The organism is Bacteroides luti (genome assembly GCF_900128905.1).
Taxonomy (GTDB): Bacteria; Bacteroidota; Bacteroidia; order Bacteroidales; family Bacteroidaceae; genus Bacteroides; species Bacteroides luti.
The window spans coordinates 173,015-220,541 of record NZ_FQTV01000007.1 but is presented as its reverse complement, the minus strand read 5'-3'; the positions used below and the strand labels follow the sequence as shown (position 1 = coordinate 220,541).

The following is a 47,527-nucleotide window of genomic DNA, read 5'->3' as shown; positions in this document are numbered from 1 at the left end:
GCGTTCATCCTGAGCCAGGATCAAACTCTTCATTGTAAAAGTTTCATTTAAATTCTGATCAGGATTCCGTTTATCTTAATTGACGGTTCGCATTTCTATTTTACCAAGTACATGTAACAATACACGCACTTAATGCTCTTGTACTACTTGTTTCGTTTATTTATAATCTATTCAAAGAACGATTTCTTTTTGTTACGCTATTTTCGTAAGCGGATGCAAAGGTAGAACTTTTAATTTTAACCTCCAAATGTTTTCGAGAATATTTTTTAAATTCTTTTTCTCTAAAACCTCGATGAATGCACCGGTTATCTTACATTATGTCAACAGCGTAAGCTTTGTCTCTCTTGCAAAGCGGGTGCAAAAGTAGAACTTTACTCCTACCAATCCAAATATATCTAACTCTTTTTTCTTATTTTTTTTGCAATTAATAGATAACTCGCTGAATTACAAACGTGTTACAGAACATATTTTTTTCTTCTTTGCAAGAAGCTTTAAGAAAAGGTACTTCTGTATATACATTATTAATTTAGGTGCGCGCGTAAGGAGGTGCAGGAAAATGTTTATAACTTATATTTTGCTTCTATTTATCGCCCCGACTTTCCATGAATTTCGTTAATCACATATTTAAGAACAACCAAATCCTGATATAGTTTAATATCACTATCCAGTTTCTTCTTGATAAAATCATTGTCTGTTTCCAAATGATTCAAAATAATCTCCATTCCTTTTCTTTTCTCGTCGGTATTTGTCAATATCGAAATCTCACCCCAAAGCACTAATGACTTATACCAATGGCCACACTCATTATATATATAGCCACCATCTTCTATTACAGTGTCGCATGCTTTGGCATTAGCCCTAATAAAATCTAGCTTCAACCCATTCTTTGCACAATGCATATACAAAGAATTTGTATCTTTGTCATATCCATAACTCAGAGTCACTATATATGGCTGACTATCTTTGCACAAAGATATGGTTACATATTTTCCCTTTTCCAACAGCTCAATAATTTGTTCTTCACTCTTTATTTCTCTGTTAGGTCTGTTACTCATGTGATATTTTCCCATTGCAATATCATATTATATTAAAAGTATATCCTTCATTATATAACCATACAGATAAACTCCCCTGGTTATAAAAAAAAGAGCATTATTATGCAAATGCTCTTTTTCTTATAAACTTTTGTTTATTTCAGCTTATCTTACCATCAGTTATGTTACTTTAAAATGGAATTTTTTATTTCTTCCACCTTTTAAACGTAGGAAATGCATCTTTCATCAGGGCAATAGCTTCTTCTCTGGTAATTGGTTTTTCGAGACCTTTATTAAATTCATCCAGAAATTCCACACAGTGAAGAATCATCTCATCCATAGTGAAATCCTGAGTAAATTCTCCTTCCTGGAAACAATAGGTACAATAATCTTTATTGAGGCTACCATCGGCATTAGTTCCTAGTAGTTCATCGGATGACATAGGCATCCCACAGCTTTGACACAATCTTTCCATAATAATTGATATTTTAGTTTTCTACAAAAATAATGATTCTTAGCAAAAAGGTTATATACTGTGGGGCTTTATTTATTTGAAACATAATATATTATACTTTCTTAATTTTTAAAAGTAAAAAATTTCCTTTTTAAAAAGTTATACATACCTTTGCAGTATTAAATAACGAACAAATACTTCAATGAAAATATCTAAGTAAAAATAGATGGTCACAGAACCATCATATATTCTTATCCTTACAGAATATTTTTGGTCAAAAAAGTGTCAACTGCATCGTTGCATTACTTCATTTGCAATGATATAAACTTAGATTTTATGTAATAGTCTTTTTCTTACTAAAGAACAACAATCTTACATTTTGTTCTAACTATAAGCAAATTCTTTTGTGTTTGCTTTCTAACCGTATATTTTACTTTATTCATTATTTAATTTAAAACTATAGATTTATGAGTATTATTCTTAAATCACTATCATATATACATTCTGATGGAACTACTTTATTTCAGAATATCAATATTTCTATATCCGACGGCGACAAAGTTTCATTAGTCGGAGATAACGGATCAGGAAAATCCACCTTATTAAGAATTATAGCAGGGAAACAAAATTCTACTAGTGGAGATATTGATATATCCAGTTCATCCTATTACGTGCCTCAATATTTAGGACAATATGATGATTATACTGTTTCACAGGTACTTGATGTAGAAAATAAACTAACAGCTCTAAGGGCAATCCTTAATGGAAGTAACTCACTTTCAGATTTTGAATCATTGAATGATGATTGGGAAATTGAAGAAAGAATACAATCAGCCTTTGAATTTTGGAATATTCAGAATATTGATCTATACCAACAAATGAATTCATTAAGCGGAGGAGAAAAAACAAAAATTCTTTTAGCCGGAATACAGATCCATTCTCCAGAGATTATTCTTCTTGATGAGCCATCAAATCATCTGGACTCAGAAAGCAGAAAAATCCTTTATCGCTTCATAAAATCAAGTCGGTCTACAATACTTGTTGTCAGTCATGACATAATGCTGCTGAATATGCTTAAGCACACTTTTGTATTAAAGAGAAATACAATTGAAGCATACGGTGGTAACTACGATTTTTATAAATTACAGAACGAACAAAAAATACATGCTTTGCAAACTCAGCTTAGTAATGCCGAAAAGGCTTTAAAGAAAGCACGACAAAAAGCCTGCGAAATAGCAGAACAAAGGCAAAAAAGCGAAATTAAGTCGAAAAAAACAGGTCAAAAAGGAGGCACTCCGCGTATAGTTGCAAACACACTTAAAAGCAAAGCAGAACAGAGTACTGCCAAGCTTAAAAGTATTCATTCCGAAAAGCTGAATGAGCTTTCCGATAACCTCAGGCAACTAAGAATACAAGTACAGAATGAGCAAACATTGAAAATAAATCTAAAAGAAACGGATTTGCATAACGGCAAGATTCTTTTTGATGCAAAAAAGCTAAACTTTTCGTTTACTGCAAAAAAACCTTTGTGGGAATTACCCTTGACATTCCAGATACGTAGTGGAGATAGGGTGAGAATCGATGGAAATAATGGTTCAGGAAAATCTACTCTTATAAAGATAATAACAGGAGAACTATCTCCTACATCAGGAAATTTATATTCTGCTTCATTTAAATATCTTTATATTGACCAGGAATATTCGATGGTTGATTTCCACATATCTGTTTTTGAACAAGTACAAAAATTCAATGAACGGCTTTTGCAGGAACATGAGTTGAAAACAATTTTGCACCGCTATCAATTTTCTTCTGATACATGGAACAGACCATGTTCACAGCTCAGTGGAGGCGAGAAAATGAAGCTAATTCTTTGTTGCCTGAATATATGTAATAATACTCCAGATATGCTTATACTCGATGAACCCACCAATAATCTGGATATACATAGTTTGGAAATGCTTTTATCTTCTGTAAAGGAGTTTAATGGTTCATTATTAATTGTATCTCATGATCAATATTTTATAGATGAAATTGGAATAAATAAAACAATAAATCTTCTTTAAAAATTAGTGTTGGCAATTTCTTATTATAGTATTTCAAAAAAGGAAACACTCTAATAAACACGTTGTTTTCTATTATTATATTTGAAAAAAGCACAGACTGTGAAGTCTGTGCTTTCATCTTGAACACTTTAATATCAAGCACAAGATTTAATTCTTAGAAATGTAATTAGCTTAATATCTAATTTATCTAATACTTTCATTGAAAAGCTCGAAGAATAATTTAATCAGCCAATATAATCTTTCAGGGCCTGAACATAGCGCTCGAAAGCTTTTCTTCCTGCAGGTAAGATCTGACAAGCCGTATGTGTTTTCTTTCCCACAAAGCTTTTTTCTACTTTTATATACCCAGCTTCAGAAAGCTTATCAAGCTGAACACTTAAATTACCTGCCGTTGACTGAGTTTTTTCCTTCAGATACACAAAGTCAGCTTCTTCCACGCTCATTAGAATAGCCATTACAGCAAGCCGAAGTTGCGAATGAAGTAACGGATCTAGTTCTCTGAACATAGGCCATATTTTTTAGTTTTTCTACTAGCAGCATTTAGTGCGTGCCCCGGAATAATCATTAAAACAACAAACATTGCAGCAAAGACAAGTATGCATGACAAGCCATGAACAAACAACAGTGAAAAACTGAATAAAATACCGGAAAAACCAGAAATAATAAGTAACCTGTATTTAATAACCAGACCGGTCATTGCTACTCCGATATTAACAAGCAATGCTGCAACAAATAAAGCAGGGAAAGGAACCGGAGCCAATATACTACCTATAGGAACAAGTACCGAGCAAATTCCTATAACTATCCATATATAACTTACTATACGATTTATATAAGTCACCACTCTTCTTTTTCTTTTTTTGAGTAGATATACCATTGCCGGCCATCCTAATGCTGGTATTAACCACCAAAGCCAAAATATATTTGTATTACCAGTTGCATTGTAGCCAAAATAGATCATCAACGAAACAATTGTTGATAGATATCCCCACAAAAGGAACATATTTCCTGAACCTTCCTGCATTCCTTCTTTTGTCTCCTGAATCATTCGAGAAATTATTTCTATGCTTTCTTTCTCTGTTAACGTTTTCTCTTCCATAGTTCTTTTAATTAATTTGTAAATTGGTTTATAACATAAACTATATCCGGATAAAAAAAGCAAAAGAGCTGTGCACTTCTCAATTGCTGGATACAAATATAAAGTGGTTTATAATATAAACCAAATATATTGCTTCCTATTTTATAAAAATATTTATTTCACAAAAGATAAAAGCCAAATAGGCTTATAATTCTATTGATGTATTGTATAAAAACAGTTCCGTAGATCCGGGTGTACTAGTGCGTTACACCCGGGTGTAGCAACAACCTACATCCGGGTATAGGGGTATTCTCCACCCGGGTGTACAAAGGAATCCAACTAATACTAGGATTATGAATAAACGCAGTCAACCAAAATCAAGACGAGACAGACTTTAGAAAGATTAGTCAACCGAAGTTAGTGATTAAGATATAACTAATAAACTACAAACTGGGATAAGAACATATTTAGTCAACCTTTATAAGGTTATAAACTGCTAGACTGCTAGACTAGCGCTAGACTTTATCAAGTATATCTAGCGCCTATATAACACTATCAGTCAGCAGGTTAAATACGTCCTGCTAGATTGCTAGACTTTTTGACTATTTTAATTTTATGAGCACTAAATTATATCAAAACTTACTCAGTATTACAGCAACTAAGTATATACAGTATTTGAAAAGAGAATTTATAAAGAGTCTATAATTCTCATTTTCAAGATGATAACAAATAGAAAAAGGGCAAGTCATATAATGATTCACCCTTTTCTATCGATTACTAAGATATATTATTCAGCTTCAGATTCTGCAGCTTCTTCAGCTGTTTCTTCTGCTTCAAAATCTGTGATACCGTTAGTTACCAAAATGTTATACCATGAAATTAGTTTCTTAATATCAGTTACATAAACTCTATCACGGTCAAAATCTGGAAGGATCTCTGCAAAATAAGTACGCAATTGATCGCTTGTAGATTTCTTTGCATCAATAGATGCTAATTCACCATTTTCTTTCTTCAGCACAGAAGCAAGCACTTCTTTCAAAGGAACTTCTGAATCATTTGTATACATTGCAATATCAGCCAAAGAAATAACTTTTTCATTACCATAAGCAGGGATACGTTTCTTATCTTCAGAAATTGATTCAACAATCAACATATTTTTTCCCTGAGAAATTAACTTATACAAACCCGGCTTACCCGAGATAGACAAAATAGTCTTCAACATAATACTTTTTTATTTTATTTTTAAATATTTGAGTCAGCAAAAATAGTATTCAACATTGAAACAAGCAACGTTAAATTGATAAAAAGTGACCCTTTAAACATATATTAGGAAAAACAATTATTGTTGTGATGATTTTACCAATTCTACTACCTGAGGAATTACGGGAATTTGTTCGTCATTAACAATAATAATATCGGCTAATGCTTTTTTCTTCTCATCGTCCATCTGACTTTGAATTCTTTTTAAGATTTGTTCTTTTGACGAAGAAGAATCACGCAAAGCCAGCCGTTGTAAACGTAAATCCATTGGAGCATAAACCATTGCAACGATATCAACTTCATCAGTAAATCCAGCTTCAATGAGTATTGCCGACTCTATTGCAACAACAGGATACTTACTATTTTTATCTACCCATTTTACAAAGTCTTCTTTGACTCTTGGATGAATTATCTCATTAACAATCTTAGCATGTTCTGCATCCGAAAAGATATAAGCTGCAAGTAGATTTTTATTTAAAACGCCGTTAATATAAACCCCTTGACCAAGTAAATTAATAAGTTGTTGCTTTATCAAAGAATCAGTTGAAGTGATCCTTTTTGATTCATCATCTGCTATATAAACGGGTATACCCATTGTTTTCAATAAATGAGAGACAACCGATTTACCGCTCCCAATGCCACCGGTTAATCCTATTTTAATAGCCATAAGCAGGAATTGATTCGATTAAGAAATCTACCTGGTTGGGAATAATGCGTACATAGCTCACTCCAGCCGGAACCGATTTCAGTTTTAATTTATATTTCTCAGAACCAATCTTCATTAGTTCTTCATAAGAGATATCAAAAACAAAGTTTTCAGGACGAATAGATTTAAAGCGTCTCAGCCCAACCTGAAAAGTGACTTTTACTTTTGAAGGAAATGTTCGCAATGATTTATTAGCTGGAAAGTTTATTCCCAACAATGGCACTTCTAACGTTTTTTCAGTAAGAATATCAACAGGAAGCGTAAGATTAACCACACTAGGCACAAACTTCACACCTTTAATAGCAGTCAATTGTACTCTCGTATGTACTGTATCCGAAATCTCTTTCAATAATACAGCGTGAGTGCTTACGTATTTAATAGAATCGAGCATAGACTGTGGAGCATATACAAGAACTGAATCGGGAGAAAACACTGTATCTGTAAGATAATACTGGCGTCCTGTACTTATTTTACCTCTTAACCTTACAGGAACTTTCTTTGATGCACCCATTGTATAAAAGTAATCAACAACATCAGGCTTGATGCTAACTAGCTTAGTAGAAGAACTAAGCTGAGATAAAATTCTTTTTTCAATGCTAGATGCAGGTATAATTACATGATTACCAAGATCCTGATAATCTGCAAAATCAAGACTTATAGGGTAAAAGTCGTGACCAAAAAAATAATTCAGTAACGTAGTTCCTTTATCTTTAACTACAATATGTAATTCGGAAATAGGCTCAGCGGTAATAACAGCATCGTTCGGGACATTTTTTAGTTTTACAGGAATAGCTAATTCAATCTCAAAATTGTTTTTTAAAGTCTGCAATAACCAAAAACCAGAAGATATAAAGAAAAAAAACAGAAAGATCAGAACTTTTCTGCTTTTTTCACTCAGCAGAAAGCTTCTGACCCTCCTAAATATCTTTAAATAAAAGAACTTTATGTTCCTTTCAATGAACATTATATCTTACTATTTCGCATTTGCTTGATTTGCATCAGATGCAGCAGCAAAAATAGAATTCTTATCTATTTTAATACGAACATTATCTGCAATCTCAAGAACAATAAAATCATCATTTACTTCTTTAATTTTTCCATGTATTCCACCGGCAGTAATAACCTTTTGACCTACTTCCAATCCTTTACGGAAATTCTGTATTTCTTTTTGTTTTTTGTTTTGTGGACGAATCATAAAAAAATAAATAATAGCAAACATGGCTACCATCATTAAAATAGTTCCACCGCCACCACTTAAGAAACCACTGGCACCAGCTGCAGGTGCTTGCAATAATACTGATAAGTTCATAAAATATTCTTTATAGTTTTATAATCAATGAAAAAACAAATATATTAGTTTTTTGTTAGCTTTCCATCTTTTTTTAATTGATTAACTATTCCATCCAATGTACCATTAATAAAACTGCCACTTTTTGCGGTACTATATAGTTTCGCAATTTCTACATATTCATTCAAAGATACACTAATTGGAATATTAGGGAAACTAAGTATTTCCGCTAATGCAATCTGCATAATAATCACATCCATGAAAGCCACACGGTCTAAATCCCAGTTCTTAGTATTCTCGCTTATTAAATGGCGGTAATAATCTTCATTCAGAATTGAACGGCGGAACAATCTGCGAGCAAATTCCTGATCTTCATCATCTTTAAATTCAGGCAATAGCTTTTGATTTGCACCTTGTTTCTCCTCAAATTTCTTGATTGTTTTAATAACAAAGGTATCAACTATTTCCTTATCATCATTCCAATATAAGCTTTGATCTTCCAAAACCTGATCTAAAGATTCATTAGTCATAATGAAGTTTTTATAGATTTTTCTCCATAACTCACGATCTTCAGTATAAGAAGACTCTTCAGACTCCATATACTCCTTATATATATCGGAACTGGCAATTTTATCAAATAGTTCTTTGATAAAATCGGTTTCATTAGCCCATGTTTTCTTTTGGTTAGTTACAAACTCTGAAAGTTGTTTGTTTACTTCCAATTGGGCAATAAATTTGTTTTCCACAAATTTCATGCAAGGGGCTAAATCTTCCTGAGAAGGTACTAATTTATTTTTTGCCGCATCAATACGTTTATGGGCAAAGTTCGTCAATTCTATCATCAACAACAACAAGTAGTTGTAGAGGTCGTAAGCCTTCGAAAGACTAAAAAACAACTCTTTTTCGGCTGTATCCAGGTTTTTGTTTCCATTTTGATAGTAAGCGTACACAATCTGTACGATCTTAAGACGAATAAGAACTCTGTTAATCATAACTTTTTTCAATTCATTAATTCAACGTACAAAAGTAGATATTTTAGAGTGTTCACACAAACAAATTACATTTTTTAATGAATAAATAGCTCTTTAAAATTAAAAATGTGTTTTTACAAGAAGTTTCTGCACTATTCTTTTGCCTATTAAAAAAAAATAGTCAATTTTGGGGCCGAATTAAAACAGTGATAATTTAGTTTATGGAAGAGTTCAAAAAGAAAAGCGCAGTGGATATGAGCGAGAAGGAAATCGTTTTTTCTAAATCAATCAAAGCAGGTAAACGCATTTATTATTTAGATGTTAAAAAGAACCGTAAAGACGAAATGTTCATTGCTATTACAGAAAGTAAAAAAGTAGTTTCAGGAGAAGGAGACGATTCACAGGTTTCTTTTGAAAAACACAAAATCTTTCTTTATAAAGAAGATTTTGAGAAGTTTATGACAGGATTAACGCAAGCAATCTCTTTTATAAACGACAACCAAGGTAATAATGAAGAAACTGTAATCAATCAGGCTGACGAAGAAGAAATAAATACTGATCATATAATTTCTGACGAAATAAAGATTGATATTGATTTTGAATAGGAAATATTTTTTATTTAAGTCATTTATCCTTCCCTTTTCTTTGTAATATAAAAAAGAAAGCGTACTTTTGCACCGCTTTTTACTGGCATCGTGTGATATACCACATCGTGTAATGGTGAGTTAAGCAACAAAAAACTTAATTTAGAGTAACACAAAAAAATTAGAAAATGAAATCAATTGAAATTAAAGCATCATTGAGAAACGAATTCGGAAAGAAAGGTTCTCAAGCAATTCGTAAGACTGACAGCGTACCTTGCGTTCTTTACGGACAAGGAGAAAACTTACACTTTACAGTAACAAACGATTCTCTTCGTAACTTGGTATATTCACCAGATATCTATCTTGTAAATCTTGATATCGAAGGTAAGAAGGTTAAGGCTATCATGAAAGATATCCAATTCCACCCAGTAAAGGATAATATTCTTCACATCGACTTCTATCAGATTGATGAAGCTAAACCTATCGTAATGGAAGTTCCAGTAGCTCTTGAAGGTTTGGCTGAAGGTGTTAAAGCCGGTGGTAAGTTAACTCTTCAAATGCGTAAAATTAAAGTTAAAGCATTATTCAACAACATCCCAGAAAAATTGGTTATCAATGTATCTAGCTTAGGTTTAGGTAAGACTATCCAGGTTGGACAACTTTCATTTGAAAACCTTGAATTATTAACTGCTAAGGAAGCTGTTGTTTGTGCTGTTAAGTTGACTCGTGTAGCAAGAGGTCTTGCTGCTGCAGCAAATAAATAATTAACTTTTTAAAGTTTAATGAAATACTTGATTGTAGGATTGGGTAATATCGGTGAAGAATACCGGGATACTCGTCACAACATAGGATTTAATGTATTGGACGCCCTTGCTAAGGCGTCCAATATTGTTTTTACCGATGGACGTTATGGGGCTACCGCTACTCTATCGATAAAAGGTCGTACGCTTATTTTGCTCAAGCCATCTACTTATATGAATTTGAGCGGAAATGCAGTACGCTATTACATGCAAAAAGAAAAAATTGCTTTAGAAAACGTACTTGTAGTGGTTGACGACTTAGCGTTACCGTTCGGCACTCTTCGCTTGAAAGGAAAAGGTAGCGATGCTGGTCACAACGGGTTAAAGCATATAGCTGCAACTTTGGGCACCGAAAACTATGCACGTCTGCGTTTTGGTATAGGTAATGATTTTCCACGAGGTGGACAGATTGACTTTGTTCTAGGCAATTTTACCGAAGAAGATATGAAGACAATGGATGAGCGCCTGGAAATGGCTGGCGAAATTGTGAAAAGTTTCTGTCTGGCAGGCATATCTCTTACAATGAATCAGTTTAATAAAAAATAAAAAGTATGGCTGAAGCGAGAATAGACAAATGGATGTGGGCAACGCGTATATTCAAAACACGTACTATCGCTGCCGAAGCTTGTAAAAAAGGTCGTGTTTCTATTAATGGTTCACAGGTAAAAGCATCACGCACTATTAAAGTAGGTGATGTTATTCAGGTAAAAAAGTCGCCTATTACTTATTCATTTAAGGTATTGCAAACAATAGAAAAGCGAGTTGGAGCTAAGCTTGTGCCGGAATACATGGAAAATGTAACCACTCCTGATCAGTATGAAATACTTGAAATGAGTAAAATTAGTGGTTTTGTGGACAGGGCACGAGGTACAGGACGACCAACAAAAAAAGATCGTCGAGAATTAGAAGATTTCAGCACTCCAGAATATATGGATGATTTTGACTTCGAATTTGATTTTAATTCAGAAGATTAGAAAGTAATCTATAATGGCTGGCATTCCTTACAATAGTAAATGCTTCCGCCTAAATAGTTTTCTTTTATAATAATACTACCACATTTAGAGCAAGGCTTTCCAGAAGTATTTTTGGAAAGCTTTGTTTTATATCCTCCGGCGTTGCCAAACAAATCTGTTTCAACATCTCTTCCACCTAATTCACAGATTTCAGATATCGTATTCTTTATTACATTATACAACATCTCCTTTTCTTGTATATTCAGTTCCTGAACTTTCTTTTTGGGATGTATGCCGGCATTATACAAAATATCCTGCAATACACCATTACCAAGACCAGGAATTCTTTGTTCGGTAGCTAGCAAAGCTTTTGCAGATTTCTTCTGAAGATTTTCATCAGAAATAAGATTCATGAAATAATCTTTGCTAAATGCATCTGATAAAACAGAAGGCTTTTCTACCGCAACAAGATAATATGGATTATCGAATGCACCGACCTGGAAAGCCCATAATCCGCCATACATCTGCACTGTTACAGCAAGAAAAGAATTATCATCAAATTCTATCAGGAGCTGATGCTTATCGGGTATTTTACTTCCAGACCCAAAATAACGAAGATTAGCTCCATCACCAAATACAATTCTGGTTTTTTCTGTACTAATTTCAACCAAACCTCCCCGAGGATTGGAATCAATAACTTTTTTCCCAATCAAGAGTGATGGGTAATTTTGAGGATCACCCAAGAAGAAAGCAAACTTGTGAGGAGAAAAACCTGCAACAACATCAGTAATAACCTTTCCTTTAATAGTATTATTCAACTGACGGCACAATACAATAGATTCGGGTATTTCAATCATAACAGTCAAATATTAATTGATTTATTATCGTCCGGAAAAACTTGTACTTTTGCTTATACTCCACTTTCTATTTGTGGTTAAACAAAGTAAGAAGAAAAAAGCCGGACTTGCAAATAAGTCCGGCTCTATTTTTATATCCGATAAAGAAGCTTTACCGGACCATTTACAAGTATCAATTACAAGAAATCCACTTTTCCTGTTTTCATATCATAGATTGCACCAACAATCATAATTTCGTTTAGGTCTTCCATCTCTTTAAGAATAGGACTTTTACTTCTAATCTCATCAATTGATATTTGAACATTTAAGTGACAGACAGCATCCATAAACTCATCATTCTTTGATGATTTATCTCCTTTATAAAAACTATTAGCTTTTTCTACAGCTGGTTTAATTTTAGAAAGTAAAGATGTTATATTTCCCATCTTTACATCATCAATTGCCGACTGAATAGCTCCGCAATGCGTATGGCCTAATACAACAATAAGTTTAGATCCGGAAACTTTGCAGGCATATTCGAGGCTTCCCAGAATATCTTCATTTACTATATTTCCGGCTACACGAGAAACAAACATGTCTCCTATACCCCGATGAAAAATATCTTCAACAGGAACTCGCGAATCAAGGCAAGATAAAACTACTGCCAACGGATACTGCCCTAAAACTGCTGTACGAATACGGTCGGAATTATTACGAACAGTTAGATTATCTTCTACAAATTCCTGATTCCCTTTTTTCAGAATAACTAGAACCTCACTGGGGGTAAGTTTCTGTTGCTCCTCTTTAGAACGTATGGAACCAGTAAGAATATGTTCCAGACCCAATTCTGATTTATTTTCTTGTTCTCCCATTTTGTTATCCTTTACCTTTTAATAATCACTCACAAAAATATTACTTTTAATGTAATAATGTATGTTTTTTAATATGAATGTACATATCTCTATTTCTCAAATTATTCTAAATACAGACTTTTGCTGAAAAGATATCTACGATTAAATTTTAAAATATGAAAGCATTAAAATTATGTTTTATTGTAGCATTTACGCTATTTGCAATGACTATTTCGGCTCAGGAAAAAGCCAAAACTACTAAAACTCAAATTACAGGTGAAGATTTATTAGGTTTAAAGTCGGGTGCCGATCCTAAGAAAGCCAATGCCGGAGTTGCCGGATCGTCTATAAAGAAAGGTCGTCCGGTTGTTTTTATAATAGGTGACTCAACCGTAAAGAATGGAAAAGATAATGGTAGCAATCACCAATGGGGATGGGGACATTTCTTTGCAGACTATATTGATACAACTAAAGTATCGGTAGAAAACCATGCATTGGGTGGACGCAGCAGTCGTACTTTTATTACCGAAGGACTTTGGGATAAGGTACTTTCGGCAGTAAAACCTGGTGATTATGTACTTATTCAGTTTGGACATAACGATAGCGGTTCATTAAATATGGGACGTGCCCGTGCTTCATTGAAAGGATATGCTGATAATGATACCACTGTAGTTATGGAGCTTACCGGGAAAGAAGAGACTGTTCATTCTTTTGGCTGGTATATGCGTAAATATGCAAAGGATGTAAAAGCTAAAAAGGCTACTCCTATCCTATTATCACACATACCTCGCAACATGTTTACTTCTAAAGATAGTGTAGCTGTTATTCGTAATAGCGATGGCTTCGGTCTTTGGACTAAAGAAGCTGCAACAATGGAGAAGGTTCCATATATTGATTTGAATAAGCTTATAGCAGATAAGCTTGACAAGATGGGTAAAGATGCTATTCAAACATTATATTATGGCGATCATACTCATACTTCAGAAGCCGGAGCTATATTAAATGCTCAAACCGTTGCAGAAGGTATCCGTGAATTAAAGAACTGCAAGCTAAAAGATGCTTTAAAGAAGTAAGATATAATACCTAAAGGGTAATTGAACAACTGGTTTACAATATCTGCATCCATTCAAAAAAGGAAGTTTGATATTTCTCAAAAAAGTAATTAACCAGCTGATTTACACTACTTGCACCAACTCTTAAAAAGAAGTTAGATATTTCCAAAAAGGGTAATTAAGCAGCTGGCTTACACTAACAGCATCAACTTTTAAGAAGGTTAGATATTTCCCCAAAAAGGTAATTAACTAGCTGGTTTTCATTAGCTATACTCATTTAAAAGAATAAGTTAGATATTTCCTCAATAGGTTATAAAAAAGTAAAACAAGTCTCTGAGAATTGAGTTTAAAAGACATTTTCTTAGAATAGACAAAAAAACAATAAAAAAATGTGGTTGTTCCGTTTGGAACAACCACATTTTTTATATAAAACGTAGATTGTATCTAATTACAAATTAGCTTTTACAGCATCAATCAGTTCCTGATATTCAGCATCTGAAAGATAAACCTTACCCGGATTCATAACGAATGTGCCACCAAAGTCGGGACCACCTTCATATTTAGGAGCCAAATGGAAGTGTAGATGAGACAACTTATCCGAATAAGCACCATAATTAATTTTTGCAGGATGGAAAGCTTTATTCATAGCACTAGTTACTTTGGCAACATCAGCCATAAAAGCATTGCGATCTTCATCACTCAGTTCATTAAGATCGTTAACATGATCTTTATATGCAACCAGGCAACGACCTCTATAAGTTTGTTCCTTAAAAAGGAATGCTCTTGATACACTTAATTGTGCAAATTCAATCATTAAATCATGCAAAGTCTGATTGTTTTGGCAATACAGACAATCTTTAGGATCACTCATTTTTACTATCTATTTTATGTTAATGTCGTAAAAGTAATTATAAATATTCTATCAAAGGTGCATTTTTTAGCTCTTTTGATTTACCAATTTGTACACATCCTCTTTCTCGCCTACAACCCATACCACATCTCCTTCCTGGAAAGGAGCATTCACATCCGGCGTTCTCAGAGAATTACCATCACGTTCCATCCCCACAATCAGACACTTATATTTGTCACGAATACCCGATTCACGAATAGATTTGCCGAGAAAAACAGAATTAATATTAATCATAAACTGCTTCAAAGTCATGATGCTTTTTTCTAAATCCTTATTATCTTCTACCACATCTTCCTTCATCATATGCTGACTAAACAAGTTTAACTGTTCGTCAGTACCTATAACCTGAATCTTGTCCAAAGGGAAAAGTCTTACAGAAGCTCCCGGAATATTAATGCGTTGCTTTCCTCTGAGAATTGAAACAACATGCACACCATACTTCTTACCTAAATTGAGTTCTGCCAATGTTTTTCCGGCCCAGACAGACTCGCCCGGAATTTCTAAATCGGTGAGGTGTAAGTCTCGCGAAAGCAGACTACCTGCATAAGCCGGCTTTTTACTTCCTATATACTCGGCATGCATATCGCGTAATCGTAGATTCTGAATAAATCTGCGTTCAATAAGGATAGACTGCTTTTTCAATACTCTTGAATAGACCATTAAAAAGACAAGAATTACAGCCACTCCAAGAGCTAATCCTACAGAAGCTTTGAAGAAATGAGCAATAACAAATGCAACAAACGCAACTGCTATTACCACTCTTAAAACAATTGTAGAAACCAACGGACCACGATTTACATGGTTGTCTTCCCACAGCGTCACAAACTCTTCGGAATGGTTCTTCTTTACCACAATAGCCCTCAAGAATGGAGATATGCAAAGAACAGTAAAGATTGTACCACATAATGCCGCCCAAAATTGAGGTAGGTAATTATGAAATACTGGAGCAACAAAACGGAAGGACAATATAATAACGGCAATACTTATAATAGAATATATAACAATGTTTCGCCCCATAGCCATAAGCAGTTTCTTCCAGTCACTCTCATAGTTCACTGTTTGCGATCCTGAAGAATAGCGGTCGAGGAACCGCTTCCAGGAGCGAGGCATTGAGCGGTCAACCTTTACGTAAGCCGGTTCGGCAAGACGAATCATATACGGAGTAAGAAAAGTTGTGATTACAGAAACTGCAACTACGATTGGATATAAGAAATGGCTTGTTACTTTCAATGTTACACCTAACGAAGCAATAATAAATGCAAACTCACCAATCTGACCTAAGCTGAATCCGCATTGCATGGCAGTCCTCAATGGCTGTCCAGATAAAAGCACACCAGAGGTTCCAAAAATAGTTTGCCCCAGAATTACAACAAGTGAAATTACCGCAATTGGCAGAGCATATTCTACAATCATTGAAGGATCTACCATCATACCTACAGAAACGAAGAATATTGCTCCAAAAAGATCTTTCACTGGTTTCACCAGATGTTCTATATGTTCCGCCTCAATTGTTTCGGCCAATATAGATCCCATAATAAATGCACCAAAGGCCGGAGAAAATCCTACCTGAGAAGCAAGCACAACCATTCCGAAACACATCCCCAAAGAAACAATCATCAATGTTTCATCACTCATCAGCTTACGTGTTTTTTTCAGGATTCCGGGAATAAGGAAGATTCCCACAACAAACCAAAGAACCAGAAAGAAAACAAGTTTAGATATGCTGGCAATAAGATCACTCCCCTGAAAACTGCTACTTACAGCCATTGTAGAAAGCACAACCATAAGAACAATGGCTAGAATATCTTCAAGAATCAATATGCTAAGCACAAGTCCGGCAAACTTCTTCTTCCCTAGTCCCAAATCATCAAAAGCTTTGTAGATAATGGTTGTAGAAGACATCGCAATCATTCCACCAAGGAAAATACAGTCCATCCGTTTCCACCCAAATCCCAGACCAACAGTTATTCCTACCACTATCATACAAAAGATGATTGTACAGGCAGCAATGATGGCCGACCCTCCTACTTTCAATATTTTCTTGAAGCTAAATTCCAGTCCAAGGGCAAAGAGAAGGAATATAACACCTATATCCGACCAAGTTTGTATATTAGCTGTATCGACAACAGAAGGGGTTAGAAATGTATGCGGCCCTACCAGGAAACCCGCAACAATATATCCCAGAACTAACGGTTGTTTTAATTTCTTAAATAGCAACGTGGTTATTCCGGCAGATATAAGAATGAGCGCTAAGTCTGCTATAAGATTCGGTAAATGTGACATCGTATTTTCAGATTAGTTTTCACAAATATACTTTTTTCCGAGCAGAAAGGAAAGTTTCAGACATTAAAAAAAGCGATATTATAGCATTTAGCTACAATATCGCCTGATTCTTAACTATAATAAATACCAAAATTTATTTTCTGAAAGGAGGTTTTACAACCACAGCTTTGATTCCTTTTCCACGAATGCTAATAAATATTTCAGTTCCCGGTTTAGAATAGTCAGTCTTTACATATCCCATTCCAATACCAATCTTACGAGTTGGCGAGATTGTTCCGGAAGTAACTTCACCAATCTTTTCTCCTTCTGCGTTTACCAATTCGTATCCATGACGGGGAATACCTTTATCTACCACTTCAAACGCAACCAGTTTACGGGTTACACCTTCTGCTTTTTGTTTTTCAAGGAATGCACGGTTAGTGAAATCCTTTCCATCCACAAACTTAGTGATCCATCCCAATCCAGCTTCCAGTGGTGATGTAGTATCGCTCAAATCATTTCCATAAAGACAGAATCCCATTTCAAGGCGAAGTGTATCACGCGCACCTAAACCAATTGGCTTTATTCCATATTCAGCACCGACTTCAAAAATTGTGTTCCATATTCTATTTGCACAGTCGGGATAGAAATAAAGTTCAAATCCGCCTGCACCGGTATACCCGGTATTCGAGATAATCACATTCTCATATCCGGCAAACTCACCAGTTGTAAAGGAGTAATATGGAATTTCTGACAGATTCACAGACGTTAGTTTCTGCAGCACTTCAATGGCTTTTGGTCCCTGAACAGCAAGCTGAGCCATTTTATCGGAAGCATTTTCCAGTTCTGCGCCCACAGTGTTATGACTCACGCACCAATTCCAGTCTTTTTCTATGTTAGAGGCATTAACTACCAGCATATATTTTTCAGGTTCATAATAATAAACCAGCAAATCGTCTACAATACCACCGTCTTCGTTTGGGAAGCAAGTATACTGTGCTTTGCCTATAGTCAATGCAGCTACGTTATTAGAAGTAACTTTTTGAAGAAAAGCAAGTGCATTTGGACCTTTTACCCAGAATTCTCCCATGTGAGAAACATCAAACACCCCTACTCCGTTGCAAACGGTAAGGTGCTCATCTATAATTCCGGAATATTCAATCGGCATATTATAGCCGGCAAATTCGTGCATCTTTGCACCTAAAGAAATGTGTTTGTCAGTAAATGGCGTGGTTTTCATAGTATTAGAATTTTTTATTTCTTATTTGCTGGCTACAAGCTCAGCAATTTTAATGATCACTTTGGTTGCTTTTTCCATAGATTGTACTGGTACAAATTCATAACGGCCATGGAAATTCAAGCCTCCTGCAAAGATGTTTGGACAAGGCAAACCTTTGAAAGAAAGTTGTGCTCCGTCTGTTCCTCCACGGATAGCTCTTACCTTAGGTTCAACTCCTACAGCTTTCATTGCAGCAAAGGCTGTATCGATAATGTGCATTACCGGTTCAATCTTTTCGCGCATATTGTAATACTGATCCTTCAATTCAAGAGTTGCAGTTCCTTCACCAAACTCTGAATTGATTTTGCGAACCAGGTGTTCAACTTCGGTCTTACGATTTTCGAACTTTGAACGATCGTGATCACGGATAATATAAGAAACCGTAGTTTGTTCCACCGTTCCGTTAACACCAATCAGGTGATAGAAACCTTCGTAACCTTCTGTGTGTTCAGGTGATTCGTGACGAGGGAACATTGAAATAAATTGATTGGCAATACGTATTGAGTTAACCATTTTATGCTTTGCATATCCCGGATGAACGTTACGGCCTTTGAAAGTAACCTTAGCCGAAGCTGCATTGAAGTTTTCGAATTCAAGTTCGCCTACTTCACCACCATCCATGGTGTAAGCCCAATCGCAACCAAATTTCTCCACATCAAACTTATGAGCACCTTCTCCAATTTCTTCATCAGGATTAAATCCAATACGAATCTTTCCGTGTTTAATTTCAGGATGTGCCTGCAAATAAGCAATGGCAGTAAGTATTTCTGCAATACCTGCCTTATCATCTGCACCAAGAAGAGTTTTTCCGTCGGTTACAATCAAGTCTTCCCCTTTATGATCCAACAGTTCGGGAAACATTTCCGGAGAAAGAATCACTCTGTCTTCCTTGCAAAGAAGAATATCTTTTCCGTCATATTTTTCAACGATACGTGGGCTAACGTGTTTGCCGCTCATATCGGGACTTGTATCCATGTGTGCAATGAATCCGATGGTTGGAACTTTTTTATCAGTATTTGCAGGAAGTGTAGCAAAAAGGTAACCGTAGTTGTCTAGAGAAATCTCTTCCAGCCCCATAGCTTCCAGTTCTGTTTTAAGATATTCTGCGAAAATCATCTGTCCCGGAGTGCTTGGAGTTAGCCCGGTTAGCTCGTCCGATTGGGTGTCAAAACTGACATATTTAAAAAAACGTTCTACTAAAGTCATATAATTAAATTTTTATGTTGTTTTTATACTGCTTGTAAAGGTAAAAAAAGAGCCACGAATTACAAAGTAATCCGTGGCTCTTTTTTATTTTTCAAACTGCAGTGTGTTTTTACTTGAGTTTTCTATGGGTCAAAATTAATAATATAGCGGGTAACTATATTACTTTTATGTTAATCCGAAAAAACTATATCTAAATACCTATTGCAGTAAAACTCAAACGACTGCAGGCTGTTTTTAAAATCAATGCCGGGAGATTTTATTTTAGACCCGGGTCTGAATATTCTTTTGATGTACATCATAATAGTAGTTTGATGTACATCTAAAGCATACTTTGATATACATCAAAAATATACTTAGATATACATCAAAACAAAAATATTACTAGAGAGATTTGTTAATGTTTCAGCTCTTGTTCCTTTTTCATCTTATAGAAGTTCTGAAGCACATAGAATGCTTTCTTTTTCAAACCTCTTTCAGATATTACTCCCTTACGATTAAAGAAATCCTGAATACCGTTTAACTGGCGACGTGAAGAGCGGAAATCCATCAAAATCCATGGAGAAGTTCCGGCAAATCCGTCTACACGGTTGTACATATCGAGGGTGTTTTTGTAAAGTTCTTCCTGATACTCTTCCGTCCAACGTTCTGTTTTGTCGCCGTGTTTACCTTGCAATGCTCCTCCCCCGAATTCGCTGATGAAGAATGGCTTGTCATACGGAATATCCCATTGACGGGTTTTGCAATCTTCCGGCGTTCCACCATACCATCCCAGGTAATTGTTGAAACTGATAATGTCTACATACTTGCTCATGTAATCTTTTACCTGACTCACATTTCCTTTTGTTCCGGTTACTTCCATTGCCATGCTTAACAAGCGAGTGTTGTCTTTTGCACGAACCTGAGCAGCAAGATCGGCAAGGAACTTATCGCGTGCATCGCTGTGCGGAGTTTCGTTGGCTACCGACCAGATTATAATGCCGCAACGATTCTTGTCGCGTTCCATCATATCATTTAATTGTGTGGAAGCATTCTTATAAGTATCCGGATTGCTCCAGTGAATAGTCCAGTAAACCGGTATTTCACTCCAAACCATTAGCCCCATCTCTTCAGCAGCACGAACCATAAATTCATTGTGCGGGTAATGAGCCAGACGAACAAAATTACATCCCAGTTCTTTTGCCCAGCTTAACAGAAGCATTGATTCCTCTTTCGAGAAAACTCGTCCCTGACGGTAAGGTGCTTCTTCGTGAATGGATATACCTCTAAGGAAAGTCTTCTTGCCATTCAATAAGATATTTTTTCCTTGTGTCTCTATCTGGCGGAAACCTATTTTATCATTCAGAACATCTTCACCGTTACGAATTATCACATCATACAGTTTTGGAGATTCAGGCGACCAGAGTTTTGGTTTAGCCTTTAAAGCAAAGACCGCTTTTCCCTCAGCATCAGTCAGCAGCTTCTTCTGAATCTTCAACTCAGGAATCTCTACAGAAACTTCTACCCCGGCCTTCTTTTCATTTAGCTGAACGTAACCTTCCACCTTGTCATAGCTTCCTTTGGGAAGTTGAACCAAATAATCGTCTACAAATACATCAGGAGTTTCTACAAGCAAAACGTCGCGGGTAATTCCTCCATAATTCCACCAGTCGGAATTCACCGTTGGCACACCTTCCGGTTTACGTTCATTGTTCACCCGAAGAATCACAAAGTTACTTCCCTCTTTAAGTTTATTGGTCACATCAAAATTAAAAGGAGTAAATCCGCCTTCGTGAGTTCCAATCTGTTCGCCATTCAGATAAACATTACAGAAGTAGTTCACAGCACCAAAATAAAGGAATGCTTTGGTACCCGGTTTGGGAGTATAATTAAAGTCTTTCTTGTACCAAACACTACCTTCGTAAAAGAACAGTTTATCATCTTGCGTATTCCAGTCGCCCGGAACTTTGATCAGCGGAGCAGTATCAAAATTATACTCCACCAAGTCCGATTTAGATTTAGCCTTCTGATTTTTAAAAAAGCCGTTGTTGCTTACATTAAGCCTATAGTCATAATACCCATTGTCGAAGGGATCCACGATGGAATTCCAGGATCCGTTTAGTGATTGTGTGTGGCGTGCGTATACATTATTCAGTATCGTATCAGCTTTCACCAGCGAAAGTGCAGAGATACATGCTAATAAAACCAGCATTAATTTCCTCATAATCTTATTCTTTAAGGTTCTTTTTATAAAATAGTGGAGCAAAGATATACTTTAAAAGACAATCTTTACTCCACAAATAATTCAAAAGAGTGTTATTTTAATTAATTAATGCTTTTCTATTTAAAAATGTTGAGGTTCCATTGGTCATACCATTTCAATACCGGTTTGCCATTTTCAAAGAGAATGGGCAGCCATATATAACGGGCATCGATAGGATGTTTAGGCGTCCATCTGTCTGCCATAAAGATATAAGCATCTTTTTTCCCTTCCACTTTTTGAATAAAAGTGCTTTGGGAATGGAAAGTCAGTTTAGCATCATTTCCCACACAAGGATTAGGATACTTTTTCCAAGGTCCCCAGATATTTGTAGCAGAAAACATACGAGCCTCGTTAGGATCCCACCCGGTACAACCAGAAGTAATCATCCAGTACACGCCATCTTTCTTGAATATTGCTGGAGCCTCATTGTGTCCACCGGGGAAAATACGAATATATTTTCCGGAGTGACCTAAGTAATCGTCTGTTAATTCGGCAATCTGTAGAGTCAGGTTCTCTTCAGACGAATAAATATGGTAAGCCTTTCCGTCGTCGTCAACGTAAATTGTCATATCGCGAGACATCTGCCCATCCTTTAAATCTCTTTTTGTAAACAAGCCATTATCAACAGCTTTGTACCATTGCGGAGTCCACCACTCTTTATAATCTTCAGTATTCAAAGAGAGCTTCTTTTGTTCATCTGTCATATTCATTGGATAGATTCCTGGATTGGAACGAAACGAACGAACGAACTTGTATGGTCCGGTTATCTTATTGCTCACAGCAACACCAACACGAGCAGCAGCATATCCTTTTCCTTTAAGTTCCAGGTGAAACCACATCACAAACTTATTCGTCTTCTTATTATATACAACCTTAGGACGTTCAATAATACAACCTTTAGTTATATCACTTTTCTCATCTTCTTCAACACTTAAAGCAATCCTCTGGTTTTTCCAGTTATAAAGATCGGAAGAAGAATAGCAGGTTACTCCAACTAAAGCACTACTGGTATTTTCGCTTTTGAACTCTCCAAACCAATAATACTTACCCTGAAAATATAAAGTTCCACCTCCATGAGCATTAATATGAACACCTTTATCATCGGGCCATATCTTACCCGGATAAAATGATTTATTTACTGCACCAACCTGAACACTGAAAAAGGCTACACAAGCCATTAAAACAGGAGTGATAATTCTAAAAAGACTCTTATATCTCATTAATTAAAATTTAAAGATTATACGCAAATATAGACTCTCAAATTATGTAAATGCACTAAAAATAGCTCTTTAAGTTCCGTTTTTAGCCTATTCACCAATACTTATACATAAAAGATGTATAATTCTAGTTCACTAAGTTATAAATTCCGGAAATCCTTATCTAGAAGGATATAGCAAAAGAAAAATATAACTTATTTAACACAGAAATACGTACTAAAAGAAGAGGTTGCCAATGACAACAAGTATCAGGCAACCTCTGAAAGAAAGTTATTCTAAACCCTGGAAACAACTCAACTTAATAAACCGGATTCCTATTTTTGCTGATAAATCCGCACGTAATCTATCTCATAGGTTAATGGAAATTTTGTTTGAGAAGGATCTCCCCCATTACGTCCTATTGCAAGATTCAAAAGCAAATATTGCGGTTGATGAAACGCATTACTACCATCCGCATTGATCGTTTTAGAAAGATCAACCTCGTTCAATAATTCATCATCAAGATACAACCGGATAAAATCTTTATCCCAATCCATACGCCAGATATGAAATTTACTTGCCCAATCAGCATCTTTTTCTGTAAAATGGCTCAAAGGTTTATTTGAACCATCCCACTTAGCTTTCCATCTTACATTTGTTCCCCACGCAGCATTGGCCAATATTGAAGGGACATTGTTTATACGATAAAATTCCATCAAGTCAACTTCACCACTTGACGGCCATTCCTTATCTTTACCTAAAGTCCAGATTGCAGGCCATGATCCGCATGCTGTAGATATCCTTGCTCTAACCTCAACACGTCCGTATAAAAATTCCTTTTTACCCTCGGTCTTTATAGAAGAAGATGTATATTCTGCATACTCTCTTGACGTTTTCCAATTAGTATCTCCCTTCTTGTATTCAGGATTCAGGACTTTTTCCCTACGTGCTTCTATAACTAAAACACCTTTTTTGCAATATGCATTTTTATCCTGATACCACTGCAACTCTTCATTGCGGGCAAATCCTTTCTCAAAGCTCCAGAATTTTTCATTGGGCTTTCCTTTATAATTAAATTCGTCGCTCCACACCAGCTTCCACTTTTGTCCAAAAGCTAAAGTTGGAACAAAAAAACATAGCAATAAAAGCTTATACATTTTCATATCTGTATTATTATACTTTTTCATGTTATTCATTAATAAATAAAAAACTAACACCTAAGAAAACGTTAATCAATACTCAAAAAATCTATGTTCACAATTTCTTTTGATATACCCGAACATAATCAATCATGTATTGCATTGGGAAAGCGTCATCAGCAGGTGTGCCTCCATTTGCACCAATAGCCAGGTTTAACAATATATATTGCTTTTGTTTAAATGGCCACGTATAATTTGCAGCAGATCCATTTTGTGTTTGAGACTGTTTTGTGGTATTATACAAAACATCATCTACATATAGATCTATTTCATCTTCATTCCAATCCATACGCCATACGTGGTATTTCTTTGCCCAATCGGCATCCTTTGCTGTAAAACTGGAGAATTTTGTTTTAACAGAATTCCACTGAGCAGTCCATGCTTTATCTGTTCCCCATGCTGTGTTAGCAAGAATATAAGGTTCACCGCCAATCAGATAATATTCCAGCAAATCAATTTCACCACATGATGGCCAATCGTACCAATTACCAAGAGTCCATATAGCTGGCCAGGCACCTTTCCCTGTCGGAATCTTTGCCCTGACTTCCAGTCGTCCGTATTGAAAATCGAATTTACTGTGAGTAGTCATCGAAGTAGAAGTATACTCTGCATATTGACGATTTGTTTTCCAACTGGAACTACCTGCCACATAATTAGGATTCTGCACTCTTTCTTTTTTTCCTGTAATTACCAAAGTACCATCTTTACATTGAGCATTATCCGACTGATACCATTGTAGTTCTTCATTACGAACAAAGCCTTTTTCAAAAGTCCAGTTATTCGAATCAGGAGCACCGTTAGAGTTGAATTCATCACTCCAAATCAGTTGCATACCATCTTTTTCACTTTCAGGTATAGCCGGATCTGGTTTTGTTTCATCGAAATCGGCAAACTTAAATACCAGCATTAAAGAATTTACTTTCTTATTTATTGTATAAGAAGTTGAGTTCTTAATCTTAACCGGCAAAACAAATTTTCCGTTTCTTCTTACAATATCATCAGCCAGCAATTTATCTTTATGAATGGTTACAGTCAATGAAGAACCTTCTTTTTCACCGGTTTTCATTGAAAGCTGATTAGACGATAATTCGTAATAACTGTCTGGTAAAAGTTGTGCCTTTTCATACAAGCTACCTTTTTCTGCATTACTTATTAATTTTGCTAATGAATCTTTATCTATCATCAGGTCAACATTAACATTCTTATTGGCAACTCTGTTCTGATACAACGCAAGATTCAAATTAACAACTGTATCTTTTTTCTGAGAAGAGGCAATTTTCATTGATATGGCAGCATCGGAACCATTCCAACAATCAGCAGATTGTTTCAAACAAAGCAATGATGTATCTACATTATCTGTTGCAAGGTTATCATTGTCACTGCATGCAGAAAATGTAGATATTATCGCAGCCATTGAAATGACTGCGATAATATTTATAAAAGTTTTTTTCATAGTAACTGCAAAGGACTAATCCTTTTCGTCTGTTTCAGGATTAAATACATTCAGTTTAACATCGTATATTGCAAATTCTGCCATATTGAAGTACTTAGTATTTCCACTGGTAGCAATTACATTAAAACGGAAGTAGGTAAACTTTTTGCCTGGAGCAACATAGTTTGATGTATACTCAGAACTTACAGCAGTTGGTAACCCAGAAAGGGTTGTTACTGTTTCCCAATTCTGACCATCATTACTTATCTGTAATTCAACACTACTTGGTCTTGCAGATGTTCCAGAATTGTTTCGGTTCATGTAATATATCAAAAAGTTTTCATGAGCTTCATTAAAGTTAATCTGAATATACTGAGGCAATGAAATTTGAGGAGAGCTCCATCTTGTATGGAAGAAAGTTCCTGAATTTCCGTCAAGAAGATTCTTTATTGGGCCCTCTGTTGGTTCCTGAGCATTAGTACTTAATTGAGTGTCGGTAAGAGTTATCTTTGTCTTCTCAGCTACAGTAGTAACTGAAGGTGCTGCACCCGAAGTAGCCTCAACAATATTTATATCTCCACCTTCTTTAGCTGCATTAAATGTCTGGAAATAAAATTTATATGCTCCATAACGGGCTCTTGTATTACTAATAAGCATCTCGGTAGTACCTTTTGATGCTATTTTATATATATCCTTTTTTTGTAACGGATCATAATATTTTATCTGCAAATAAGCAAAATCTCCAGCAGGAGCCTGCCATTTAAGTTTTATTTGTCCGGGTAATGCCTCCGACTGAACTGCCTTAGTATCAATAGAAGCAGGAACACCGGTATACCCAACTAGTTCAAATTGCTCAATTTTATCATCACATGCATTCATTAGCAGAAGAAATACAACTGCTAATGAATATATAAATTTTAGTTTCATGGTTTTCATCTTTTAATAATTTAATAATACCTGATTACCAACCTGGATTTTGAGTAAGATTAGGATTCTTTCTTATTTCAACATCCGGAATAGGGAATAAATACATCTTATCATCCCAGATACGATTCTTTATAACACGGTTATAAGTATAATTACTATTATCTTTTGAAATCTCCATTCTAACAATACTCTTAAACTTATCACCTTCTTTCCAGCGACGAACATCCCAGAAACGATGTCCTTCGAAAGCTAACTCAACCATACGTTCACGTTCGTACTTTTTCCAGAAATCAGCATTTGATAATCCAGCAGGGAATGCAGGCATCTTAACATCTTCACGATTTCGGATAACATTAACGGCATCTTTAGCAGACATTGTAAATTGATCATTTGTTGCATCTGCCGAACCTAAATATTTAAATACAGCCTCAGCATAATTTAAATAAAACTCGCCTAATCTGAAAGTAATCCAGTTGTGTTTCTTTCCACCACTGCTATTTTGAGCACTGATATCAATAGTTCCATCCAAATATTTCTTCAGGTAATATCCTGTTGGAGTAGCACCAGATATAGGCAGACCATTTCTACCTCCAATATATGTCTCTAAAAGATTTGCATTTGTGCTAGGCCATTTCTCTCCATTAACAGCAACAGTCATACTTAATCGTGGGTCTCTGTTTGTATATGGTTTTTGAGGATCATAACCACTTTCAGTTTCATCCCACGCCTTTCCGGTTGTTTTCATTTCATAAGCATCAACCAAAGTTTGTGTCGGACAGTTTCCTGAATTACCATTTTCCATACCAACAGGGAAATTTGTTGTTTCCGGAGAGTTAGTATCACCTATTCTTCTAACAAAAATCATTTCTGAAGCCTTCCAGTTATCAGTTCCCCACAAAGCTGAATATTTGCCAAGCTTAATGCTGTTCTGACTACAATAATCAATAACGGTCTTGCTAGCTTCAGCAGCCTTTTTCCACAAAGTCAAATCATTATTTGCATTAAATAATGGACTTGCCTGATACAAAAGTGTTCTTGCTTTCAATGCCAAAGCCATACCACGAGTTACACGACCAGTTTCAACACTACCTATTGTTGATGCATCTTCTTTTAAATCATTGTAGTTTATAGGTAATTTATCAGCAACAGCATCACATTCGTCTGTTATAAATTGGAAAACGGTCGCAGCAGGAGTTCTTTCTAATTTATTAGCTTCATCTTCTGTAAGAACATTTGTTGTAAACGGTACGTCTCCGTATGCTCTGACCAATAAGAAATAATAATAAGCTCTCAACAAACGGACTTCATACTGATAACGATTGAAACGATTCATCTGAGCCTGATAATCTTTATCAAACTTAAGTTCAGAGAAATCTGCATTCGGGAATTCTTTCAGATAGTAGTTTGCTTCTCTGATAGCCTTGTAATATCCCCATAATGAATATGAGTTAAGTGGTCCCCATGAACCATTATAATAATCATGAACATTAGACCATGACCAGGCATATTCAGATTCATCGCACGCAGAACTTAATGAACCATTAGAAGGTAAATCTGAATCAAGGTAACTATATATATTGGTAACAAAGCCACTTGTACGGGTAAAGTCTGTAAAGACATAGTCTTTACCATATACTGTATACTCGTGATAATCCATTTCATTAGTACAAGATGAAAAAGCAAGTACACAACCTAAGCCTATGAATATATTTTTTAATTTCATATTAATACTTTTTTCTGTTTATTGAATAAATCCTTAAAAGCCAAGAGATAGCCCAAAATTCACAGAACGTGTTGCAGGATATGATACTCCCATTGCTTCAGGATCACTTACGTCGATCTTATCAAAGCATAGCAAATCAATTCCTCTTACATAAAATTTAGCATTCTTGATCTTTATTCTTTCTAAGAATGAAGCTGGTAACTTATAATATATTTCACAGTTACGTAATTTCAAGAAAGAACGATCGGCCATCCAAACAGAACTTGTTTTTAAGTTATTATCAACAGATTCTGTTGTTAAACGAGGAAAACGAGCATTTGGATTTTCAGCACTCCATCTATTAGCATAATAATAATTAGATATAGTAGAGTTACCTACCAATGGCCTATAAAGACTAGTCGTTTCCAATATTGCAGTGTAATTACCTACTCCCTGGAATTGAGCATTAAAGCCTAAACCTTTCCATTCCAAACCTACATTGAATGAATAATAAATTTCAGGAACGGTTGAATTATATCCCATAGCAACAAAGTCGTTGTTATTGATTACACCATCATTATTCTGATCTTTATATTTAATATCACCTGGTTTTACCTGACCAAACTGCTGTGTTGGACTGTTATTAATATCCGCCTGATCAACAAAATATCCGATAGCTTGCAAACCAAATATTTGTCCTACCGACTTACCTGTTGAGCGCAAATAATCATAAGCCTGAGGAGCTTCCAGCTGTTCTTTTATCTTGTTTTTAGAAAGAGTAAACTTACCTCCAAGAGTCAGAGTGAAATCGCCGATATTTTTATTGTAATCAGCTCCAATCTCAGTACCCCAGCTATCAACAATTCCTGCATTTTTATAAGAATTGGAAGCACCAAGTACTGAAGAGTTCTTTCCGGAAGTGTTAACCCAAATATCAGAACGTCTTTCATAGAAACCATCGATAGTCAAAGTTAATCCTTTAAATAAACCTGCATCTAAACCAAGATTATACTTATGAGCTTTTTCTGTTGTACCATTTAAAGAAGGTAAAGCTCCTTCCTGCCAGCTACCATCATTACTAAAGTTATCTCTTATAGGATAACCACTACCACCTGTGACTGTTTCATTCCAATAACCGTTATAAGGAATATTATCTGTACTTAAGATTCCCCATGAAGCACGAAGCTTTAAGAAATCAACCCAGTTCACATTCTTCATAAAGTCTTCATTAGACATAACCCAAGCTAATCCAACTGTTGGAGAAAGATGCCATTTACTATTTGTTTCAAGAACATTAGAAGCCGAATTCATCAATGTAAAATCAGCAAAATAACGATTCTTGTATCCATAATGAGTATACCATGCTAAATTCTGATGATAGAAAGTCTGGTTTACACCCTTCGCATTATCATATTTATATGAATACATCAACATTGTATATAAGTTGTGAGAACCAAACTGACGTTGATAATCCACATTTGCCTGAAAATTGAATGAACGATATTGCCAGTCCAATTTACTATCACCACTCATTTCACTATCAGAACCACCAGTATAAGTATTATATGCTGCAGGAGCACCATTCTGCCAGCTTGAAACACTTTGACTACCATATTTATATTCTTTGGAATGGTTTTCCCAATATGAAGCGATATTGTCATATCCAATACGGATATTACCTCCTAATCCTTTTACAAAATCAGAAAGATCTTGCTTTAATGCCATATCGGCATATAATGCACGAGTATGTCCTTTGGTATAACCACGCGCCTGAGTCAAAGCCACTGGGTTATAATAACCATTCCATGTAGCATTACCTCCCCAAAGTCCATCTTGAGTTCTAATAGGGAATGCAGCAGACGGAACAGTATAAAGCTTTGAAATAAGATTATCAGAACCTAATCCCGGACGACTGAATTCATTCAATACTCCCATAATATTAGCTTGCATCTTTGTATTAGGAGATAAGTCCATATCCAGGTTTGTTCTGAAATTACCTTTCGAGAATTTTTCCTGAGTAGAATAACCAACATTCTTATTTGAATTAGCGATAAAACCTTGGTTAGCCTGCAAATTCATCATTGTATAATAACGCATTCTGGTGCTACCGCCACGGAAACTTAATGTAGCAATATCTGAAGCTCCAGTATTTCTGAATGTTTCTTTCCACCAATCTACATTTGGATATAAATAAGGATACTGTCCACTTTTAAATGCATTCAACTCATTCTGAGAATAACGAACAGTCTTACCATCATTTGTCAATGCTTCATTCAATGCACTGGCATAAGTATATGCATCGGCCATTTCCGGTTTACGAACTTGCCAGTCAATAGCATGATCATAACTGAAACTTATTTCTCTTGATTTGTATTTACCACGTTTAGTAACAATGTTCAAAACACCATTCACTCCTTTATATCCATATAAAGCCAAAGCCGCAGCATCTTTTAAAACATTTACTGACTCAACTTCTTCCGGAGTAATGTAATTCAAAACGTTCCAGTTATTGTCGCGTTCCAATCCATCAACCACAACCAATATACCATTATTTCCGTTAAGGGTTTTCAGTCCTCTGATATACATAGATGATTTCTGATCCCATGTAGCACCAGTTTTCTGCATATTAGTTAATCCTAAAACGTTACCATATAAAGAATTACCAATAGTTAATGCAGAACGTTTGTTTATACTTTCAGCATTGGCTGTTGAAACTGATCCTGTAGACTCAGCCAATGCTTGTTCCAAACCAAAACCATAATTAACTTTTCCAGTAGAAAAATCCATCACAACTGTTACAGACTTACCAGAATCTACCACCGGATACATTTTCACGGCATCATCAGCTGTCTGAATTTTCAATACATTTTCTTTGCTAGCCATGATTTCGAATTTACCATCCTTATCAGTAGCTACCTTAACAAACGGATTGTTCACGATTGAAACTAATGCTCCCGATACAGGATTCCCAAGCGGATCTATAACCCTACCAGTTACATTATTTTCATTCTGCGCCCAACTATTTAAACTTGCACATGCAAATATTGCTAAAGCTATTATTTTATTTTTCATATCAATTCGTTATTTAAGTCAATATACATGTTGTTACTTCCAACCTGGGTTTTGAGTTAATCCATAACCTTTATTGACTTCTGAAGGTGGGAAAGCAGATAAATACCATCTAGGACTAAAGTTTGTCCACCAAGCACGGGATTTATTAGTTAACTCAAATTTAGTATAAGTAAACTTAGTAGGGAAAGCTCCACGGACACTTGAACTCTTATCAGACCATGAACCGGAACCTCCATCAGCACGTTGAATTTTCAGACCATGTAAAGTCTTCGTAAACAAATCAGCACGTTTATTTCTAACCATATCAAATAGACGAACATCTTCCATACCTAACTCACAAGCACGTTCACGTAAAATCTCTTCCATAAGAGCATTTGAATCGGTTGTAAGTTGCTTGGTTGGATTTGATTCTACTAAACCTTTTAAACCAACTCTTGCACGAACAATGTCAACTTGTCTAATGGCATCAGCTAACCTGTTATTCTTTAACAAAGCCTCTGCATAAATCAAATAAACTTCTGCCAATCGCAAATAAGGCCATTCCAAATAATTTCCGGCTAAGCTACCCTTACCTTCTTTATAGAATTTATATAATCCGTAACCGGTTGCATACGCACCTGTTTCTTTTTCAGTACTACTTACGTTTTCGCGGCCACCTAACCAAAGTTCAACAGCACGGCCACTGTATTTAGCACCATTTACAAGTATTGTTTCATACAATCTAGGGTCACGAATAGGTTTACTATAACTATTATCTGTAAAGAATGGATTTGCAGCAATTGTCGGATTATCCCATGTAAATGGAGTACCATCGGCCATAGGGAACATCTCTACATATTCTTCTGTTGGAGTATAACCTCCATAACCAACCCAATCTCCCCAATAGTACCACCAATCCCAGTTGTACTTACCAATAATTCTGGTAGAAATCAATAGTTCAGTATTGTCTTGTCTTGTAAAATAAGCTGCATTAAATGCACTTCTATAAGCATCGGTTGTTGCTCCGGTAGGCTGCATTAAAGCATAATGTCCTTGTGAACTTAACTCAGTAAAGAAATCTTCGCATGCTTTTAAACATTGAGTCCACAACTCAGGTTTGTATGCACCATACCACACCTGATGTTTAGTTACAGCATCTTGAGGCTCTTCTGTGCAATAAGGCTGATTATCGTTAAATAAAGGACTGGCAGCAAAAAGAAGGACTTTACATTTCAATCCCATAGCTGCAGCTTTTGTAAAACGACCTTGCCAGTTTGATTCACCATCAGCATCCAGGTCCCAAGGAAGAACAGGAGCTGCTTCATCAAGCAAGCGAGTCATGTAGTTAACCGTTTCTTCTACTGTTGCTCTAGGTAATTCATAGCTTGACTGAACATCATAAGATTTATCCAATATTGGCAATCCACCATAATGTCTGAACAAGTCGAAATAACGTGATGCTATAATAACTTTTGCCTCTGCAGCCAAACGTTTTTTCTCGCTATCATCCATATCAGGAACACGCTCTACATTTTCTATGAATAATAAAGAAGCACGTATTGCTACCCAACAATTTTCCTTTGTATATCCAAAGCGAGTATCGTCAGCACCATCTTCATCACTAGCCTTATAAGAGCCTGAATAATATTTTCTATTTAATCCATCCCATGAATTATGACTATGCCAGCAGTCAGAAAGCACTTCAAACATACCGGTGTTCATTTTGCCATCAACCATATTCCAGTTGGTTGCTAACCCATAATAAAGTTTGCTATATGCGTTCCAAAGAAAACGACGAGCATATTCAGCTTTTCCAAAAATTGTATCTTGCGTAACAGCAACTCCCGGAGCCTTTTCCAGGAAACTATCACCGAATTTTATGTCATCCACACATGAGGTAGCCATTGTAGCTACAACAAATGTTCCGATAAACCACTTACTAAAATGTTTCATTTTTATCAAAGTATTAGAATCCAACCTTTAAACCAATATTAAATACTCGAGTTAATGGATAATTTGGGCGATCACTTTGTCTTGATTCCGGATCTCCCCATTTAAATCCTGTAAAAGTCAACAAGTTATATCCATTTACATACAAACGACATTGGTTCATTTTCAATTTTTTCATGAAAGCAAAATCAAAATTGTAACCTAATTCAATGCTTTTTAATCTCAAATAGCTAGCATCAATAAGATATAAATCAGAACCTGCATAGTTATTTGATGCATGTAAGCCCGAAATTCTTGGATATTTAGCAGAGTATGTATCTTCGGATGTGCGCCATGTCTTTTCGTATTGATAAAGCAACAAACCTTTGTTGAATGTATCTCCAAGAGGTTGACGGAATTCGCTTAACATACGGTCAACATTCCATGCACCTGTCCATTGCATTGAGAAATCAAAATTCTTCCAGCTAAATCCCATATTTAATCCGGCTGTATATTCCGGAGCATCTGTGTAACCTAAATTACGAGTAGCATCATCACCTGTAATCTTGCCATCATTATTCAAATCAGTATATACGCAATCACCAGGTTTCAGTTCAATACCATGATCGGCAATTTCATGACCAAACTGAGCTTTATATCTTGCATCGGCAGTTTCATCATAGAATCCCCAGAACTTATACATAGATCTTGAACTAATAACGCGACCAGTTTTGTACATCCAATTTTCATTTTGCTTCACCTCATTCATATATAAAATCTTGTTGCGTGCAAAAGATAGATTAGCATTTGCCCAGTAACGGAAATCTTTACCAACCTGATCGTTCCATTTCAATTGAAGTTCAAAACCCTTATTTTCTGTCTTACCAACATTAACAACCGGAAGGCTCATTCCAAGAATGCTTGGCAAATAATCCGGAGTCATTAATATATCTTTTCGTTTCTCGTAGAAATAGTCAAAAGAAACATTCAAATGATCTTTCAAAACAGTAAAGTCCACTCCATAATTTTGCTTTGTAGCTTTTTCCCATGTAACATTTGCATAAGATTTTGTTGATTCGTATGCACCTGGCTTACTACTTCCTGTATTTGTACCAAAATAGTATCCGCCACCCAGATTATAAGCATCAGGAATATATAAGAAACGTTGATTATTACATTTATCATTACCTACTACACCTAAAGATGCACGTAGTTTCATATAGCTAACAACATTCTTAATTGGCTTAAAGAATGATTCCTCACTAAGAACCCATCCTAATGAACCTGCAGGGAAAATTCCATAACGATTACCCGGAGCAAAGTTTTCAGAACCATTATAACCAATATTGAATTCTGCCAGATATCTGGATTTCCAATCATAAGTAGCACGACCAACAAAACCTACATATGCAGAAGGTATATCATCATAAGAACCTCCGGGATAGTATCTTTTTGATTGATTGTACAACACCAAACCGTTCACATTATGATCTCCAAACTTGCGGGAATAATTCATACCCAATTCCATATACCAGTCACGCGCTTTACTGAACTGATCGTCTGGTTCGCTATAGCTTAATTGAGAATCAGATCCATTTTTTCTATAATCAATAGCACCATTTGCTCCTGATATAGGAGTATAATATGCTTTTGAAGAACTTGCGACTTTTTTATTTGCATATTCACTATTATATGCACCTTTCAATTTTAAGGAAAGTCCTTTTGTTATAAAGTCCAGCTTTTGATTTAAAGCCAAGTCGAGATTTAATACATTAGTAGTTGTTGTTCTGAATCCCTTTCCATAATATGAAGAAAGACCATCAGTACCGGTGAATGGCAAATAATCAGCATTCGATACAACGCGTTTACCGTCAATAATTCCGGCACCGGCAAAAGGTACAGCCCAATAAAGCTTACGGAATAATTGGTTTTGATCTTCTCCTGATTCCGGAGTACGTTTAGTTTCTACCCTACCACCGATATTTACAGATAACAAAGTAGATTTAGTTATATCAAAATCAAGATTTGCTCTGTAGTTATACCTTTTATAATCAAAGTTAAAATCATCGTTCGCATTAAATTGCTTAAACATACCAGCCTGAGTAAACAAACCAGTTGAAACAAAGTAACGCATACCTTCAGTTCCACCTGAGATATTAACATTGTGTTGTGACTGGAACGCTGAATTCTTCATACAATAATCAATCCAGTTAATATCCGGATAAAGAATAGGATCAGAATGTGTGCGGAACTTTTCAAGTTGATCATTACTAAAGGTAGGTACACCACCATCATTTACCTGCATCTCATTATAATATGAAGCATACTGGTAAGAATTAGCAAAATCAAGTTGCTTTGTCATAACATTAACCCCATACGAGCTGGAAAGTGAAACTTTTGCTTTGCCTTCGGCACCACGTTTGGTTGTTATCAATATTACACCATTTGCACCTCTTACACCAAATACAGCCGTAGCAGAAGCATCCTTAAGAACTGTGATACTTTCAATTTCATTTGGGTCGATTTGTGAGAAATCACGGTCTACTCCATCAACCTGAATAATTGGAGAAGCATCGTTCCATGTAGCAATACCACGAACATAAATATCTGCAGCATCGGCACCGGGCTCTCCTGAATACTGAACAGAAGAAACACCAGTAATCTGTCCTGAAAGAATATTAGAGATAGAACCCACAGGTGTTTTTAGCAGATCGTCACCCTTCATAGAAGAAATAGCACCTGTAATTGATACTTTCTTCTGAACGCCATAAGCTACAACCTGAACTTCATCTAATACATGTGTATCTTCATCTAATTCGATAGACATAGAAACACCTTTTCTTATTGGAACAATTTTATCTTTATATCCAATAAAAGAGATTTTAAGTCTTGCTGCTCCATTAGGTAACTGGAGAGTAAAAATACCATTTAAATCTGTTACAGTACTAACCTTAGTGCCTTCAATCAACACATTAGCACCAATGATTGATTCTCCTTTTGAGTCTTTAACAACGCCGGAAATCTTTTGCGTACTTTGCTGAGATATTTCCAGAGAGTTATTTTCGGCAAAAAGTCTTAGTTGAAAAGGGGAATAAAGTGCAAATAATAAAACAGACAAGCGTATTACCCATTTAACAGGTACAAGCTGCCGTTTTCCTCTACACTCATGAAAAGTTTTTTGTTTTTTCATTTAGTTATAAACTTTAAGATTAAACATCTTTGCTTAATAATCACTTAGCAAATTTATCAATCCTTAACAATACAGAAGTCTGAATATAGCTATTTTAAGAGGAATATGGGATATTCTACTACTTTGAGCTATAATTATACCCACTTACATTAAGAGATAAATTCATTCTTTTACTATTAGTGTCAATTACACGTATGCATATTTTACCTGTGGTGACAAACTTTAAATAAAACATCTTTTATATGTCTCGGGATAAAATTTAGCACCCCCATTACCAAAGGGTTTCAGAAGGAGAGAGCATGTTACCCCCCTCAAAACAACCTTATATCTTTCTGATTTTTAATAATGAAAAGTTCACAAAAGGAAAAAACACATAAATAACTGATTACATGCTCATTAAACAATGCATTCTATTTAAAAAAGCAATAAAAGTACTGATAGTAGTTGCTTGTTAATGTACTGATTTATTAAATTACAATTTATTGCCCAATGGATTCAGGTTTATTGGTGAATAAATGGAAACCATTGGGCAATAATCCAACAGGCAAACCTTATATATTCTTATTCGTTTTCCTCAGGTTCCGGGACAAACGATTCCGGCATATATCTTTCAATATATTCGCTTGGCAGCATACCGAACTCTTTTTTAAAACATGCACTAAAATACTTAGGGTCATTAAATCCAACTGCATAAGCTAATTCCGAGATCCGGATTTTCTTTTTCTCTTCTACAATTTTACAGGCAGCTTTCAATCGAATGTTACGTATAAAGGCCGATGTATTGAGTCCGGTAAGCGATTTCAGTTTCTTATATAAAGTAGACTTACTTGAACCCATTTCTTCAATGAACTGCTGCTGGTCGAATTCTGAATTGTCAAGATGTCTGTGAACACAGTCAATAGCACGTTGCAAGAAGTCTTCATCCATACTTGTATAGCTTAGCTCTTTCATTTCAAAAACCAATTGTTTCTTGAAATCTTTCGCTACCCTCTCTTTGTTCTTCAGAAGATTTTTAATTTTAGCATGCAATACAGTAAGCTTGAATGGTTTGCTTATAAACCCGTCGGCTCCGGAATCGTAAGCTTCAATCCTATCTTCCTCTTTATTCTTTGCAGTAAGCAGAATCAAAGGTATATGGCAAGTTTCGAAATTATTCTTTATGTGTTTACAAAACTCTATACCATCCATCTCAGGCATCATAATATCGGATACAATAAGGTCAATATCTTCATTCTCAACAATGGAAATACCCTCCTTGCCGTTTTGCGCTGTAAGCACATTATATTCTCTACTTAATAATTGAGTCATCAGTTGCAACAACTCCTCATTATCTTCAATAACCAATAAAGAATGAGATTTTGCCTCAGTAGTTTTTTCCGGTTCCGGAACAGAAAGTTCAAGATCCGAAATGGTTCCTTCTGAAGATACATCCTTCATCTCATCTATTTCATCTTCATTATAGAATGAACAATCTATTGGTATCCTGACAGTGAAAGTAGTACCTTTATCAACTTCACTTTCAGCAGTAATAGTTCCCTGATGCAATTCTACCAGATCTTTAGTCAGAGAAAGTCCGATTCCTGTGCCAATGGTATTAAAGCGACGATAATCTCCTTCATAAAAACGTTTAAATAAAGTCTTTACTTTCTCCGGAGGGATACCCTTTCCATTGTCTTTTACAGAAAGTATTGCATATTCCTTATTTGAATCACAACTTAGATTTACCTGAACAAATCCGCCTTCACTATTGTATTTGGAAGCATTGGACAGTAAGTTATATACTATCTTGTCTAACTTGTCAGGATCAAAATACCCCATTATATTTTCCGGATCGCAAACTACCGACAAATGAATCTTTTTCTTTTTCATCAAAGGACGAAGGCTCTCTACCTCTTTTCTCAAGAACACCGCCAGATTATCATTAGACACCTTTAGTTTCAGGTTACCTGTTTCGGCTTTTCTGAATTCAAGAATCTGTTGCAACAAACGAATCAGACGAGATATATTATTCTGCATCACACCATAATGTTCGCGGTTTTGAGGAGAAATCATCTTCAAATCATCAACAGTAGCCGAGATGATAGTCAGCGGAGTTAAAAGTTCGTGAGTAATATTTGTAAAGAACTGCAGTTTCGCATGGTTTACTTCTTCTGATTTTACCTGTTCCATCTGCTGCAATTTCAAATCATTCTTCAACTGCATTCTGTTCCTTGCAACTCTTAAAGAGAAACGAGCTATCAGAACTCCTGCAATTATATATAATAGGTAAGCCCACCAGGTAGCCCAGAAAGGAGGAAGAATAACAACTTCCAATACTGTTTCCGTTTCATTCCACACACCATTTTCATTCGTTGCCTTCAGTCTGAATGTATAAGTACCACTCTTCAGGTTATTATAATTCGCAAATCGGCGCAATGCATCTGTGTACTGCCAGTCTTTATCGAATCCTTCCAGCTTATATGCATACTTGTTTCCCCTTGAGTTATTATAAACCAGAGCAGCAAATTCAATTGTAAAGTTCTTATATTTATAAGGTAGCTCTATTCTTTTTGTAAATCCTGGAGTCTCTTCAGAAATTCTATTTCTAAGTTCATCATCCAGAGTTCCGAAGCTCTGATTAAGAATCTTTATATCTGTTATAACAACAGGAACTTTCATCACATTATCTTCCATTCTGTCAGGAAAGAAACTGTTATATCCTTTATATCCACCAAAAAACAATTCTCCGTTCTTATTAAAAGAAGAGTTCTGAATAAAGAAATTATCCTGCAAACCATCTGCTGTAGTATAAACACGGAAACTCGATTCTTTCAGGTTCTTTTCAACACGCAACCTTACAAGACCATAATTTGTGCCAAGCCAAAGATTTCCTTTCTTATCCTGTTGTATACTACTCACAACATCCCCCGGAAGATTAATAAGTTTATTAATGGAAATAAAAGTATCTTTTTCTCTATCATACAAATTAAGTCCTCCTCCTTCTGTTCCAAGCCATAGTCTTCCTATATTATCCTTAAACAGACATAGAGCATCCAAACAATTCAGTTTGTTGTTACTCAACGAATATTGAGTAAACTTCGTTAATTTAGGATTCTGTAAATTTCCGGAAAGACGTATTAGTCCATAATTTCCCGTACCACACCATATTGTTCCGTCGTTGTCTTCGCAGAGAGAACGAATGGTACAACGACTAAGATCTTTATTGTTAACCAAAAGAGTATTAAAGATATAACCTTTACCGTTATTATACCTCACGCATAATCCACTACGGGTACCAATCCAGCAGTTGCCCTTCCTGTCTTCCTTTATAGCGGAAACACAAGCTTCTTTTAAAAAAGGAGTATTCTCGGGTAACATCACCTTTACCTTCTGCCCTTTCTTGTAAACAAAGATACCTCCATCATAAGTACCTATCCACAATTCATTTGTTCTTTTCATGCGAACAATCGTGTTGACAGTAGGCATGCTACTTATATTGGAGAATTCAGGAATCTTTGGATAATAGTTGCAAACATTATTTTTTGGATTGTATGCAGCCAATCCATAAGTACCTATCCCCATCCAAACCAGTCCGTCGTCATCTACATAAAGACTTTTCACCGAGTTTGTAGGTAGTTCACTCTTAATCGATTCAATATTATATTGATTAAAATGAGTTTGTTTAGTGCTCACCCAACACACACCACCTCCAATAGTTCCCATCCACATCATTCCAAAATGATCTCTAATAATAGAGTTAACCTCATTACTAATCAATGGATAACTTTTACTTTCTGGAAGATAATTAATAAAATATCCCGAGCCATCCTGCGGAGTTATACTAAGTCCGCTACGCGTACCCACCCAAAGAGTGTGAGTATTCAGATCCTCAGATATTGAATAGACGATATTATCCGACAAGCTATTAGGATTTCCATTCTGATGAACAAACTTCTTCCATCGCAGATGTTTCATATCATAAGGGTTCTCTAATAAGAACAATCCCTCACTCCATGTACCAACCCATATCCTTTTTTTGTAATCTTCATAAATAACATGAGCCGAATTACGATTATTCATTTTAGGATATGCATAATACCTTTTAACCTTAGGATCATATCTGTAAAGTCCGGCCGACCATGTACCAATCCATATATTCCCTTTCGAATCTTCAATAAGAGACTTAATAGCAGTTGGATTCAATACACCATTAGTCTTCGAATTAACCAGAACTTCAAAAGAATCATTCTGAGGAATATATCTGCATAAGCCAGAATCTGTACCTACCCAAACAGTATTATCTTTGCCAATCAGTAAACATGAAATTGCATTGTTTGCAATTCCGGGAATAAAAATCTTACGTATTACACCAGTCTTCTTATTGAGAATATTCAGCCCGTCGAGGGTACCAATCCATAAATTGTGGTTATTGTCGTCGGCAAGACAAAGGATATTATTACTTGTGAACAATTCCGGTGTGTATAGATTAGCCTTATAAGTTTTTACCTGATAACCGTCATAAAGACACAAGCCACTTCTTGTAGCAATCCATATATAACCATCTTTATCCTGAAAAACCTTCTGCACCTCATCAGTAGGTAAGCCATTAAGCGTAGAAAGCTGTTTAAACTTTAAATGCTGAATAATTTCATTTTGAGAATTTGCCCAAAATGGACAAAACAATAAAAGTAAAAATAAAGATACTTTCTGTAATATTGGATAGTTTATATTCTGCATAAATAGATTTAATGATTACGCAAAGATATGCAGAATAGCATTTAATGAGGTCAAATTATTGGTAAATAAGTTCTGATAATAGATAAACCATCAGAATAGTTATTGTTAAATACAAGAAGAACAACTTGTTACAAACCAAAATAACAAATATAAATATTGATAAACAAAGCATTACAGTTGCATGCTGTATTACTAAATATGCTTAATCTGTACAAGAAAGGACCTCTTTTATAAAAACTTTATTTTAATAGCAATGTTTTTTCTTTAAAAGGATAAAATGTCATATAATCTTTTATCTTTGCAGTAACAACTTAAATTTTTGATAAAATGAAAATAGAAAAGATTGTAGGAAGAGAAATTCTCGATTCAAGAGGTAATCCAACTGTAGAAGTTGACGTAATATTAGAATCAGGTATTGTAGGCAGAGCTTCTGTCCCATCAGGTGCATCCACAGGTGAAAATGAGGCAATAGAATTGCGAGATGGCGTTAAGGCCCGCTATGGAGGTAAAGGTGTACAGAAAGCAGTTGATAATATAAATAAGATAATTGCTCCTAAGTTGATCGGAAAATCAACGCTTGATCAAAGAGGTATTGATAAAGCCATGATTGAGCTGGACGGAACAAAAACCAAATCAAAACTTGGAGCAAACGCCATTTTAGGCGTGTCGCTGGCTGTAGCTAAAGCCGGAGCTGCTTATCTGGACTTACCACTTTACCAATATATCGGAGGGGTAAATTCTTATGTATTGCCTGTACCGATGATGAATATCATTAACGGAGGATCGCACTCCGATGCTCCGATTGCATTTCAGGAATTCATGATCAGACCTATTGGTGCACCATCTTTTAAAGAAGCATTAAGAATGGGAGCTGAAGTTTTCCATGCGTTGAAAAAAGTTCTTAAAGACCGTGGATTAAGTACAGCTGTAGGTGACGAAGGAGGTTTTGCTCCAACGCTCGAAGGTACCGAAGATGCGCTTAACTCCATTATTGCTGCTATTAAGGCAGCCGGTTACACTCCTGGCAAAGATATAACTATCGGTTTAGACTGTGCATCATCAGAGTTCTTCAGCAATGGAACCTATGACTACACCAAATTTGAAGGTGCAAAAGGTAAGAAAAGAACTTCTGAAGAGCAAGCACTTTATCTGGAAGAATTGATTAAAGGATTCCCTATCGACTCAATAGAAGATGGAATGAGTGAAAACGACTGGGAAGGATGGAAATTACTTACTGATAAAATCGGAGATAAATGTCAGCTTGTAGGCGACGACTTGTTTGTAACAAACGTAGACTTCTTATCGAAAGGTATTGAGCTAGGTTGTGCAAACTCTATATTAATCAAAGTAAACCAGATTGGCACACTGACAGAAACTCTGAATGCTATTGAAATGGCCCATCGCCACGGATATACTACGGTAACCTCTCATCGCTCTGGCGAAACGGAAGATGCTACGATAGCGGATATTGCTGTAGCCACAAACTCCGGACAAATTAAGACTGGTTCATTAAGCCGTTCTGATCGTATGGCGAAATATAATCAACTACTCCGCATTGAAGAAGAATTAGGAGATTTAGCTGTTTATGGGTACAAACGAGTGAAATAAATGCAATAAGGTGAAAGTCAAAGAACTTTCATAAAACAAATAAGCCTCAAAATCCGAATCGATTTTGAGGCTTTATTTATTACTCATTTACTATTTCTTTATTGTGAGAAAAGGTCATCAGAAACTTTTCTTTCCACAGTTTTAATAAGTTTAAATCGGGAATCTCTACTTCCGTTCTACGAAGAATAACCAATCCATCCTTTTCTAATTGGTTCAGGCATTTGGATACAGATAAACGTGTTTCACCAATAATTGCAGCAAAATCTTCCATTTTAATCTTCAGCTGCTTTTTGCCATAAGGTTTTTCACATCGTGCCAACAAGAAATCAACAATCTTTGTTTCCAGACAGGAATAGGTAAATTGCCACAATCTATCATGAAACTGTTGTAACCTATTTGACAGAATATTACGAAAATTCAAACGGAAAATATCATGTTTATCAAGCTCAGTTAGAATAAAAGACTTATCTATAGAAACAACATCAACATCTGTTTCCGCAGTATAAGTAGAGAAGTAACACGTTTTAATTCCAAAAAGAGAATAGAATCCAACGAGATCAGGAGCTGACTGGAATTCTTTTAACACAAAATTATTATCCTTATCGGTAGACTCAAGCATTATTTCACCTTTTAATAAAAAGGTAAGTTCATTACAAGGGTCACCGCTCCTCAATATAACACTTCCAGCTTTATATTTCTGAAAATGTAATTTCACTTTTCCAACGATTTTTGTAATTTCGTCTTCACCTAATCCTTGGAAAAGAGGCATTTTAAGCAAAGTCTCGTACATAGTTTCCATAACAACCATTTTTGGTATTACAGTTATAAAATAGTCTAATTCTAGTTCATTACAAATATATTGATAAAATTTGATTATATTCATTTACACACTCTTCTTTTTTTGTTTTTTATTGTTTCTTAAGCATGATTATTTTCTATATAGTAAAATGTTGTAAAATGCATAAAAATATAATATCTTTGCATTTAAAAAATAATTAGATATGTTTGCAGCATTTGATATTCAGGATATGATTAGTGCATTTATTGTACTATTCGCAGTAATAGATATTATTGGTTCTATTCCAATTATCATAGATCTTAGAGAAAAAGGACGTGAAGTAAACGCCGTTAAAGCAACTGTATACTCAGGAGCACTGATGGTAGGTTTTTTCTATGCAGGTCATCTATTATTAAGCCTCTTCCGGGTTGATATAGAATCGTTTGCAATAGCCGGTGCACTTATTATATTTTTCATGGCACTGGAAATGATTCTCGACGTTGAAATATTTAAAAACACAGGTCCCATTAAAGAAGCAACACTTGTTCCTCTTGTGTTCCCTCTATTAGCAGGAGCTGGTGCATTTACAACATTATTATCACTACGTGCGGAATATGCCAGCGTAAATATCATGATAGCCTTAGTGCTCAACATGATCTGGGTATATATCGTTTTAAAGCTAACAGGAAAAGTAGAGAGATTTCTAGGAAAAGGAGGCATTTATGTTATCCGGAAATTCTTTGGTATTATTTTGCTTGCGATTGCTGTAAAACTGTTTACTGCAAACATTACCAACCTGATCACATTTCTTCAAGGCGGTTTATAGTAAATAACATAAATATTACTCAACCCGGCTTTTTTCAATAAACAGCCGGGATTTTTTATGCCCAAAAGCAAAAAAAAAGAAGCAAACAAGACTATTTTATCGCAAAAATCATTATTTTTGGAGATAGCAACGTTATATTGTAACCATAAAATTAATAATAAACCTTTTAAAAGCCTATATAACTATGAGTTATCTGCGATTTGACAAAACTCTCATGATTAATCTTGAAGAATCTTTACCTAGAGAAATTCTTCGGACCAATAAATCGGGAGCATATCATTGTACAACAATAGTCGATTGCAACACAAGAAAATATCATGGATTACTAGTGATTCCTGTTCCAGAGTTAGACGACGAAAATCATGTTTTACTCTCTTCTTTAGATGAAACAGTTATTCAACACGGAGCTGAGTTTAACCTTGGTTTGCATAAATATCAGGGAGACAACTATAGTCCCAAGGGGCATAAATACATCCGTGAATTTGATTGTGAAAAAATCCCTATTACCACTTACCGTGTAGGTGGAGTTATTCTTACCAAAGAAAAAATCTTTGTTCATTATGAGAATAGAATATTGATTAAATATACATTAGTAGATGCACATTCTGCTACTACTCTTCGTTTTCGTCCACTTCTCGCATTTAGAAGCGTACGTCAGTATACTCATGAGAACCCACATGCAAACAGAGAATATCAGGAAGTTGAAAATGGTATAAAAACCTGTATGTATCCAGGATATCCTGAATTATTTATGCAGCTTAATAAGAAAAATGAATTTCATTTTGAGCCATATTGGTATAAAGGAATAGAATATACTAAAGAACAAGAAAGAGGATACGATTCAAACGAAGACCTTTATGTTCCGGGATATTTTGAAGTTAACATTAAAAAGGGAGAAAGCATTATTTTCTCTGCCGGTATATCTGAGGCTTCAACAAACGACATGTTTGAGAAATTCGAGGAACAGGCAGCAAGACGTACTCCACGTGACAGTTTCTTCAACTGTCTGAAAAACTCAGCTCACCAGTTTCATAATAAACAAGGTGGCAAGCACTATCTGTTAGCCGGATATCCCTGGTTTAAATGTCGTGCTCGTGATATGTTTGTTTCCTTGCCAGGTTTAACACTTGCTGTCGATGAAGTTGAAGAATTTGAATCGGTAATGGAAACAGCACAGGAAGCAATAGAGAATTATATAAACAACCGCCCGCTGAATTGTAAGATATATGAGATTGAAGATCCGGATGTGTTACTTTGGGCAATATGGGCCATACAGCAATATGCAAATGCTACATCAGCGGAACAATGTAAAGAAAAATACGGTGACCTTCTGAAAGACATTATCGAGTTTATTCATAAAGGCAAACATGATAACCTATTCTTACATGATAACGGATTGCTATACTCAAACGGAGAAAATAAAGCTATTACATGGATGAATGCCACAATCAACGATCGTCCTGTGACTCCAAGAACCGGATATATTGTTGAAGTCAACTCCTTATGGTACAATGCACTTCGTTTTGTAGCCGGAATGATGCATACAGGAGATAAAGCCGAATCGATATTCGCAGATTCACTGGATGAATTAGCAAAAACAACGGCCCAATCTTTCATTGATGTATTCCTGAACGAACATGGTTACCTACTGGATTATGTTAACGGACAACCATCCGACTGGGCTGTACGTCCCAACATGATATTTACCGTGGCATTTGAATACTCGCCGCTTAAGCCAGAACAAAAAAAGCGGATTCTTGATATTACAACCAGAGAGTTACTTACTCCAAAAGGACTACGTTCGTTAAGTCCCAAAAGTATCGGATATAACCCCAATTATGTAGGACCACAAATATTAAGAGATTGCGCTTACCACCAAGGCACAGCATGGCCATGGCTGATGGGATTCTATATGGAAGCATACCTTCGTATTTATAAAACAAGCGGAGTTTCCTTTATTGAACGCCAACTAATAGGATTTGAGGAAGAAATGAGAAAGCATTGCATTAGTTCTATACCAGAGCTATTCGATGGCAACCCTCCTTTTAAAGGACGGGGAGCAGTATCATTCGCAATGAATGTTGCGTTAATCTTACACGTATTAAAGCAACTTAATAAATACTATTAATAAGAGGAGGAAATAAAGATGAAAGTTTTAATGTTTGGATGGGAGTTTCCCCCTCATATATTAGGAGGCTTAGGAACAGCCAGCTATGGGCTTACACAAGGTATGTCTATGCAGGAAGATATGGAAATTACCTTTTGCATACCCAAACCTTGGGGAGATGAAGATCAGAGTTTTTTAAAGATTATAGGTATGAACAGCACTCCGGTAGTCTGGAGGGATGTGAATTGGGATTATGTTAATAGTCGCGTAGGTGGCTATATGAATCCACAGGATTACTATGAGCTACGAGACCATATATATGCAGATTTCAATTATCTTCATACCAACGATTTAGGTTGCATTGAATTTTCCGGTCGCTATCCGGATAACTTACAGGAAGAAATTAATAATTACTCCATAGTAGCTGGCGTTGTTGCTCGTCAGCAACAATATGACATCATTCATTCGCACGACTGGCTAACCTACCCTGCCGGTATTCATGCTAAACAAATTTCTGGAAAACCACTGGTTATCCATGTACATGCAACAGATTTTGACAGAAGCCGTGGAAATGTAAATCCCACAGTTTACTCAATAGAAAAGAACGGAATGGATCATGCCGATCACATCATGTGTGTTAGTGAGTTAACCCGTCAAACGGTTATTCATAAATACCATCAGGATCCACGAAAAGTAACTACCGTGCATAATGCCGTATCTCCATTATCTCAGGAGATTATGAATATTGTTCCTCAAAAAAGCAAAAAAGAAAAGATTGTAACCTTTTTGGGAAGAATAACCATGCAAAAAGGTCCGGAATACTTTGTAGAAGCCGCGGCAATGGTTCTTCACAGAACAAAAAACATTCGCTTTGTGATGGCCGGCAATGGCGATATGATGAACCAAATGATTAGTCTGGTAGCAGAACGAGGTATAGCCGACCGTTTCCACTTCCCCGGATTTATGAAAGGAAAACAAGTATACGAAGTACTCAAAGCCAGCGATGTATATATCATGCCTTCGGTTTCGGAACCATTCGG

At 35.7% G+C, this 47,527-nt stretch carries 36 protein-coding genes (1 of these 36 only partly in view); 10 read left to right on the top strand and 26 right to left on the bottom strand.

The features are described from left to right. Positions 1–584 precede the first annotated feature (584 nt). Positions 585–1,070, bottom strand: coding sequence for a pyridoxamine 5'-phosphate oxidase family protein (locus BUC21_RS08475; RefSeq protein WP_073401193.1), 486 nt, complete (start codon positions 1,068–1,070; stop codon positions 585–587). Between the two features lie 169 nt (positions 1,071–1,239). Beyond that, positions 1,240–1,509 carry a zinc ribbon domain-containing protein gene (locus tag BUC21_RS08470; RefSeq protein ID WP_073401191.1) on the bottom strand — a complete coding sequence of 90 codons (270 nt, stop codon included), beginning with the start codon at positions 1,507–1,509 and terminating at the stop codon, positions 1,240–1,242. A 446-nt stretch (positions 1,510–1,955) separates the two neighbouring features. Between BUC21_RS08470 and BUC21_RS08465 the strand changes: the two genes are divergently transcribed. Then, the gene (locus BUC21_RS08465; RefSeq protein WP_073401189.1) at positions 1,956–3,551 is read left to right on the top strand and encodes an ABC-F family ATP-binding cassette domain-containing protein; all 1,596 of its coding nucleotides are present in this window, start codon (positions 1,956–1,958) and stop codon (positions 3,549–3,551) included. A gap of 224 nt (positions 3,552–3,775) precedes the next feature. On the opposite strand, the gene BUC21_RS08460 is transcribed toward BUC21_RS08465, so the two are convergent. The 7 genes from BUC21_RS08460 to nusB all read right to left on the bottom strand — a co-directional run bounded on the left by BUC21_RS08460 (position 3,776) and on the right by nusB (position 8,875). Beyond that, entirely contained in the window at positions 3,776–4,057 is a 282-nt protein-coding gene (locus BUC21_RS08460) for a winged helix-turn-helix domain-containing protein (protein WP_073401187.1), read from the bottom strand. After that, a complete protein-coding gene (locus tag BUC21_RS08455; RefSeq protein WP_073401186.1) occupies positions 4,042–4,650 on the bottom strand; it encodes a hypothetical protein in 609 nt (202 codons plus the stop codon). The genes BUC21_RS08460 and BUC21_RS08455 overlap by 16 nt, the downstream gene beginning before the upstream one ends. Positions 4,651–5,416: 766 nt before the next feature. Continuing rightward, complete coding sequence (locus BUC21_RS08450) at positions 5,417–5,851, bottom strand: DUF5606 family protein (RefSeq protein WP_073401185.1); 435 nt, start codon at positions 5,849–5,851, stop codon at positions 5,417–5,419. A gap of 117 nt (positions 5,852–5,968) precedes the next feature. After that, the gene (coaE, locus tag BUC21_RS08445; RefSeq protein ID WP_073401184.1) at positions 5,969–6,556 is read right to left on the bottom strand and encodes a dephospho-CoA kinase; all 588 of its coding nucleotides are present in this window, start codon (positions 6,554–6,556) and stop codon (positions 5,969–5,971) included. Beyond that, the gene (locus BUC21_RS08440; protein WP_073401183.1) at positions 6,546–7,559 is read right to left on the bottom strand and encodes a CdaR family protein; all 1,014 of its coding nucleotides are present in this window, start codon (positions 7,557–7,559) and stop codon (positions 6,546–6,548) included. The genes coaE and BUC21_RS08440 overlap by 11 nt, the downstream gene beginning before the upstream one ends. A gap of 9 nt (positions 7,560–7,568) precedes the next feature. After that, positions 7,569–7,904, bottom strand: a complete 336-nt coding sequence (yajC, locus tag BUC21_RS08435; RefSeq protein ID WP_073401182.1) for a preprotein translocase subunit YajC — start codon at positions 7,902–7,904, stop codon at positions 7,569–7,571. A 44-nt stretch (positions 7,905–7,948) separates the two neighbouring features. Continuing rightward, positions 7,949–8,875, bottom strand: coding sequence for a transcription antitermination factor NusB (nusB, locus tag BUC21_RS08430; protein ID WP_073401181.1), 927 nt, complete (start codon positions 8,873–8,875; stop codon positions 7,949–7,951). 200 nt (positions 8,876–9,075) lie between these two features. Between nusB and BUC21_RS08425 the strand changes: the two genes are divergently transcribed. The 4 genes from BUC21_RS08425 to BUC21_RS08410 all read left to right on the top strand — a co-directional run bounded on the left by BUC21_RS08425 (position 9,076) and on the right by BUC21_RS08410 (position 11,212). After that, positions 9,076–9,459 carry a DUF3276 family protein gene (locus BUC21_RS08425; RefSeq protein WP_073401180.1) on the top strand — a complete coding sequence of 128 codons (384 nt, stop codon included), beginning with the start codon at positions 9,076–9,078 and terminating at the stop codon, positions 9,457–9,459. A 167-nt stretch (positions 9,460–9,626) separates the two neighbouring features. Beyond that, entirely contained in the window at positions 9,627–10,202 is a 576-nt protein-coding gene (locus BUC21_RS08420) for a 50S ribosomal protein L25/general stress protein Ctc (RefSeq protein WP_073401179.1), read from the top strand. An 18-nt stretch (positions 10,203–10,220) separates the two neighbouring features. Continuing rightward, positions 10,221–10,784, top strand: a complete 564-nt coding sequence (gene pth / locus BUC21_RS08415) for an aminoacyl-tRNA hydrolase (protein ID WP_073401178.1) — start codon at positions 10,221–10,223, stop codon at positions 10,782–10,784. 5 nt (positions 10,785–10,789) lie between these two features. Further along, entirely contained in the window at positions 10,790–11,212 is a 423-nt protein-coding gene (locus tag BUC21_RS08410; RefSeq protein WP_073401176.1) for an RNA-binding S4 domain-containing protein, read from the top strand. 8 nt (positions 11,213–11,220) lie between these two features. Here the strand turns inward: BUC21_RS08410 and BUC21_RS08405 are convergent, their stop codons facing one another. Together BUC21_RS08405 and BUC21_RS08400 are read right to left on the bottom strand one after the other, a co-directional pair. Then, a complete protein-coding gene (locus BUC21_RS08405; RefSeq protein WP_073401174.1) occupies positions 11,221–12,048 on the bottom strand; it encodes an endonuclease VIII in 828 nt (275 codons plus the stop codon). Between the two features lie 176 nt (positions 12,049–12,224). Beyond that, positions 12,225–12,899, bottom strand: a complete 675-nt coding sequence (locus BUC21_RS08400; RefSeq protein WP_073401172.1) for a carbonic anhydrase family protein — start codon at positions 12,897–12,899, stop codon at positions 12,225–12,227. Between the two features lie 155 nt (positions 12,900–13,054). Between BUC21_RS08400 and BUC21_RS08395 the strand changes: the two genes are divergently transcribed. After that, a complete protein-coding gene (locus BUC21_RS08395; protein WP_073401170.1) occupies positions 13,055–13,951 on the top strand; it encodes a rhamnogalacturonan acetylesterase in 897 nt (298 codons plus the stop codon). A gap of 427 nt (positions 13,952–14,378) precedes the next feature. On the opposite strand, the gene BUC21_RS08390 is transcribed toward BUC21_RS08395, so the two are convergent. The 14 genes from BUC21_RS08390 to BUC21_RS08325 all read right to left on the bottom strand — a co-directional run bounded on the left by BUC21_RS08390 (position 14,379) and on the right by BUC21_RS08325 (position 41,168). After that, complete coding sequence (locus tag BUC21_RS08390) at positions 14,379–14,801, bottom strand: HIT family protein (RefSeq protein ID WP_073401168.1); 423 nt, start codon at positions 14,799–14,801, stop codon at positions 14,379–14,381. 66 nt (positions 14,802–14,867) lie between these two features. After that, the gene (locus tag BUC21_RS08385; protein WP_073401166.1) at positions 14,868–17,123 is read right to left on the bottom strand and encodes a cation:proton antiporter; all 2,256 of its coding nucleotides are present in this window, start codon (positions 17,121–17,123) and stop codon (positions 14,868–14,870) included. 133 nt (positions 17,124–17,256) lie between these two features. Beyond that, positions 17,257–18,342 (bottom strand): glycine cleavage system aminomethyltransferase GcvT, encoded by a 1,086-nt coding sequence (gene gcvT / locus BUC21_RS08380; protein ID WP_073401164.1) that lies wholly within the window; start codon positions 18,340–18,342, stop codon positions 17,257–17,259. Positions 18,343–18,363: 21 nt separating this feature from the next. Further along, a complete protein-coding gene (pepT, locus tag BUC21_RS08375) occupies positions 18,364–19,587 on the bottom strand; it encodes a peptidase T (protein WP_073401162.1) in 1,224 nt (407 codons plus the stop codon). Between the two features lie 394 nt (positions 19,588–19,981). After that, the gene (locus BUC21_RS08370; protein ID WP_175550503.1) at positions 19,982–21,787 is read right to left on the bottom strand and encodes a glycoside hydrolase family 2 protein; all 1,806 of its coding nucleotides are present in this window, start codon (positions 21,785–21,787) and stop codon (positions 19,982–19,984) included. Positions 21,788–21,903: 116 nt separating this feature from the next. After that, positions 21,904–23,046 carry a glycoside hydrolase family 43 protein gene (locus BUC21_RS08365; RefSeq protein ID WP_083547649.1) on the bottom strand — a complete coding sequence of 381 codons (1,143 nt, stop codon included), beginning with the start codon at positions 23,044–23,046 and terminating at the stop codon, positions 21,904–21,906. 311 nt (positions 23,047–23,357) lie between these two features. Further along, positions 23,358–24,209, bottom strand: coding sequence for a glycoside hydrolase family 16 protein (locus tag BUC21_RS08360; RefSeq protein WP_317043351.1), 852 nt, complete (start codon positions 24,207–24,209; stop codon positions 23,358–23,360). A gap of 67 nt (positions 24,210–24,276) precedes the next feature. Continuing rightward, complete coding sequence (locus tag BUC21_RS08355) at positions 24,277–25,635, bottom strand: family 16 glycosylhydrolase (protein WP_175550502.1); 1,359 nt, start codon at positions 25,633–25,635, stop codon at positions 24,277–24,279. Between the two features lie 54 nt (positions 25,636–25,689). After that, complete coding sequence (locus BUC21_RS08350) at positions 25,690–26,580, bottom strand: discoidin domain-containing protein (protein ID WP_073401220.1); 891 nt, start codon at positions 26,578–26,580, stop codon at positions 25,690–25,692. 34 nt (positions 26,581–26,614) lie between these two features. Then, positions 26,615–28,303, bottom strand: coding sequence for a RagB/SusD family nutrient uptake outer membrane protein (locus tag BUC21_RS08345; RefSeq protein ID WP_073401158.1), 1,689 nt, complete (start codon positions 28,301–28,303; stop codon positions 26,615–26,617). A gap of 33 nt (positions 28,304–28,336) precedes the next feature. Then, positions 28,337–31,354 (bottom strand): SusC/RagA family TonB-linked outer membrane protein, encoded by a 3,018-nt coding sequence (locus BUC21_RS08340; protein WP_073401155.1) that lies wholly within the window; start codon positions 31,352–31,354, stop codon positions 28,337–28,339. Positions 31,355–31,387: 33 nt separating this feature from the next. Beyond that, positions 31,388–33,286 carry a RagB/SusD family nutrient uptake outer membrane protein gene (locus tag BUC21_RS08335; protein WP_073401153.1) on the bottom strand — a complete coding sequence of 633 codons (1,899 nt, stop codon included), beginning with the start codon at positions 33,284–33,286 and terminating at the stop codon, positions 31,388–31,390. Positions 33,287–33,299: 13 nt separating this feature from the next. After that, the gene (locus tag BUC21_RS08330) at positions 33,300–36,452 is read right to left on the bottom strand and encodes a SusC/RagA family TonB-linked outer membrane protein (protein WP_073401151.1); all 3,153 of its coding nucleotides are present in this window, start codon (positions 36,450–36,452) and stop codon (positions 33,300–33,302) included. Positions 36,453–37,013: 561 nt separating this feature from the next. Beyond that, positions 37,014–41,168: a hybrid sensor histidine kinase/response regulator transcription factor gene (locus tag BUC21_RS08325; RefSeq protein ID WP_073401149.1), complete on the bottom strand. Its 4,155-nt coding sequence runs from the start codon at positions 41,166–41,168 to the stop codon at positions 37,014–37,016. A gap of 327 nt (positions 41,169–41,495) precedes the next feature. On the opposite strand from BUC21_RS08325, the gene eno reads away from it, so the two are divergent. Then, on the top strand, positions 41,496–42,776 hold the full coding sequence (eno, locus tag BUC21_RS08320; protein WP_073401147.1) for a phosphopyruvate hydratase: 1,281 nt from the start codon (positions 41,496–41,498) through the stop codon (positions 42,774–42,776). Between the two features lie 79 nt (positions 42,777–42,855). On the opposite strand, the gene BUC21_RS08315 is transcribed toward eno, so the two are convergent. Beyond that, positions 42,856–43,575, bottom strand: coding sequence for a Crp/Fnr family transcriptional regulator (locus BUC21_RS08315; protein WP_083547652.1), 720 nt, complete (start codon positions 43,573–43,575; stop codon positions 42,856–42,858). 202 nt (positions 43,576–43,777) lie between these two features. Here BUC21_RS08315 and BUC21_RS08310 point away from each other — a divergent pair, with 202 nt between their 5' ends. From BUC21_RS08310 to BUC21_RS08300, 3 genes are all read left to right on the top strand, one after another. After that, entirely contained in the window at positions 43,778–44,380 is a 603-nt protein-coding gene (locus BUC21_RS08310; RefSeq protein WP_073401143.1) for a MarC family protein, read from the top strand. 184 nt (positions 44,381–44,564) lie between these two features. Continuing rightward, positions 44,565–46,508: a glycogen debranching enzyme N-terminal domain-containing protein gene (locus BUC21_RS08305; protein WP_073401141.1), complete on the top strand. Its 1,944-nt coding sequence runs from the start codon at positions 44,565–44,567 to the stop codon at positions 46,506–46,508. An 18-nt stretch (positions 46,509–46,526) separates the two neighbouring features. Continuing rightward, a protein-coding gene (locus BUC21_RS08300) for a glycosyltransferase (RefSeq protein ID WP_073401139.1) crosses the window boundary here: on the top strand, positions 46,527–47,527 show its 5' portion. 268 nt of this gene lie beyond the right edge of the window; the window shows 1,001 of its 1,269 coding nt (coding positions 1–1,001); it begins with the start codon at positions 46,527–46,529; the stop codon falls past the right edge of the window.

Excerpts from the sequence above, each read along its gene's own strand:
- BUC21_RS08425 (WP_073401180.1), top strand. The coding sequence starts at position 9,076 with ATGGAAGAGTTCAAAAAGAAAAGCGCAGTGGATATGAGCGAGAAGGAA.
- coaE (WP_073401184.1), bottom strand. The coding sequence starts at position 6,556 with ATGGCTATTAAAATAGGATTAACCGGTGGCATTGGGAGCGGTAAATCG.
- BUC21_RS08470 (WP_073401191.1), bottom strand. The coding sequence starts at position 1,509 with ATGGAAAGATTGTGTCAAAGCTGTGGGATGCCTATGTCATCCGATGAA.
- BUC21_RS08360 (WP_317043351.1), bottom strand. The coding sequence starts at position 24,209 with ATGAAAAAGTATAATAATACAGATATGAAAATGTATAAGCTTTTATTG.
- BUC21_RS08400 (WP_073401172.1), bottom strand. The coding sequence starts at position 12,899 with ATGGGAGAACAAGAAAATAAATCAGAATTGGGTCTGGAACATATTCTT.
- nusB (WP_073401181.1), bottom strand. The coding sequence starts at position 8,875 with ATGATTAACAGAGTTCTTATTCGTCTTAAGATCGTACAGATTGTGTAC.
- BUC21_RS08405 (WP_073401174.1), bottom strand. The coding sequence starts at position 12,048 with ATGATTGAAATACCCGAATCTATTGTATTGTGCCGTCAGTTGAATAAT.
- BUC21_RS08460 (WP_073401187.1), bottom strand. The coding sequence starts at position 4,057 with ATGTTCAGAGAACTAGATCCGTTACTTCATTCGCAACTTCGGCTTGCT.
- BUC21_RS08335 (WP_073401153.1), bottom strand. The coding sequence starts at position 33,286 with ATGAAACATTTTAGTAAGTGGTTTATCGGAACATTTGTTGTAGCTACA.
- BUC21_RS08410 (WP_073401176.1), top strand. The coding sequence starts at position 10,790 with ATGGCTGAAGCGAGAATAGACAAATGGATGTGGGCAACGCGTATATTC.
- BUC21_RS08365 (WP_083547649.1), bottom strand. The coding sequence starts at position 23,046 with ATGAGATATAAGAGTCTTTTTAGAATTATCACTCCTGTTTTAATGGCT.
- BUC21_RS08440 (WP_073401183.1), bottom strand. The coding sequence starts at position 7,559 with ATGTTCATTGAAAGGAACATAAAGTTCTTTTATTTAAAGATATTTAGG.
- gcvT (WP_073401164.1), bottom strand. The coding sequence starts at position 18,342 with ATGAAAACCACGCCATTTACTGACAAACACATTTCTTTAGGTGCAAAG.
- BUC21_RS08390 (WP_073401168.1), bottom strand. The coding sequence starts at position 14,801 with ATGAGTGATCCTAAAGATTGTCTGTATTGCCAAAACAATCAGACTTTG.
- BUC21_RS08455 (WP_073401186.1), bottom strand. The coding sequence starts at position 4,650 with ATGGAAGAGAAAACGTTAACAGAGAAAGAAAGCATAGAAATAATTTCT.
- BUC21_RS08345 (WP_073401158.1), bottom strand. The coding sequence starts at position 28,303 with ATGAAATTAAAAAATATATTCATAGGCTTAGGTTGTGTACTTGCTTTT.
- BUC21_RS08305 (WP_073401141.1), top strand. The coding sequence starts at position 44,565 with ATGAGTTATCTGCGATTTGACAAAACTCTCATGATTAATCTTGAAGAA.
- BUC21_RS08355 (WP_175550502.1), bottom strand. The coding sequence starts at position 25,635 with ATGGCTGCGATAATATCTACATTTTCTGCATGCAGTGACAATGATAAC.
- BUC21_RS08350 (WP_073401220.1), bottom strand. The coding sequence starts at position 26,580 with ATGAAACTAAAATTTATATATTCATTAGCAGTTGTATTTCTTCTGCTA.
- BUC21_RS08315 (WP_083547652.1), bottom strand. The coding sequence starts at position 43,575 with ATGGAAACTATGTACGAGACTTTGCTTAAAATGCCTCTTTTCCAAGGA.
- BUC21_RS08465 (WP_073401189.1), top strand. The coding sequence starts at position 1,956 with ATGAGTATTATTCTTAAATCACTATCATATATACATTCTGATGGAACT.
- BUC21_RS08330 (WP_073401151.1), bottom strand. The coding sequence starts at position 36,452 with ATGAAAAAACAAAAAACTTTTCATGAGTGTAGAGGAAAACGGCAGCTT.
- yajC (WP_073401182.1), bottom strand. The coding sequence starts at position 7,904 with ATGAACTTATCAGTATTATTGCAAGCACCTGCAGCTGGTGCCAGTGGT.
- BUC21_RS08370 (WP_175550503.1), bottom strand. The coding sequence starts at position 21,787 with ATGAGGAAATTAATGCTGGTTTTATTAGCATGTATCTCTGCACTTTCG.
- eno (WP_073401147.1), top strand. The coding sequence starts at position 41,496 with ATGAAAATAGAAAAGATTGTAGGAAGAGAAATTCTCGATTCAAGAGGT.
- BUC21_RS08340 (WP_073401155.1), bottom strand. The coding sequence starts at position 31,354 with ATGAAAAATAAAATAATAGCTTTAGCAATATTTGCATGTGCAAGTTTA.
- pth (WP_073401178.1), top strand. The coding sequence starts at position 10,221 with ATGAAATACTTGATTGTAGGATTGGGTAATATCGGTGAAGAATACCGG.
- BUC21_RS08475 (WP_073401193.1), bottom strand. The coding sequence starts at position 1,070 with ATGGGAAAATATCACATGAGTAACAGACCTAACAGAGAAATAAAGAGT.
- BUC21_RS08325 (WP_073401149.1), bottom strand. The coding sequence starts at position 41,168 with ATGCAGAATATAAACTATCCAATATTACAGAAAGTATCTTTATTTTTA.
- BUC21_RS08310 (WP_073401143.1), top strand. The coding sequence starts at position 43,778 with ATGTTTGCAGCATTTGATATTCAGGATATGATTAGTGCATTTATTGTA.
- BUC21_RS08450 (WP_073401185.1), bottom strand. The coding sequence starts at position 5,851 with ATGTTGAAGACTATTTTGTCTATCTCGGGTAAGCCGGGTTTGTATAAG.
- BUC21_RS08385 (WP_073401166.1), bottom strand. The coding sequence starts at position 17,123 with ATGTCACATTTACCGAATCTTATAGCAGACTTAGCGCTCATTCTTATA.
- BUC21_RS08395 (WP_073401170.1), top strand. The coding sequence starts at position 13,055 with ATGAAAGCATTAAAATTATGTTTTATTGTAGCATTTACGCTATTTGCA.
- BUC21_RS08420 (WP_073401179.1), top strand. The coding sequence starts at position 9,627 with ATGAAATCAATTGAAATTAAAGCATCATTGAGAAACGAATTCGGAAAG.
- pepT (WP_073401162.1), bottom strand. The coding sequence starts at position 19,587 with ATGACTTTAGTAGAACGTTTTTTTAAATATGTCAGTTTTGACACCCAA.